General features: G+C 39.6%; 63 protein-coding genes and 1 pseudogene. 51 read left to right on the top strand and 13 right to left on the bottom strand.

Features of this window, described 5'->3' with window-relative positions:
- Positions 1-27: 27 nt before the first annotated feature.
- The 9 genes from tnpA (at position 28) to BQ7314_RS08950 (ending at position 8,131) form a co-directional block, all read left to right on the top strand.
- On the top strand, positions 28-456 hold the full coding sequence (gene tnpA / locus BQ7314_RS08990; protein ID WP_174482603.1) for an IS200/IS605 family transposase: 429 nt from the start codon (positions 28-30) through the stop codon (positions 454-456).
- 253 nt (positions 457-709) lie between these two features.
- Complete coding sequence (hypF, locus tag BQ7314_RS08985; RefSeq protein WP_174483368.1) at positions 710-2,968, top strand: carbamoyltransferase HypF; 2,259 nt, start codon at positions 710-712, stop codon at positions 2,966-2,968.
- A 9-nt stretch (positions 2,969-2,977) separates the two neighbouring features.
- The gene (locus tag BQ7314_RS08980) at positions 2,978-3,214 is read left to right on the top strand and encodes a HypC/HybG/HupF family hydrogenase formation chaperone (RefSeq protein ID WP_174483367.1); all 237 of its coding nucleotides are present in this window, start codon (positions 2,978-2,980) and stop codon (positions 3,212-3,214) included.
- A gap of 102 nt (positions 3,215-3,316) precedes the next feature.
- Positions 3,317-4,411 carry a hydrogenase formation protein HypD gene (gene hypD / locus BQ7314_RS08975; RefSeq protein WP_174483366.1) on the top strand — a complete coding sequence of 365 codons (1,095 nt, stop codon included), beginning with the start codon at positions 3,317-3,319 and terminating at the stop codon, positions 4,409-4,411.
- Positions 4,404-5,450, top strand: coding sequence for a hydrogenase expression/formation protein HypE (gene hypE / locus BQ7314_RS08970; RefSeq protein WP_174483365.1), 1,047 nt, complete (start codon positions 4,404-4,406; stop codon positions 5,448-5,450). The genes hypD and hypE overlap by 8 nt, the downstream gene beginning before the upstream one ends.
- A gap of 603 nt (positions 5,451-6,053) precedes the next feature.
- Positions 6,054-6,533, top strand: a complete 480-nt coding sequence (locus BQ7314_RS08965; RefSeq protein ID WP_174483364.1) for a hypothetical protein — start codon at positions 6,054-6,056, stop codon at positions 6,531-6,533.
- Positions 6,534-6,535: 2 nt separating this feature from the next.
- Entirely contained in the window at positions 6,536-6,994 is a 459-nt protein-coding gene (locus tag BQ7314_RS08960; protein WP_174483363.1) for a hypothetical protein, read from the top strand.
- Between the two features lie 212 nt (positions 6,995-7,206).
- Complete coding sequence (locus BQ7314_RS08955; protein WP_174483362.1) at positions 7,207-7,437, top strand: type II toxin-antitoxin system RelE family toxin; 231 nt, start codon at positions 7,207-7,209, stop codon at positions 7,435-7,437.
- Positions 7,438-7,567: 130 nt separating this feature from the next.
- A complete protein-coding gene (locus BQ7314_RS08950; protein ID WP_174483361.1) occupies positions 7,568-8,131 on the top strand; it encodes a hypothetical protein in 564 nt (187 codons plus the stop codon).
- Between the two features lie 40 nt (positions 8,132-8,171).
- On the opposite strand, the gene BQ7314_RS08945 is transcribed toward BQ7314_RS08950, so the two are convergent.
- Together BQ7314_RS08945 and BQ7314_RS08940 are read right to left on the bottom strand one after the other, a co-directional pair.
- A complete protein-coding gene (locus BQ7314_RS08945; RefSeq protein WP_245394956.1) occupies positions 8,172-8,549 on the bottom strand; it encodes a type II toxin-antitoxin system PemK/MazF family toxin in 378 nt (125 codons plus the stop codon).
- On the bottom strand, positions 8,515-8,757 hold the full coding sequence (locus tag BQ7314_RS08940) for a ribbon-helix-helix protein, CopG family (protein WP_174483360.1): 243 nt from the start codon (positions 8,755-8,757) through the stop codon (positions 8,515-8,517). Before BQ7314_RS08940 ends, BQ7314_RS08945 begins: the two co-directional genes overlap by 35 nt.
- A gap of 509 nt (positions 8,758-9,266) precedes the next feature.
- On the opposite strand from BQ7314_RS08940, the gene BQ7314_RS08935 reads away from it, so the two are divergent.
- Together BQ7314_RS08935 and BQ7314_RS08930 are read left to right on the top strand one after the other, a co-directional pair.
- Positions 9,267-9,701 carry a pilin gene (locus tag BQ7314_RS08935; RefSeq protein ID WP_174483449.1) on the top strand — a complete coding sequence of 145 codons (435 nt, stop codon included), beginning with the start codon at positions 9,267-9,269 and terminating at the stop codon, positions 9,699-9,701.
- A 435-nt stretch (positions 9,702-10,136) separates the two neighbouring features.
- The gene (locus BQ7314_RS08930) at positions 10,137-10,478 is read left to right on the top strand and encodes a hypothetical protein (RefSeq protein WP_174483359.1); all 342 of its coding nucleotides are present in this window, start codon (positions 10,137-10,139) and stop codon (positions 10,476-10,478) included.
- 248 nt (positions 10,479-10,726) lie between these two features.
- Here BQ7314_RS08930 and BQ7314_RS08925 read toward each other — a convergent pair whose 3' ends face one another.
- From BQ7314_RS08925 to smpB, 4 genes are all read right to left on the bottom strand, one after another.
- On the bottom strand, positions 10,727-11,776 hold the full coding sequence (locus BQ7314_RS08925; RefSeq protein ID WP_174483358.1) for an NAD(P)/FAD-dependent oxidoreductase: 1,050 nt from the start codon (positions 11,774-11,776) through the stop codon (positions 10,727-10,729).
- A gap of 110 nt (positions 11,777-11,886) precedes the next feature.
- Positions 11,887-12,240, bottom strand: coding sequence for a HopJ type III effector protein (locus tag BQ7314_RS08920; protein WP_174483357.1), 354 nt, complete (start codon positions 12,238-12,240; stop codon positions 11,887-11,889).
- A 93-nt stretch (positions 12,241-12,333) separates the two neighbouring features.
- Entirely contained in the window at positions 12,334-12,900 is a 567-nt protein-coding gene (locus tag BQ7314_RS08915; RefSeq protein WP_174483356.1) for a hydrolase, read from the bottom strand.
- A gap of 12 nt (positions 12,901-12,912) precedes the next feature.
- A complete protein-coding gene (gene smpB / locus BQ7314_RS08910) occupies positions 12,913-13,395 on the bottom strand; it encodes an SsrA-binding protein SmpB (RefSeq protein WP_174483355.1) in 483 nt (160 codons plus the stop codon).
- Between the two features lie 180 nt (positions 13,396-13,575).
- Between smpB and BQ7314_RS08905 the strand changes: the two genes are divergently transcribed.
- The 3 genes from BQ7314_RS08905 to BQ7314_RS08895 all read left to right on the top strand — a co-directional run bounded on the left by BQ7314_RS08905 (position 13,576) and on the right by BQ7314_RS08895 (position 15,693).
- On the top strand, positions 13,576-14,907 hold the full coding sequence (locus BQ7314_RS08905) for a sodium-dependent transporter (protein ID WP_174483354.1): 1,332 nt from the start codon (positions 13,576-13,578) through the stop codon (positions 14,905-14,907).
- On the top strand, positions 14,907-15,341 hold the full coding sequence (locus tag BQ7314_RS08900) for a type II toxin-antitoxin system RatA family toxin (protein ID WP_174483353.1): 435 nt from the start codon (positions 14,907-14,909) through the stop codon (positions 15,339-15,341). Before BQ7314_RS08905 ends, BQ7314_RS08900 begins: the two co-directional genes overlap by 1 nt.
- A 76-nt stretch (positions 15,342-15,417) precedes the next feature.
- Complete coding sequence (locus BQ7314_RS08895) at positions 15,418-15,693, top strand: RnfH family protein (RefSeq protein ID WP_174483352.1); 276 nt, start codon at positions 15,418-15,420, stop codon at positions 15,691-15,693.
- 53 nt (positions 15,694-15,746) lie between these two features.
- Here BQ7314_RS08895 and BQ7314_RS08890 read toward each other — a convergent pair whose 3' ends face one another.
- Positions 15,747-16,202, bottom strand: coding sequence for an outer membrane protein assembly factor BamE (locus tag BQ7314_RS08890; RefSeq protein ID WP_174483351.1), 456 nt, complete (start codon positions 16,200-16,202; stop codon positions 15,747-15,749).
- 213 nt (positions 16,203-16,415) lie between these two features.
- Here BQ7314_RS08890 and fur point away from each other — a divergent pair, with 213 nt between their 5' ends.
- From fur to BQ7314_RS16090, 5 genes and pseudogenes are all read left to right on the top strand, one after another.
- A complete protein-coding gene (gene fur, locus BQ7314_RS08885; protein ID WP_245394955.1) occupies positions 16,416-16,841 on the top strand; it encodes a ferric iron uptake transcriptional regulator in 426 nt (141 codons plus the stop codon).
- Between the two features lie 41 nt (positions 16,842-16,882).
- A complete protein-coding gene (locus BQ7314_RS08880) occupies positions 16,883-18,130 on the top strand; it encodes a lipoprotein-releasing ABC transporter permease subunit (protein WP_174483350.1) in 1,248 nt (415 codons plus the stop codon).
- The gene (gene lolD, locus BQ7314_RS08875) at positions 18,123-18,803 is read left to right on the top strand and encodes a lipoprotein-releasing ABC transporter ATP-binding protein LolD (protein ID WP_174483349.1); all 681 of its coding nucleotides are present in this window, start codon (positions 18,123-18,125) and stop codon (positions 18,801-18,803) included. Before BQ7314_RS08880 ends, lolD begins: the two co-directional genes overlap by 8 nt.
- Positions 18,804-18,855: 52 nt before the next feature.
- Positions 18,856-18,955: pseudogene (locus tag BQ7314_RS16095) on the top strand (Zeta toxin family protein); the annotation flags it as partial.
- 3 nt (positions 18,956-18,958) lie between these two features.
- Entirely contained in the window at positions 18,959-19,084 is a 126-nt protein-coding gene (locus BQ7314_RS16090; RefSeq protein ID WP_425356640.1) for a hypothetical protein, read from the top strand.
- A gap of 381 nt (positions 19,085-19,465) precedes the next feature.
- Here BQ7314_RS16090 and BQ7314_RS08865 read toward each other — a convergent pair whose 3' ends face one another.
- Positions 19,466-19,975 (bottom strand): DUF2062 domain-containing protein, encoded by a 510-nt coding sequence (locus BQ7314_RS08865; protein WP_174483347.1) that lies wholly within the window; start codon positions 19,973-19,975, stop codon positions 19,466-19,468.
- 53 nt (positions 19,976-20,028) lie between these two features.
- On the opposite strand from BQ7314_RS08865, the gene BQ7314_RS08860 reads away from it, so the two are divergent.
- The 10 genes from BQ7314_RS08860 (at position 20,029) to BQ7314_RS08815 (ending at position 29,557) form a co-directional block, all read left to right on the top strand.
- Positions 20,029-22,287: a DNA internalization-related competence protein ComEC/Rec2 gene (locus BQ7314_RS08860; protein WP_174483346.1), complete on the top strand. Its 2,259-nt coding sequence runs from the start codon at positions 20,029-20,031 to the stop codon at positions 22,285-22,287.
- Positions 22,288-22,377: 90 nt separating this feature from the next.
- Positions 22,378-22,827, top strand: a complete 450-nt coding sequence (locus BQ7314_RS08855) for an SUF system Fe-S cluster assembly regulator (protein WP_174483345.1) — start codon at positions 22,378-22,380, stop codon at positions 22,825-22,827.
- 24 nt (positions 22,828-22,851) lie between these two features.
- Positions 22,852-24,300: a Fe-S cluster assembly protein SufB gene (sufB, locus tag BQ7314_RS08850; protein WP_174483344.1), complete on the top strand. Its 1,449-nt coding sequence runs from the start codon at positions 22,852-22,854 to the stop codon at positions 24,298-24,300.
- Between the two features lie 99 nt (positions 24,301-24,399).
- Positions 24,400-25,149, top strand: coding sequence for a Fe-S cluster assembly ATPase SufC (gene sufC, locus BQ7314_RS08845; RefSeq protein WP_174483343.1), 750 nt, complete (start codon positions 24,400-24,402; stop codon positions 25,147-25,149).
- Positions 25,149-26,474, top strand: coding sequence for a Fe-S cluster assembly protein SufD (sufD, locus tag BQ7314_RS08840; protein WP_174483342.1), 1,326 nt, complete (start codon positions 25,149-25,151; stop codon positions 26,472-26,474). The genes sufC and sufD overlap by 1 nt, the downstream gene beginning before the upstream one ends.
- 15 nt (positions 26,475-26,489) lie before the next feature.
- Complete coding sequence (locus BQ7314_RS08835; RefSeq protein WP_174483341.1) at positions 26,490-26,756, top strand: DUF2442 domain-containing protein; 267 nt, start codon at positions 26,490-26,492, stop codon at positions 26,754-26,756.
- Complete coding sequence (locus BQ7314_RS08830) at positions 26,753-27,976, top strand: cysteine desulfurase (RefSeq protein ID WP_174483340.1); 1,224 nt, start codon at positions 26,753-26,755, stop codon at positions 27,974-27,976. Before BQ7314_RS08835 ends, BQ7314_RS08830 begins: the two co-directional genes overlap by 4 nt.
- Positions 27,977-28,003: 27 nt before the next feature.
- Positions 28,004-28,456: a Fe-S cluster assembly sulfur transfer protein SufU gene (gene sufU, locus BQ7314_RS08825; protein ID WP_174483339.1), complete on the top strand. Its 453-nt coding sequence runs from the start codon at positions 28,004-28,006 to the stop codon at positions 28,454-28,456.
- 2 nt (positions 28,457-28,458) lie between these two features.
- Complete coding sequence (locus BQ7314_RS08820; protein WP_174483338.1) at positions 28,459-29,226, top strand: class I SAM-dependent methyltransferase; 768 nt, start codon at positions 28,459-28,461, stop codon at positions 29,224-29,226.
- A gap of 10 nt (positions 29,227-29,236) precedes the next feature.
- Positions 29,237-29,557 carry a non-heme iron oxygenase ferredoxin subunit gene (locus BQ7314_RS08815; protein WP_174483337.1) on the top strand — a complete coding sequence of 107 codons (321 nt, stop codon included), beginning with the start codon at positions 29,237-29,239 and terminating at the stop codon, positions 29,555-29,557.
- Positions 29,558-29,611: 54 nt separating this feature from the next.
- Here BQ7314_RS08815 and BQ7314_RS08810 read toward each other — a convergent pair whose 3' ends face one another.
- Positions 29,612-29,998: a hypothetical protein gene (locus tag BQ7314_RS08810; RefSeq protein WP_174483336.1), complete on the bottom strand. Its 387-nt coding sequence runs from the start codon at positions 29,996-29,998 to the stop codon at positions 29,612-29,614.
- A 187-nt stretch (positions 29,999-30,185) separates the two neighbouring features.
- Between BQ7314_RS08810 and prfB the strand changes: the two genes are divergently transcribed.
- A protein-coding gene (prfB, locus tag BQ7314_RS08805) for a peptide chain release factor 2 (RefSeq protein ID WP_174483335.1) occupies positions 30,186-31,284 on the top strand; the annotation gives its coding sequence in 2 pieces (ribosomal slippage) (positions 30,186-30,260 and positions 30,262-31,284; 1,098 coding nt in all).
- Between the two features lie 35 nt (positions 31,285-31,319).
- Positions 31,320-32,825 carry a lysine--tRNA ligase gene (lysS, locus tag BQ7314_RS08800; RefSeq protein ID WP_174483334.1) on the top strand — a complete coding sequence of 502 codons (1,506 nt, stop codon included), beginning with the start codon at positions 31,320-31,322 and terminating at the stop codon, positions 32,823-32,825.
- 57 nt (positions 32,826-32,882) lie between these two features.
- On the opposite strand, the gene BQ7314_RS08795 is transcribed toward lysS, so the two are convergent.
- On the bottom strand, positions 32,883-33,344 hold the full coding sequence (locus BQ7314_RS08795; protein WP_174483333.1) for a CBS domain-containing protein: 462 nt from the start codon (positions 33,342-33,344) through the stop codon (positions 32,883-32,885).
- Between the two features lie 186 nt (positions 33,345-33,530).
- On the opposite strand from BQ7314_RS08795, the gene adk reads away from it, so the two are divergent.
- The 8 genes from adk to BQ7314_RS08755 all read left to right on the top strand — a co-directional run bounded on the left by adk (position 33,531) and on the right by BQ7314_RS08755 (position 42,715).
- Positions 33,531-34,175: an adenylate kinase gene (gene adk / locus BQ7314_RS08790; RefSeq protein ID WP_174483332.1), complete on the top strand. Its 645-nt coding sequence runs from the start codon at positions 33,531-33,533 to the stop codon at positions 34,173-34,175.
- A 17-nt stretch (positions 34,176-34,192) separates the two neighbouring features.
- Positions 34,193-35,251 (top strand): UDP-3-O-(3-hydroxymyristoyl)glucosamine N-acyltransferase, encoded by a 1,059-nt coding sequence (gene lpxD, locus BQ7314_RS08785; protein WP_174483331.1) that lies wholly within the window; start codon positions 34,193-34,195, stop codon positions 35,249-35,251.
- A 34-nt stretch (positions 35,252-35,285) separates the two neighbouring features.
- Positions 35,286-36,692, top strand: a complete 1,407-nt coding sequence (leuC, locus tag BQ7314_RS08780; protein ID WP_174483330.1) for a 3-isopropylmalate dehydratase large subunit — start codon at positions 35,286-35,288, stop codon at positions 36,690-36,692.
- A 10-nt stretch (positions 36,693-36,702) separates the two neighbouring features.
- Complete coding sequence (leuD, locus tag BQ7314_RS08775) at positions 36,703-37,335, top strand: 3-isopropylmalate dehydratase small subunit (protein WP_174483329.1); 633 nt, start codon at positions 36,703-36,705, stop codon at positions 37,333-37,335.
- Positions 37,336-37,375: 40 nt separating this feature from the next.
- On the top strand, positions 37,376-38,473 hold the full coding sequence (leuB, locus tag BQ7314_RS08770; protein WP_174483328.1) for a 3-isopropylmalate dehydrogenase: 1,098 nt from the start codon (positions 37,376-37,378) through the stop codon (positions 38,471-38,473).
- Positions 38,466-39,488, top strand: coding sequence for an aspartate-semialdehyde dehydrogenase (locus BQ7314_RS08765; RefSeq protein WP_174483327.1), 1,023 nt, complete (start codon positions 38,466-38,468; stop codon positions 39,486-39,488). Before leuB ends, BQ7314_RS08765 begins: the two co-directional genes overlap by 8 nt.
- A 73-nt stretch (positions 39,489-39,561) precedes the next feature.
- Positions 39,562-42,168 carry a FimV/HubP family polar landmark protein gene (locus BQ7314_RS08760; RefSeq protein ID WP_245394954.1) on the top strand — a complete coding sequence of 869 codons (2,607 nt, stop codon included), beginning with the start codon at positions 39,562-39,564 and terminating at the stop codon, positions 42,166-42,168.
- Between the two features lie 106 nt (positions 42,169-42,274).
- Positions 42,275-42,715 carry a hypothetical protein gene (locus BQ7314_RS08755; protein WP_174483326.1) on the top strand — a complete coding sequence of 147 codons (441 nt, stop codon included), beginning with the start codon at positions 42,275-42,277 and terminating at the stop codon, positions 42,713-42,715.
- Between the two features lie 512 nt (positions 42,716-43,227).
- Here BQ7314_RS08755 and rpoH read toward each other — a convergent pair.
- A complete protein-coding gene (gene rpoH, locus BQ7314_RS08750) occupies positions 43,228-44,085 on the bottom strand; it encodes an RNA polymerase sigma factor RpoH (protein ID WP_174483325.1) in 858 nt (285 codons plus the stop codon).
- A gap of 145 nt (positions 44,086-44,230) precedes the next feature.
- On the opposite strand from rpoH, the gene BQ7314_RS08745 reads away from it, so the two are divergent.
- Complete coding sequence (locus BQ7314_RS08745) at positions 44,231-44,419, top strand: Trm112 family protein (RefSeq protein ID WP_174483324.1); 189 nt, start codon at positions 44,231-44,233, stop codon at positions 44,417-44,419.
- Complete coding sequence (kdsB, locus tag BQ7314_RS08740; protein ID WP_174483323.1) at positions 44,416-45,177, top strand: 3-deoxy-manno-octulosonate cytidylyltransferase; 762 nt, start codon at positions 44,416-44,418, stop codon at positions 45,175-45,177. Before BQ7314_RS08745 ends, kdsB begins: the two co-directional genes overlap by 4 nt.
- On the opposite strand, the gene BQ7314_RS08735 is transcribed toward kdsB, so the two are convergent.
- Positions 45,174-45,566: a hypothetical protein gene (locus BQ7314_RS08735; RefSeq protein WP_174483322.1), complete on the bottom strand. Its 393-nt coding sequence runs from the start codon at positions 45,564-45,566 to the stop codon at positions 45,174-45,176. The genes kdsB and BQ7314_RS08735 overlap by 4 nt on opposite strands.
- A gap of 101 nt (positions 45,567-45,667) precedes the next feature.
- Positions 45,668-46,369, bottom strand: coding sequence for a HisA/HisF-related TIM barrel protein (locus tag BQ7314_RS08730; RefSeq protein WP_174483321.1), 702 nt, complete (start codon positions 46,367-46,369; stop codon positions 45,668-45,670).
- Between the two features lies 1 nt (position 46,370).
- On the opposite strand from BQ7314_RS08730, the gene BQ7314_RS08725 reads away from it, so the two are divergent.
- The 10 genes from BQ7314_RS08725 to BQ7314_RS08680 all read left to right on the top strand — a co-directional run bounded on the left by BQ7314_RS08725 (position 46,371) and on the right by BQ7314_RS08680 (position 55,926).
- Positions 46,371-47,372 carry an ATP-grasp domain-containing protein gene (locus BQ7314_RS08725; protein ID WP_174483320.1) on the top strand — a complete coding sequence of 334 codons (1,002 nt, stop codon included), beginning with the start codon at positions 46,371-46,373 and terminating at the stop codon, positions 47,370-47,372.
- 9 nt (positions 47,373-47,381) lie between these two features.
- Positions 47,382-48,434 (top strand): hydantoinase/oxoprolinase family protein, encoded by a 1,053-nt coding sequence (locus BQ7314_RS08720; protein ID WP_174483319.1) that lies wholly within the window; start codon positions 47,382-47,384, stop codon positions 48,432-48,434.
- Positions 48,435-48,652: 218 nt separating this feature from the next.
- Positions 48,653-50,023: an aminodeoxychorismate synthase component I gene (gene pabB / locus BQ7314_RS08715; protein WP_174483318.1), complete on the top strand. Its 1,371-nt coding sequence runs from the start codon at positions 48,653-48,655 to the stop codon at positions 50,021-50,023.
- Positions 50,020-50,604 (top strand): amino acid kinase family protein, encoded by a 585-nt coding sequence (locus tag BQ7314_RS08710; protein ID WP_245394953.1) that lies wholly within the window; start codon positions 50,020-50,022, stop codon positions 50,602-50,604. The genes pabB and BQ7314_RS08710 overlap by 4 nt, the downstream gene beginning before the upstream one ends.
- On the top strand, positions 50,597-51,319 hold the full coding sequence (locus BQ7314_RS08705; protein WP_174483317.1) for a DUF2959 domain-containing protein: 723 nt from the start codon (positions 50,597-50,599) through the stop codon (positions 51,317-51,319). The genes BQ7314_RS08710 and BQ7314_RS08705 overlap by 8 nt, the downstream gene beginning before the upstream one ends.
- Complete coding sequence (gene truA / locus BQ7314_RS08700; protein WP_174483316.1) at positions 51,316-52,131, top strand: tRNA pseudouridine(38-40) synthase TruA; 816 nt, start codon at positions 51,316-51,318, stop codon at positions 52,129-52,131. Before BQ7314_RS08705 ends, truA begins: the two co-directional genes overlap by 4 nt.
- A gap of 3 nt (positions 52,132-52,134) precedes the next feature.
- Positions 52,135-53,385: a hypothetical protein gene (locus BQ7314_RS08695; RefSeq protein WP_174483315.1), complete on the top strand. Its 1,251-nt coding sequence runs from the start codon at positions 52,135-52,137 to the stop codon at positions 53,383-53,385.
- Between the two features lie 339 nt (positions 53,386-53,724).
- Positions 53,725-54,912 (top strand): acetate/propionate family kinase, encoded by a 1,188-nt coding sequence (locus BQ7314_RS08690; RefSeq protein WP_174483314.1) that lies wholly within the window; start codon positions 53,725-53,727, stop codon positions 54,910-54,912.
- Between the two features lie 39 nt (positions 54,913-54,951).
- Entirely contained in the window at positions 54,952-55,194 is a 243-nt protein-coding gene (locus BQ7314_RS08685; RefSeq protein WP_174483313.1) for a hypothetical protein, read from the top strand.
- Positions 55,195-55,224: 30 nt separating this feature from the next.
- Positions 55,225-55,926: an acyltransferase family protein gene (locus BQ7314_RS08680; RefSeq protein ID WP_174483312.1), complete on the top strand. Its 702-nt coding sequence runs from the start codon at positions 55,225-55,227 to the stop codon at positions 55,924-55,926.
- The last annotated feature ends 95 nt before the right edge of the window (positions 55,927-56,021 follow it).

The raw sequence follows: 56,021 nt of genomic DNA, 5'->3' as shown, positions 1-56,021 counted from the left end.
AAAGTTCAAAAGATAAGGAAACAAACGATGAATACAGAAAATAGTTTAAATCATACTAAATGGGAATGTAAGTATCATATAGTCTGGATACCCAAATATAGAAAGAAAAGCCTGTATAAGGATTTGAGGCAGTATCTGGGTGCTACTCTCAAGGATTTAGCCCGTCAGAAAGAATGTAAAATTGAAGAAGGACATTTGATGTCGGATCATGTGCATATTCTAATATCGATCCCTCCAAAATACTCGGTGTCACAGGTTGTGGGGTTTATTAAAGGAAAGAGCGCCATATCTATAGCTCGAACTTATATGGGGCGAAGAAAGAATTTTACGGGGCAGAGTTTTTGGGCCAGAGGATATTATGTTTCAACCGTGGGTAGAGATGAGGAGACCGTGAGAAATTATATTAAGCATCAAGAAGATGAAGATAAGCGAATAGAGCAACTGGATCTATTTTAAAGCACCGCTACCTTTAGGTGGTAAATGAATTAACCCGCTTCGAGCGGTTCACGGTTTTCAAGCCTCCGGCTTTGCCGGAGGTATTTGACTCAAAAAGTGTTGTAGGGTGTGCTGAGGAACGAAGCGCATCGCTTATGTGATGCGCCTTTTTTATGTCTAGGGGTCTCATTCAAATGCTCATACCCACTCATTGCACCATTATTGTACTTAATGGCAGCAGGGCTCTAAAGCGGGTTTTAAAATTCCCTAGTTGATGCAGCATTTACATATACAGCTGAATGGATTTTTACAGGGCGTTGGATTTCGCCCCTTTGTTTATAGATTAGCAGGTCAATACCAGCAAAAAGGCTGGATCGCCAATACCAACTCTGGTATTAGTTTACATATAGAAAGCTCTTCTGATTTACAGCAAAAATTTTTAGCTGAGTTAAAAAATACTTTACCGCCTTTTGCGCAAATAAAATCACTCACCAGTGAGCCTCTTCCTTTAGAAAATTTTCCTCATTTCACTATTAAACCGAGCCAGTTTGATAGTCAAGCTTCATTATTTGTCTTGCCCGATATAGCAACATGTACTGATTGTGTTGCTGAATTATTTAATCCTACTAGTCGATACTATCAATATCCCTTGATTAGTTGTTGTCAGTGCGGACCGCGCTATAGCATTATGACACAGCAGCCGTATGATCGAGCGCGCACGACAATGGCTGATTATCCTTTATGTGCTGCTTGTCAGAAAGATTTTTCCACCCCTGAAAATAGACGCTTTCACGCACAAACTATTGCCTGCTCTGAATGTGGCCCAGCGCTACAGTGGCTGGATGCACAGGGGCAAGCATTAGCGATTAAAGAGCAGGCTTTAATTGCCTGTATAAAGCAATTGCAGGCAGGAAAAATTGTCGCAGTTAAGGGAATTGGCGGCTATCAGTTGTTAGTTAATGCACAGGACAAAGTAGCGGTTGCACGATTACGGCGCAAAAAAAAGCGTCCAGCCAAGCCCTTTGCTTTATTGGCGACTGATTTGGCTATGGTGAAATCTTTGTGCTTCGTCAATGAGCAAGAGCAACAGGCTTTACAGTCGGCTATGGCACCTATTGTATTACTGAAAAAACACGTATCTATAACACAATATCAGGCGGTTGCACCGAGTAGTCATTTATTGGCTGTTATGTTGCCCAGTTCTGGTTTGCAGCATCTTATTATGCAAGCCTTTATGCAGCCCCTTATTGCCACCAGTGCTAATCGAGCAGGTGAGCCAATTTGCACTGATGATCAACAGGCTTTAACGTTGTTATCTGATATTGCTGATTATTATTTACTGCATGACCGTGTGATTCTGCGTGCTTTAGATGATTCCATTGTTCGAGTGATCACCAATAAACCGCGTGTTTTACGGCGCGCTAGAGGCTATGCACCATTACCTGTTTCTTTGCCAGTTGACAGTAATATACTCGCGTTGGGTGGGCATTTAAAAAGTAGCTGGGCATTCAGTTATCAAGGATATGTGCTACTGAGCCAGTATTTAGGCGATATGCATAGCCTAGCGAATCAAGCGCATTTTAAGCAGTCAGTAGTTGATGCCCAGACTTTTTATAATATGCCCGTTAAACAACATATTCATGATCTGCATCCTGATTATTTTACTAGTCACTATGCAGCGCAAAGTCCTTTGCCACGTATGGCTGTTCAGCATCATCATGCACATGCTTTTTCTTGCCTAGCTGAACATCAGTTAAAGCCACCGGCATTAGCCATTACTTGGGATGGCACAGGCCTAGGTGAAGATAACAGTAGTTGGGGCGGAGAATTTTTTCTGATTCAGCCTCAAGCAATTAAACGTTTTGCACATATTCAGCCCTTATTATTAGTGGGGGGAGATAAGGCCAATCAAGAGCCGCGCAGAGTAGCGATAGCTATTCTTTATCAATTATTTGGTGAGCAGTGGCAAGGTGTAGCGGGGCAGCTCGCTTGTGTGCAAAGCTTTACTGCTAAGGAATTACACATATTAAATATTGCTTTAAAAACTAAGCTAAATACCCCGAAAAGTAGTAGTATGGGAAGATTATTTGATGCTGTGGCGAGTTTATTAAACCTTTGCCAGCTTAATGGATATGAAGGGCAGGCGGCGAGTTGCTTGGAAGCGGCTGCTTCTTTATCAAACACAACTGAGATTTATGCCTGTCCGTTTGTACCGACACAACCGATTATTATTAATTGGCAGGAAATGTTCCAGCAAATTGTAATTGATTTGCCAGTGTTAAGTGCTGAGCTGATCGCGGCAAAATTTCATAATACTTTAGCAGATATTGTTTTACGTATCGCTCAACAAGCCGGTGAAAAGCAGGTTGTTTTAAGTGGCGGTTGCTTTCAGAATGTGGTTTTAACCGAAAAAATACATCAAGTATTAGAATGTGCAGGTTTTCAGGTCTATAGCCATGAACAAATCCCAAGCAACGATGCAGGGCTTGCTTTAGGGCAGTTATACTATGCCCATTTTTATAAAAATAAATGAGAGAGACTTATGTGTTTAGCCGTACCCGGTAAAGTTATTAGTATTAGCGAAGCTGGCTCACTAAGCCGTACAGGGCTAGTTGAATTTTCTGGTATTAGTACGCAGGTTAGTTTGGCTTATGTACCTGAAGCAAAGGTAGATGATTATGTGATTATTCATGCTGGCTTTGCTCTTTCAGTTTTAGATCAAGAAGAAGCTGAACAAAGCTTATTAGTCTTTGCACAAATGGATGCCTTAAGCGACTAATGTTTTTGTTCCCCAATCCAACCCTGCTAGGGAGTCACTGCCATCAGATTAAGAGATAAGAAAAAATTCAAAATATAAATAATTGCAATGGAAACAAGGCATATGAAATTTGTTAATGAATACCGAGATCCTGAAACCGTAAAAAAATGGGCACAAGCTATTGCCGACATTACCACGCAACCTTGGACGATTATGGAGGTTTGCGGTGGACAAACGCATAGCATTATCAAGCATGGCTTAGATCAATTATTGCCTGAAAACATTAATTTAGTTCACGGCCCTGGCTGCCCCGTTTGTGTTACCCCGATTGCTTATATAGATAAAGCACTAGCCATTGCGCAGCAAGATAATGTCATATTTTGTTCCTTTGGCGATATGTTGCGGGTGCCAGGTTCTCAGGATGATTTATTAAGCCTTAAATCTCAGGGAGCAGATATACGTATTATCTATTCACCTCTCGAAGCGCTTAACTTGGCGGAAGACAACCCAAGTAAACAAATTGTATTTTTCGCTGTAGGCTTTGAAACCACCGCTCCAACTTGCGCTTTAGCTATTTATCAAGCCAAACAACGGGCTTTAACTAATTTTTATATGCTGGTGTGCCATGTGCGTGTGCCACCTGTTATGCAAGCTTTATTAGATGCGCCAGATAATACCGTGCAAGGTTTTTTAGGCGCTGGCCATGTATGTAGCATTATGGGTTATCATGAATATCACGCCATTAGTGAGCAATATAAAACCCCGATTGCTATTACCGGTTTTGAGCCAGTCGATATATTGCAAGGCATCTATCAATGTATACAACAACTAGAAGCAGAAACCTATCGTGTTGACAACCAATTTAAACGTGTAGTCACTGAACAAGGTAATGTCACTGCCCAGCAACTTATGCAGCAAGTTTATATAATAGTCGATAGACAATGGCGTGGTATGGGGAATATTGTTGATAGTGGCTTAGCCTTAAGTCCTGAATATGATGCTTGGAATGCTGAAAAATACTTTTCCGTAGCCGATATTCAGCCTGATGAACCCAAAGCATGTCGCAGTGGTGAGATTTTAAAAGGATTAATTAAGCCAGTGCAATGCCCCGAATTTAACACCACTTGCACGCCAGAACATCCATTAGGTGCAACCATGGTTTCTTCAGAAGGCGCTTGCGCCGCTTATTATCGTTACCGACGTTATCAAAATGACTGAAATAAAATTAAATTGCCCCGTGCCACTGCATTATGAACGCATCGTTATGGCACATGGCGGCGGCGGGCGTTTAATGCAGCAATTATTAGATGATGTGGTGCAACCGATTTTTAATAATCCGATCTTAGCGCAAAAAAATGACAGTGCTGTTTTGCCTATTAATAGCGCAAACATTGCCTTTACAACGGACTCTTATGTGGTCAAACCACTTTTCTTTCCAGGTGGGGATATAGGTAAGCTAGCTGTTTGCGGTACCTTAAATGACTTGGCAATGAGCGGTGCAAAGCCTTTATACCTCACTTGTTCGCTAATTTTAGAAGAAGGATTTGCCATTAAAGATTTACGTCGCCTATTAACCTCCATGCAAGCCACAGCCAGTGCCGCAGGGGTGAGCATTGTGACCGGTGACACTAAAGTCGTCGAGCACGGCAAAGCAGATGGGCTATATATTAATACTGCCGGTGTAGGCATCCTAGAAACAAAACAAGCAATTAATGCCCAAGCCATTCGCCCTGATGATGTTATTCTCATTAATAGTGATTTAGGGCGGCACGGCTTAGCCGTTATGCTGGAGCGTGATGGGTTTGATTTTAAAAGCAATATTCAAAGTGATTGCGCTGATGTTTCTGGCTTAGTCAATGATTTGCTACAAGCAAATATTGCCATACATTGTCTGCGTGATTTAACGCGGGGTGGACTAGCGAGTACATTGATTGAACTAGCAACAAGTGCGCAAGTGCATATGGAAATTGCTCATATAGACCTGCCCATACACGATGACGTGCAAAGTTTATGTGAAATTCTCGGTTTTGATCCCCTCTATATTGCCAATGAAGGTTGCTTTGCTTTAATCGTACCAGAGGATAACGTAGAGCAAGCGCTACAGATTATGCGCAACCATCCTTTAGGTAAGCAAGCAAATAGAATTGGTACAGTTAAGCAAACAGCAGAGCAGGGCATGCTCACTTTAAAAACTGAATTTGGTATAAGTCGAGTTTTAGATTTATTGAGTGGCGAGCAGTTACCTAGGATTTGCTAGTAAATAGAGGTTTATGATTTACAAATACATATTGGCCCTACGTACGTCATAACGTGCCTTTGTTATTGGGGTGAATATATGACAATTCTTAATGTAACAGAAGCGCGATCTAAACTTTACAATTTGATTAATGAGAAAGCAATAACTCACCATAAATAAAAACATAAACCGAGTAAGAGCTGGTTTTTCTTCAGCTCTCATCATGTTTAATTTCTTGTTTTACTATTTAGTTTGATGTGTCTATTTCTTGATACAATGACATTATAATGCTATGACAAGGATCAGAGATGAACAAAACCAAAGTTGATGATATGTTGATCGAAATGATCGCCCCCAAGCTTAAAACAAAAAATTGAAGCGACCATACAAAAAGCACTGAATAAAAATATGATGACGCTAATTGTTGTTATCGGAGCCTTTCTCACATTATCAAAAATTATAGATAAATTTTGATTACATACTTAAGGTGTGATACAAGTCATGCTCTCCTATGTAGGATGCGCTGAGGAACGAAGCGCATCTTTTGCAAAGCTGATGCGCTTCCTAGCGTCAGCACATTCTACACAATTATTCTAAATCAAAAATTATAGATAAATTTTAGCGATGAATAAAACCAAAGTTGATGATATGTTGATCGAAATGATCGCCCCCAAGCTTAAAGAAATAGAAGAAAAATTCTCAGGTGGGGGAGCTTTAACACAAGATGATATCAATACCCTTTTATTAAAGTCTCAATACAATCATATCAACCACTTAGATACAAAGCTAAATGAAGTGGTCAGCAGTGTCTTTGCATTAGAGAAAAAATTTACTCATTTAGAACAAAACTTTAGCCACCTAGAGCAAAAAGTATCCAGTGATATAGCTAACCTAGATCAAAAGTTATCTAGCGATATGGCGAATCTGGAGCAAAAATTATCCAGCGATATGGCTAATTTGGAACAAAAAGTATCCAGCGATATAGCTAACCTAGAACAAAAAATTGAAGCGACCATACAAAAAGCACTGAATAAAAATATGATGACGCTGATTGTTGTTATCGGTGCCTTTTTAACATTATCAAAAATTATAGATAAATTTTAGCGATGAACAAAACCAAAGTTGATGATATGTTAATCGAAATGATCTCCCCCAAGCTTAAAGAAATAGAAGAAAAATTCTCAGGTGGAGGTGCCTTAACACAAGATGATATTAATACCCTCTTGTTAAAGTCTCAATATAATCATATCAATCACCTGGATACAAAACTGAATGAAGTGGTCGGCAGTGTGTTTGCATTGGAGCAAAAATTTACTCATCTGGAGAAAAACTTTAGCCACCTAGAGCAAAAACTATCCAGCGATATGGCTAATTTGGAGCAAAAAGTATCCAGTGATATAGCTAATCTAGATCAAAAGTTATCTAGCGATATGGCAAACTTGGAGCAAAAATTATCCAGCGATATGGCAAATCTGGAGCAAAAATTATCCAGCGATATGGCTAATTTAGAACAAAAAGTATCCAGCGATATAGCTAACCTAGAACAAAAAATTGAAGCGTTTTAAAGAGTCAATGCGAATTGTATTTGATGAGCACCTGAGGCAATGGAATTATACTGCCATTCCTGACGCAACAACTTTATAAGTTGCCTAAGTTATTTCATGCACATTCCTTATTATCACTACCTCAATTCAAAGAAGAACTGCTTGAATCTGAGCAAAATGCGAGTAAGGGAGAGATTGTAAGTTTTGCAGATGTTTTTGGTGAAGTTCAGTAAATGCCCTACACGCTTTATTTTACCAAAAAAGCCCAAAAAGATATTCAACGCTTGTCACCGAAACTTAAAATAAAAGCGAAAGCAATTTTACGGAATAAGATTGCATATGAACCGAGGGCAGGAAAGCCATTAATAGGTCGCTTAAAAGGCTATTATTCAGTGAGGTTGTCGTATCAAGACCGTATCCTCTATCGTATTGAAGAAGATAAATGTATTGTTCTAACTGTATGAGTAAGAACGCATTATGGGAATTAAGTGGAAGGATTGGCCTTACTGCGTATCGGAAAAAGAGGAGGAAAATGGTTTCAATCGAGTGTAACCCCATTGATACACGAATTTTTATAGAAGGAGGCCATAAATTATGGCACTAGCACAAGAAGATATAGAACAAATACAAGCACTCATTACAAAATCAATACAAGTCACGCCTGAAGTGGGTAATGCTAATGTTCGCTATGAATTAGAGCTTCGAGAAAGAACGACTCGAGTAGAAGAGGAATTAAAGCATCAGCGAGAGTTGATGTTAGCGGGCTTTGCTCAAATGGATAAACGCTTTGAGCAAGTAGAAAAGCGCTTTGAGCAAGTGGATAAGCAATTAGAGCAAGTTGATAAGCAATTAGAGCAAATGCGTAATGAATCTGACAGGCGTTTTGAGCAAGTTGATAAGCAATTAGAGCAAATGCGTAATGAATCTGACAGGCGCTTTGAGCAAGTTGATAAGCAATTAGAGCAAATGCGTAATGAATCTGACAGGCGTTTTGAGCAAGTAGAGAAACACTTTGAAAAAATTGACAAGCAATTTGAGCTGCAAAGTAAATCCATTATGGACATACATCAAGAAATAAAATTACAAATGCGATGGAGCTTCGGTGTATTAATTGCTGTAGGTGGGTTAGTGGTTGGCGTATTAAGAATGAGCAGCTAAAAAGAATTCTTTTAATCGAGTCTGCTGACCCCTTTGATTCTCAGACATGAGAAAAATCTAAAATATGTGAAACCTGTTGCTCAATAGCAATAAGCTGTGCTGAAGTCAATTGTCGTAATTTTGTCGACTGTAAACGATGTAAGCTAATCGCTCTGAGTTGGTCGCATAAAACATCAGAATCTTTTTCTAAATTATCTTTTGCTAAAAGACGAAAACGCAGCGGATAAGCTTGATCAATAAGCTGAGTTGTTAAAGGGAGGACAATAACGGTGGGATGATCCACTTCGTTTAGCGCATTCGCCTGAAAAATAATAACAGGACGCGTTTTGCCAGGTTCATTGCCTTTATTAGGATTCAAGTTGGCTAAATAAACACCACCGCGTTCAAACATCACTGAGTCCATCAAAGATAAACTCATCAAGCTCTTTATTTATCATTGTATTAGCACCACGAACCTGAAGAGATGCACTTTGCAAAGCATGTTGCATTTTATTTTTAGATAAATTCTCTTGATAGGCTGCTAAAGCTTTACGAATCAGTTCACTTTTTGACAAGTGAAGTTCTTCTGCCATTTGCGAAATCTGTTGATAAAGTTGATTATCTGCTTTTAAAGTGACTGTATGCATAATATTACCTTTTTTACCTTTAAAGTAATACCTATTGTATTCTGATACAGCATGACTTACAACAATCGTGCAATAAGCCGCGAATGGGCAGCTAAAAGAATTCTTTCAATCGAGTCTGACCCCTTTGATTTGGTATTAGTAAGGTTAATAGTGACATTTTTTGTCATATTAAGACGCCTTAGTGTAGGTGTTTAAGTATTAATCTACACTTACTTTATTGATGGGTAGCAAACAAACAAACCACCTAGAAAAAAGGGAGCGGGGTACGCGAGGGCTGTATTTCCCGAAATAGTTGATGAAATGATAAGGATATTAATCAATTAAAAACAATTGCTTATGATATTTTTAGGGTAACAATCGAAGCGGGTCTATATTTTAAATCTCAGCGCATTAATGACCTAACAAACGCAAAATGCATATCTTAATTATTTTTGGCATAGAACATGCTTTAACTAATACGAGACTAACTCAATTCTATTTTTTTAACTGAAAGGAAAAATATTATGAATATGCAAAAATCACAACAAGGTTTTACCCTTATCGAATTAATGATCGTAGTGGCGATTATTGGTATTTTGGCAAGTATTGCTATTCCTGCTTATCAGGATTATATTGCTAGGGCAAAAATGTCTGAAATTATGACGTTAGCTAGTGGCGATAAAGCTCGCATATCAGAGCATCTTCAGATAGAAGGAAGCTGGCCAACAGCAGAAACCGATGGTAGTACTTATGGGCAAACTCAACTTGCCGACAGCAATTATATAAGCAAGGTTGACCTTAAAGCAAATGGTGTCATTGAATATACATTGACTGGAATTAAGTCAGGAGATCCTGATGGAAAAACTGTAACTTACACTCCTACTGATAATGGAGGAAATATTTCTTGGGCTTGTGCCTCTACAGCGGCAAAAAAATATGTTCCTAAAGGTTGCACTGGTGCATAAGTTGTAAATAAATTTAAATAAATTAAGGGGTCAGCCAGCTTGATGTGAGCTGACCTGATGATTGATAAGAAAGCCTCAACAGCGATGTTGGGGCTTTTTTTTGCTTATTGAAAATTTCTCATTCCCACCGTTCTAGGCCACTGCCACTAAGTTAAGCCTTTTTCTTTTAAATGTATCAAGGGGTCAGCCAGCTTGAAAGGCAAGTAATATTAAAATATCATCACCAAAGGGTTCAGGCATAATGTATCAAAGGCGAGACATAAATTATCAGCAGGCTAAAGACCTGCGCCCCGTGTTATTCCAAGACTGGGGCGCAGGTCTTTAGCCTGCTTAACAGAGTAGTTAAATTGTCCCGTCTTAAATTGGTGGCCCGCATTGCGCTTAGCTGAAGCATGCTATAATTTTTTTATTACACTGGAAAAATAGGTCTATATCATGGCACTAGCAAAAGAGGATGTTGAACAAATTCAGGCGATTGTGCTACAGACGATCAATAATACGCCTGAATTTAAAAATGCGAATGTGCGCTATGAAATTGATTTGCGTGAGCGTACTATTCGGGTGGAAGAAGAGCTAAAGCATCAGCGTGAGTTGATGCAAGAGGGCTTTAAGCAGATGGAGAAACGTTTTGAGCAAGTGGATAAGCGTTTTGAACAAATGTCATTGGAATCGGATAAGCGTTTCACTGAGATGAATCGTCGCCTTGACCGCTTTATGTTTTGGTCGTTAGGGATTACGGTCTCTTGTGCGCTTTTTGTGGTGACATATTTGCAATAAGGCGAATCAAGAAAGCAGTTAGTTTAATTTCTCGTTTCCGTCGCCTCATTAAAAAATAACTAACGGAAAGGGCTTTTCTTGTGAGCTTATAATTCATCGGGTTGAACCTGCTATGTTTATTTGACTCTACTTAAGACTATATTTATGTAGGGTATGCACCCATACCTTATCAACCGAAAGGTACGCAATGCGTACCCTACAGTACTTGTCTTTTTGTCCCGTTTCGGGTTTTATTTTATCCTCAATTTTTATTGATCATAACGCAGGCAATTTACTCGCTCTTCCAGTGGCGTTTGGTTTAGTAAATGCTGTAGAAAATGCTGGCTGTAATAAGGGATTTGTAGGCTGCCTTTGGCTCCGAAACCATTAAAAATAGCGAGATTCTGATGTTTTGGGTGTAGACCTATAAAAGGGGCTTTATCTAAGGTGGTTGGGCGTATATTGGCTTGTTGTTTTTCTACGCTGGCAGAGCTAAGCGCAGGGTAGGTTTGGCTGAGAGTGGCTAATATTTGTGCTTGTGCCTTGAGAGTTGTTTTCGTATCTAAGTGATTATGCTCAAAGCTGGCTCCCGTGCGAAATTGATGGGCATCGAGTGGTATAAACCAGTGTCCATAATTGAGCATTTGAGGAATAAGCCTTTGTTCTGTGCGCATGGTCAGTATTTCACCTTTGGCGAGCTGAAAGGGAAGGTAGCTAAACCATGGGTTGTTAATGGCTTGATAACCTTCACAAAAGATGATTTTTTGTGCGCTTATACCTTGCCAGGTTATTGTGTCGTTAAGTTGTAAGTTTTGGTAATCAAACTGGCAGGCTTGATAGCACTGCAATGCTTGAAAATAGTTTTTTAGATGGCTTAATAGCTTGTGTGTGAGTAAATACCCTGTTTGCTTTTGTTGAATTAACCCCAGTGGTGCATGAATTGAGCGGGGTGCTTGTACTAGATGAGGCTCTAGGTAATCAAGGTAGCTTGGATCATGACAGCGTTTTTGGTAACTTAGATTTTCTTTTTCGTTACGGATAATCCGTAACATGCTTTTTTCTATATAAAAATCTGTTTGGAAAAACTGGCTTAAGGTTTGGTATGTTTTTTTTGCGCAGGGTAATAGGGTGTCGATATGATTATTTTTGACTAAGCGCATGCCTGTTACTGGGTTGATTAACCCAGCGGCAATTTGTGAGGCGTTTTCTTGCTGGTTGTCGATCAGGTGAATGCTGCAACCGTGTTGGAGTAGCTCCCAGCTGAGTAGGCTACCTGCTAGTCCTTGACCAATAATGAGGTAGTCTACTTGTTGGGGCATGGGTAGGGGGCTATATCTTTAAGGTGGAATATGGGGCGCAGTGCTTTAGCCTGCTATTTTCAGCTATGAAAGCAGGCTAAAGCACTGCGCCCCAATGAGTTGGTGAGATATTATTTGGGCTTTAAGGTGTTGGGTGTGTTAAATTTTATACCTTCCCAAGCAAACTGCATAAAATTTCTAATATTCTGGTGGCTGTTACCCTCGGGATCGTTGAGTACGTCTTGATAAAAATCACCGAATAAATTTAAGGTTTGCTCTGGGTTAAGCTGGTTAAGTTGGGCAAAAGCAAATATTTTGCATGAGCCTTCATTGGTTCCTGCTTCATTAATCACGGTATTGTCCCCTAAACCGTTATTAAAGGTGGTCGGTGTGTATTGGTAATGTTGGTTAATGATTGCCATGGTGTCATCGAAGCTGACTTTTTGCTGAGATTTTATTTTTGTTAGAAATGTATTTAAAGGCATATTTTTGTTTTTTAATGGAGGTAGGATGTGCTGAGGAACGAAGCGCATCGTTTACGTGATATTATCAGCACATCTTTATGGGACTAAATTGCTTTAGCGTAGTAGCGCTGCTATGGCTGGAAAGTGTTCATGTTGCGAAGTTTTAAGCCATTCGAATAGTACAGATTCAAAGTTACTAATGGTTGCGCCTTGTGCTTGTAGACGTTGTAAGGCATAAAATTTATTTTCTGCTTTACGTGAACAGACGGCATCTTCAACGATATGGACTTGATAGCCTTGCTGCATAAGCTCTAGTGCTGTTTGTAAGATGCAGACATGCGTTTCTTGGCCGACAATGATAATTTGTTTACGTGCCTTTTTTTCTAGTGTGGCTGAAAAATTATCCGCGGCTAAACAAGAAAATCCCGTTTTTTCAAAATGTGCTGTGTTTTCCTTTAATTTTTCACGGAGGCTTGCTACTGTTGCTCCTAAGCCTTTTGGGTATTGTTCGGTGATAATGATTGGTACATTCAGTAAATTAGCCGCCTCAATTAATCGTGTGCTGTTTTCTAACATATCTTCAGCATTGCCTTCAGGCATTGCCCCTGTTAATTTGTCTTGAATATCAACGATTAAAAGTAGGCTATTATGGCTATTAAGTAAATTGGGGTGAGTTGTCATTGTGGGTTTGAATTAATTAAGTTTTAAATTACGTGCTTTTTCTCGCTGCCAATCACGGTCTTTTTCTGTGGCGCGTTTATCGTGTAGCTTTTTACCTTTGGCTAAGCCAATTTCTAATTTGGCACGGCTATTTTTCCAATACATAAAGGTGGGTACTAAAGTAAAGCCTTTGCGTTCTACACTGCCGATAAGTTTGTTAATCTCTTGGCGTTTTAACAGTAATTTACGTACTCGAGTTGCATAAGGTGTGACGTGGGTTGATGCGCTATTGAGTGCAGAGATATGCATGCCAGATATCCAGACTTCGCCATTTTTTATAAAGACATAGCTTTCTTTTAGTTGCACTCTACCAGCGCGTAGGCTTTTTACTTCCCAGCCTTCTAAGACTAAACCCGCTTCAAAGCGTTCTTCTATAAAAAATTCATGTGCAACATAGCGGTTTTTGGCGATAATATTATCGGTTTGTTTTTTTTTCTTGGATGATTTTCCAGCCATTAGGTGTCCAAATCTGTTTTTAAACGATGGTAAAGGGTATACTCTACACGGATAATTTAGGCGTTATTTGTGTTTATGCCATTTTAAACATTGGGTAATTAGCCTGCTTAAGAATGAACATATCAGTATTTTACTTTATTTACTGATAAAAACTCAATTTTCAAACGCGTAGGTAGTTTAATGACTGGTACAAAGAAATCTATACATGGAGAGTGGTCTTCACGTTTCGCATTTATCTTAGCGGCAACAGGTTCTGCAGTGGGCTTGGGTAATATCTGGAAGTTCCCTTATATTACCGGTGAAAATGGGGGGGGGGCTTTTGTTATTGTCTATTTATTATGTGTGGCTGTTATCGGCATCCCTATTATGATTGCTGAAACGATGATGGGACGGCGCGCGCGTCAATGCCCGATTAATGCTTTGGAAACTTTAACTGAAGAGGCGGGAGCTCATAAAAATTGGCATTATTTAGGCTGGCTGGGTGTGATCGCTGGATTTCTAATTTTGTCTTATTACAGTGTTATTGCAGGTTGGGCACTGGCTTATGTTGTTAAGGCATTTACGGGGAGTTTTTCGGGTGAGAGCGCAGCACAAATAAGTGGCCTTTTTAGTGATTTACAAGCGAGCCCAGGACAACAGATTTTCTGGCATACGGTCTTTATGGTGGCCACTATGTCGGTGGTTGCTCGTGGTGTGCAAGGTGGGTTAGAAAAGGCTGTACGCCTTTTAATGCCAAGCTTGTTTGTTTTGCTGATATTGTTAGTGGCTTATGCAATGACGACAGGGGCTTATATGCAAGGTTTAGAATTTTTATTTAAACCTGATTTTAGTAAAATGACGGGGGATGGCGTACTGACTGCCATGGGGCATGCATTTTTTACTTTGAGTTTAGGCATGGGGGCGATTATGGTCTATGGTTCCTACTTACCTAAAGGCATTTCTATTGCTAAAACCTCTATTCTTATTGCCGGAGCCGATACCCTGGTTGCTTTGTTGGCTGGTGTTGCGATTTTTCCTATTGTGTTTGCTAATGGTTTAGAGGCGAGCGCAGGCCCTGGGTTAATCTTTCAAACTTTACCGATTGCTTTTGGCAATATGACTGGCGGCTGGTTATTTGGGGTGTTATTTTTTGTTTTGTTGGTCTTTGCGGCGATCTCTTCGGCGATTTCATTAATTGAACCGGCTGTTGCTTGGGTTGTTGAAAATTATGATGTAGATCGTAAACAAGCCAGTATTTATATGGGGGTAGGTACGTGGGCCTTAGGTTTAGGTACGGTATTTTCTGAAAGTTTTTTTGAGAAGATAGATTATTTAACAGCGAACCTCATGTTACCGTTAGGGGGCTTAGGTATTGCCTTATTTGCTGGACGGGTGATGTTGCAAAAACATACTCAAGCTGAGCTAGCTTTGGATAATGAAATAGAATATACAGCTTGGAAGTTTTTAGTTAGCTATGTGACACCTGTGGCTGTTTTCTTGGTGTTTTTACATGTATTAGGGGTGTTTGGCTAATGGCAATCGTTGAAAAAAGCGCATTAGTTAAATTTTCGGCACAGCAGATGTTTGCTTTGGTTGCAGATATAGAGTCTTATCCTGAATTTTTGCCCTGGTGCACGGGTAGTAGGATTATTAGCCGGGAAGGTAATATTGTTGAGGCAGAGTTGCAAATTGCTAAAGCAGGGTTTAAACATGCTTTTGCGACGCGCAATATTAACGATGAAAGTGAACTGCGTATTACTATCTCTTTATTACACGGTCCTTTTTCATCATTAGATGGTGTATGGAGCTTTATGCCACTACGTGAAGATGCAAGTAAGATTTCTTTGGACTTAGAGTTTGAAATGAATGGGGTGTTAGCTAATTTTGCATTTGGTGCTGTCTTTAATCAAATTTGTAATACCATGGTGACTTCGTTTACTGAGCGCGCAAAGCAGATATATACTTAGTATAGTAAGCCTACTTTGCAACATAGAAAAAGGTATAACGGATTGTTTTTAACTTATTACGGGGCTTATCTTAGATATGGAGGTTGAAGTCGCTTATGCGACGCCTGAGAAACAGTTAATTTTAACCGTTGAGGTGGCAGTGAGTTGTACCGTTGAGCAGGCGATCGTTTTATCAGACATAGTCAGTTACTTTCCTGAGATAGATTTGGCTAAAAATAAGGTGGGTATTTTTAGCCAAATTTGTTCACTTAATCAGTTGTTACAAGAAAATGATCGTGTTGAAATTTATCGTAATTTAGCACTTAATCCGATGGATGCGCGCAGGCAACGAGCCATACAGCAAGGGCGCTAGTGTAGCAATCCTTTATTACTGATATAAAAACGATATAACGCAGTGTTTTTGAGTTATGAATCGTCTCCAAAAGTAAATAAGCCCACTATTATTTCGTATAAGGTCTTTTTCAGCTCGCGTTTCGGAGCATCTATGGTAATTTCTTTAGGTGGCGGGGGAGGCGGGTTCGCTTCGGGTGCTAAATCGCCTTCGATATGGACTAAATTATCACCGCTAAAAAACAAAGCAACGCGCTCTTGGACTCTGTCTTCGTGCCCAGGCTGTTGTGAGTAGATATAATCCCAGCGGTTTGTCGTGAAAGGGTCGATGAGTAGTGGAGAGCCTAGAACATAAATGACTTGGCGCTTAGTCATATTAGGACGTAACTGGTTGATCATTAATTGATCAATAACGTTGCCTTGGTCGATATCTATTTTGTAAACAAAAGGAACATCGACGGCAAGGGTTGAACAGGCTGTGGTGATGCTAAATGAAATAAGCAGCATGATTCGGCGTAAGATTTGGGACATATAAAAGTATGCTAGCGATTTTGAAGGTAAAAATTTCAGGAAACAGGGTTAGATGTTTGCTTTGTTTAGATTTATGGGTATGCATCATACCTGAACTTCTTTAAAACTTAAAAAGTGAATTCCAAGTATTTAACTTGGTTTTTTCTTTATTCGTCTGAAAAGAACTACAATGTAAGCAGGTATTAAGATTAAGTTAGGGGTAAGGTGGATTGTATGGGAGATAAACGAGTGGAAATTCAAGAATTAAGAGATGTGGGCTTAAAAGTCACTTTGCCGCGGGTAAAGATTTTAGAAATTATGGAGCGTGAAACCCATAAGCGCCATTTGACTGCTGAGCAGGTTTATAAAATTCTATTAAGTGAAAATGAAGAAATTGGGTTGGCGACGATTTATCGTGTCTTAACTCAGTTTGAAGCGGCAGGGTTGGTGAACCGGCATCATTTTGAAGGGGGGAATTCAGTTTTTGAATTAAACAAAGGGAAGCATCACGATCATGTCGTTTGTGTTAAATGCGGTAAAGTCGATGAATTTACTGATGAGGTAATTGAAGAACGTCAAGATCAAATCGCTAAAAAATTAGGCTATGAGTTAACCGATCATAGTTTGTATCTTTATGGTTTATGCCCCAACTGCCAATAAATCTATAGGCAGTTTTTCTTAGTTTACTATTGTAATTTTATATGTTTAAACCGCTTACTTTATACATCGGTTTGCGCTATACGCGCGCGAAACGTCGTACTCAATTTATTTCTTTTATTACTTTAACCTCTGTTTTAGGGATTGCTCTAGGTGTCACTGCCTTGATTACTGTTTTGTCAGTGATGAATGGTTTTGAAGCCGAGCTACGTCAGCGTATTTTAGGTATGACAGCGCACTCTACTGTCACAGGGCGTGGTGGGCAGCTTGATGATTGGCAGGTCTTAGAGAAAGAACTGCAAAACTTCCCTCATGTACAAGGTACTGCGCCGTTTGTGAATGGTCAGGTGATGGTTAATGCAGGGCGCAGAGTGAGTGGTACTGCTTTGCGGGGGATTTTGCCTGAACAAGAGTCAGCTGTTTCTGAGGTGGGTGAAAAGATGCAGATTGGTGCCTTAACTGACTTGCAGGCTGGGAAATATCAAATTGTCCTAGGTTCTGAATTAGCCACTTATTTAGGTGTTATCGTGGGGGATAAAGTGACGGTGATTAGCCCACAAGTTAATTCAACACCGGCGGGTATTATTCCACGTTTACGGCGGTTTACCGTGAGTGGTATTTTTGAAGTGGGAATGTATGAGTATGATCGTAATATGGCGATTATTCATATAGTTGATGCTGCAAAATTATTGCGTATGGAAGGGCGTGTTTCTGGTTTGCGCTTGAAATTAGATGATTTATTTAATGCGCCACAAATAAGTCGTGAATTAGCAGAAAAGTTACGTGGACAATATTATGTGAGTGATTGGACAAAAGCACATAGTAACTTTTTCCGTGCTATTCAAACTGAAAAGCGCGTGATGTTTATTATTCTATTGTTAATTGTTGCTGTCGCTGCTTTTAATATTGTCTCAACCTTAGTGATGGTGGTGACTGATAAGCGGGGCGATATTGCTATTTTAAAGACACAGGGCTTAACGCCTCTATCGGTGATGGGGATATTTATTACTTTAGGTTCGATTATTGGATTGATTGGTACGGCTTTAGGTACGGTAGGTGGGGTTTTATTGGCCTTAAACGTAGAAACAATTGTACCGGCGATTGAAAAGTTTTTTGGTGTTAATTTTATGGCGGCGGATGTTTATTATATTAGTAGCTTACCGTCTAAATTAGTTTGGATGGATGTTTATGTTATTGCGATAGTCGCTTTTTCTTTATCTTTGCTTGCCACTATTTATCCTGCTTGGCAGGCATCGCGAGTGAATCCTGCGGAGGTATTGCGCTATGAGTAATACGGTTATTTTGCAATGTCATCAATTAACGAAACGATTCAAACAGGGCGAGCTTGATGTTGCCGTTTTGAAAGGAATTGATTTTTCAGTTTATGCTGGTGAACGCATCGCTATTATGGGGACTTCTGGTTCAGGTAAAAGTACTTTATTGCATTTGTTGGGTGGCTTAGATAAGCCGACAAGTGGTGAAGTGATTTTGGATGGCGTTAACTTAAATACAGTACGTCAAGCAAAATTATCTAAATTAAGAAATCGTACTTTAGGTTTTATTTACCAGTTTCATCATCTTTTAGGTGAATTCACGGTTTTAGAAAATGTCGCTATGCCGGCGCTTATTGGTGGTGCTTCTATTGCATTGGCAAAAGCAAACGCGGAAGAAATTCTACAGCGTGTGGGTTTGGCGCACCGGATTAAACATAAGCCCGGTGAATTGTCGGGCGGTGAGAGGCAGAGGGTGGCGATTGCGCGGGCTTTAATTAATAAGCCTAAGTGTATTCTGGCGGATGAGCCGACCGGTAATCTGGACAGTAAAACGGCTGAAACAATTTATCAGTTAATGTCGGAATTAAATCAAGAATTAAATGTCAGCTTTTTAATTGTTACACATGATCCTGATCTTGCAGGGCGCATGGATAGAGTGCTGCATATGGCTGATGGTTTGATTGTTGCTTAGGCGTGTGAATTCAGTTAAGGAGGCCTTTGTTAGATTTTTCTATGGATAAAAAATTATTATTGCAGGACCTTAATGGTGCAGGGAAAACCACTTTTGCATCGGAGTTTTTACCTAATGAGGCTGGGTGTCCCATTTTTATCAATGCAGAAGTAGCAATGAAACGAGCAGCCATTAAAGCAAGGACATTGGCGCAAATATCTGGTACTGCAATTGTTACCATGAAAGATGGGGTAATTAATGAAGAGTACCCTTGTCATGCGACACAAAGCGTTGCCTTGTAATATTTAATCCTTTGGGAATGCACATTAAATAAAATCCAAAATTTTAGCTTATGAAGCACCGCCAGTCCTTCGAGGACTGGCGGTGCTTTTATTATTGAATTTTGGGCATCTTTCATGGAGTACCAAAAGTAGATTACACTTTTAGCACCTATTTAATATGTTTCGTGGGAGCGGTTTTAGCTACGATAGTTCAGACCACTATCACGGCTAAAGCCGCTCCCACTTAAAATGTAAACAGAGGAATGAAGGGGGCCAAATTTTGATTCCTGGGAGATATATTCCCCCTGCTACTTGCAGTGATTAAAAATTATTGTGAGGAAATCTTGGCTTTTGGGCAAACCATCCAAATATTCCGCTTGCTTTTGGCGGGGATGTTTATTTTTATTTATGAGGGCGTGCATTCCAATGTTTAACAACATTCCAGCGCCAGAAAGAACGAATACCAAAATAGCCAACAACAGAAGAAATAATACCAAGGATTAAGCACCCTACTAGAAAAGGGCCACCTATATCATTTAAGTTTGCCATAATGCTATCGACAGAAAATTCAAAAGTTGAGTCTGGTGAGGGTTGCCCTAAAGACCATAGCCCAACCAAGTAAGCAAAGTAAAACATAGGCGGCATAGTTAGTGGATTAGTAATCCAAACTAAAGCGACTGAAATGGGTAGGTTGGCGCGAAAATACAGTGCGATAATGGCAGCAATCACCATTTGTCCAGGGGTTGGAATCCATGCTGCAAATAGGCCAATGGCAAAAGCAGCAGAAACTGAACGTCGATTTAGGTGCCAAAGATTAGGGTCATGCAACTTATCACCTAAAAAGCTGAGATTTTTATGCCCTTTAATGGACTCAGGTGATGGCATGTATTTTTTTAGTAGTTTTTTTGGCATGACTGATGATTCCGTATAGATACATTAACCTTTAAGTGTAGCAGGTTTTAGTTGTGCTTTTATCTGTTTTGTCATTTTTCTTGGGTATTGTAAGTTTGCAACAATGGGCAGTGCTACCTAGTGTCTGGTCTTTAGCGAGCGTTTTTTTTCTGGCTCTGGTGCTGCTTTATTTTAAGCAAAAGCGAGTTGCGTTTTTCCTGTTAGGTTTTGTTTGGGCCGGTGCTTTTTCTGGGTATTTTTTAAGCCATTCCTTGATGCCTGATTTACAGGGCGAAGAGTTATTGATTAAGGGAGATATTGTCGGTTTACCTGAATACAATGATCGACGTGTGCGCTTTGATTTTAAAGTGACGCATGCTGCTGTCTCATTGCCTGATAAATTGCGTTTGAGTTGGTATTATCCGCCGAAAATAGTGTCTGCGGGTCAAACATGGCAGTTTTTTGTTAAATTAAAAGCGCCGAATGGAACTTTAAATCCGGGTGGTTTTGATTATGAAAAATGGTTGTTTGCTCGGCATATTGGTGCGACTGGATATATTCGTAAAGCAGGTCAGGCAAAATTATTAACGACACAAGCTATATGGCAGAACATTTCGGTAGTGCGTCAGAGTTTGCTGGATTTATTGGCACAGCAAAAGATAAGTGCCGATAGCTTGGCTTTGGTTAAGGCGCTCACTTTAGGGGATCGTAGTTCACTTTCTACATCGCAATGGCAAGTCTTAGCGCAAAGTGGTACGGCACACTTGATGGCTATTTCTGGGCTCCATATCGGCTTGGTGGCAGGCATGATTTATTGGCTGGCTTTCCAGTGCTGGCTGCGCATCCCTTATAATTCATATTCAGCGCCTCAAGTGGCAGCTGTTTGTTCATTTTTAGCCGCTTTATCTTACGCTGCATTAGCGGGTTTTTCTATCCCGACACAGCGCGCTTTAGTGATGGTTAGTGTATTTATGCTGACGATATTGTTACGCCGACATGTGAAATCTTTGGATATTTTTGCTATTGCGTTGTTAGTGGTATTGCTGATTGACCCGATGGCAGTGTTATCGGTGGGCTTTTATTTATCTTTTCTGGCTGTTTTTTGTATTATCTATGTGCTTTCTGGGCGCTTAGGCCGAGAAAATCGTTTTCTTAGTAGTCTTAAATTGCACTTTGTTGTTGGTCTTGGCTTATTGCCGGTTTTACTGTTTTTCTTTCAGCAAGCTTCCTTGGTTTCGCCCGTTGCTAATTTTCTTGCGATACCTATTGTCAGTTTTTTGGTAGTGCCGCTGGCTTTATTTGCTGTCGCTTTACTGCCTGTTATGCCAGATAGCGCCGCTTTTTTATTGCAGATTGTCGATAGTGTGTTGCAGTTTCTGTGGCAGGTATTAGTCTTTTTAGTTGATCTTCCGCTGGCTAGTATTGTATGGCCTCAGCCTGAGCTATGGCAGATTGTTGTGGCCATGCTCGGTGTGTTTTTATTGTTAGCGCCACGGGGGATTCCTGCGCGTTATATGGGCTTTATTTTTATATTGCCTTTAATTTTAGTACATAAAGATAAACCTGCAGTGGGTATGGCAAGTGTCACTTTATTAGATGTCGGTCAAGGTTTGGCCGTTGTGGTGGAGACCACTGAGCATACTTTGGTCTTTGATACGGGAGCACGATTTTCTGATAGTTTTGATATGGGCAGAAATGTTGTTTTGCCTTTTCTACGGTATCAGCAGATTAATCGCATTGATACATTAGTTATTAGTCATGCAGATAATGATCATATTGGTGGTGCGCAATCACTATTAGCAGGGATGCCAGCTAAAGAGGTGCTGAGTAGTGTGCCTGAGCAGTTAGCAGCTTATAAGGCGCAAACTTGTTATTCGGGGATGAGTTGGCAGTGGGATCGGGTGAAATTTCGTCTATTATCGCCACCGAAGCTGGCTCTGAAAGGTGAAAATGACAATTCTTGTGTGTTGAAAATTGAGACAGCACAGGGGAGTTTTTTATTAACAGGGGATATTGAAAAGACGGCTGAAGCATTTTTAATTGAGCAGTCTGACAGTCTGTCAGCAGAGGTGTTAATTGCTCCGCACCACGGTAGTAAAACGTCTTCGAGTGCTGGCTTTTTAGCGGCTGTAAAGCCAAGTATTATTTTGATTCCAGCAGGAGCGCCTAATCGATTTGGTTTTCCGCATGCGCAGGTGATCGATAGATATAATAAAATAGGAGTAGAATATTTTATAACAGGTGATGCGGGCGCATTAACGGCCAATTTTTACCAAGGAAAGGTTGAAGTTGAAAGCTATAGAGAAAAATATCGCCGCTATTGGAATAGGTAGGCAAATCAAGAAAATGGCATAAAATAATAACCAAGCTATTTACTATGGAATTAAATAGGACTAAAATGGTCCTATATTAAGGGAGTGATTATGCTGCGACTGGGTAAATTAACTGATTATGCAACGGTTATTTTGAGTTTTATGGCTAAAAATCAGGCGCACAGGTATGCGGCGTTGGAGATTTCTTCAGCAACAGGAATCGCTTTACCAACGGTCAGTAAAGTTTTGAAATCATTGCTTAAGGCGCACTTATTAAGTTCGGTGCGCGGTGCTAAAGGGGGCTATATTTTAGTACAAACACCAGACAAGATCACCGTTGCTAGTGTGATTACAGCATTAGAAGGCCCTATTTCTTTAACTGAATGCAGTTCAACAGATCATAGTTGTGATCAAGTTGCGGCATGTCAAATAGGGAATAATTGGCGTGTTGTTAATCAGACCGTTCAGCAAGCATTAGAGTCGGTGACTTTAGCTGACATGATGTTGCCTGTTAGCCTCCCTAAAGAAATTACTGTGCCAGTGGCCAGTTTATATCGTTAATAGATTAAAGATTAAAGAGTATTTATGTCATCAAGCGCACAAGAAATTGACAATCTGATTGGTCAAAAATATAAAGAAGGCTTTGTCACTGATATTGAAGTGGATACCTTTCCACCGGGATTAGATGAAGAGGTCATTGCTAAGTTGTCGGCCATTAAAGGCGAGCCTGAGTTTATGCTGGAATATCGCTTAAAAGCATTTCGTCATTGGCAAACAATGAAAGAGCCTGATTGGGCGCAGTTAAATATTGAGCCGATTGATTATCAAGCGATTAGTTATTATTCTGCGCCTAAAAAAGATTCGGACAAGCCGCAAAGTTTAGATGAAATTGATCCGCAATTATTAGAAACGTATAAGAAACTAGGCATTCCTTTAGATGAGCAAGAGCGCTTAGCTGGCGTTGCGGTTGATGCGGTTTTTGATAGTGTTTCGGTAGCGACAACTTTTAAAGGTAAATTGCACGATGTAGGGGTTATTTTTTGCCCTATTTCAGAAGCCTTACAAGAACATCCAGAATTAGTTAAGCAGTACTTGGGAACGGTTGTTCCCGAAACGGATAATTTCTTTGCCGCTTTAAATGCTGCTGTCTTTACTGATGGTTCTTTTGTGTATATTCCTAAAGGCGTGCGTTGCCCCATGGAATTATCGACCTATTTTCGGATTAATGCCGCTAATACCGGACAGTTCGAGCGCACCTTGATTATTGCCGATGCAGATAGTCATGTGAGTTATTTGGAAGGCTGTACTGCCCCTATGCGTGACGAAAATCAATTGCACGCAGCTGTTGTTGAATTGGTCGCACTGGATAATGCCGAGATTAAATATTCCACAGTACAAAATTGGTATCCCGGCGATGAAAATGGTGTTGGTGGCATTTATAACTTTGTTACTAAGCGCGCTGAATGTCGTGGTGTCAACTCTAAAGTCTCGTGGACGCAAGTAGAAACCGGCTCGGCGATTACTTGGAAATATCCTAGCTGTGTTTTATTAGGTGAAAATTCGGTCGGTGAGTTTTATTCCGTTGCTTTGACTAATAATTATCAGCAAGCCGATACTGGCACTAAGATGATCCACATTGGTAAAAATACACGCAGTACCATTATTTCTAAAGGTATTTCGGCTGGGAAATCGCAAAATACTTACCGTGGCCTAGTTAAAATAGGTAAAAATGCAGAAAATGCCCGTAATTATACCCAATGTGATTCTTTGTTAGTGGGCGATAAATGTGGTGCCCATACCTTTCCATATGTGGAAGTGAAGCAACCTTCTGCACAAGTTGAGCATGAAGCGACTACTTCAAAAATCAGTGAAGATCAATTATTTTTCTGTCAACAGCGTGGTTTATCTGCTGAAGATGCAGTCTCAATGATTGTTAATGGGTTTTGTAAGCAAGTTTTCAAAGAATTACCGATGGAGTTTGCAGTGGAAGCGCAAGCTTTGTTAGGACTTAGCTTGGAAGGTTCTGTCGGTTAGTCAAATATTATCGGTTGGGTTAGCTTTTCCTTGTTTAGTAATAAAAGTTTAGTCAACAAAGCGATACAAATTTATAAAAAATAAAATCAGGTAAATAGAATGCTTAGCATAAAAAATCTTCATGTCAGCGTAGGTGATAAGCCTATTCTTAAAGGTATCAACTTAGAGATTAACGCAGGGGAAGTGCATGCGATTATGGGGCCTAATGGTTCAGGTAAAAGTACTTTATCTCATGTATTGTCTGGGAAGTCAGGTTATACCGTTACTGAGGGAACCGTTACTTATAAAGGCAAAGACTTATTAGATATGGCGCCTGAGATAAGAGCGCGTGAAGGTATATTTTTGGCGTTTCAATACCCGGTAGAGATTCCAGGTGTCAGTAATATTTATTTATTAAAAGCGGCTTTAAATGCAATGCGTATTCATCAAGGCTTACCTGAAGTCGATGCGTTTGATTTTTTAACTTTAGTTAAAGATAAAGTTAAATTATTGGAAATGGACGAGAAGTTTTTATATCGTTCAGTCAATGAAGGGTTTTCGGGCGGCGAGAAAAAACGCAACGAGATTTTACAGGCAGCTATTTTAGAGCCTAGTATGTGTATTTTAGATGAAACCGATTCAGGTTTGGATATTGATGCCTTGCAAGTGGTTGCGGCTGGTATAAACTCATTACGCGCAGCAGATCGTTCATTTTTGATGATTACTCATTATCAACGTCTTTTAGATTATATTAAGCCAGATATTGTGCATGTTTTGGCAGATGGCAGGATTGTTAAAACAGGTGGCCCTGAGCTGGCTTTAGAGTTAGAAGAAAAAGGATACAGCTGGGTTCAAGAGCAGGTGGCATAATGAGTGCTGAGCAAATAAATAGCCAATACCCTGCTGAATATGCAAAAGTCGAAGCCTTATTGCCTGGGCAATCCGTTAGCTGGTTAAAGACATTAAGAGAACAAGCTCTGGCCTTTTTTTCTAGTCATGGTTTCCCGTCTTTAAGAGAAGAAGAGTGGCGTTATACTAATGTTTCTGCTATTGAGAAAAAATTATTTTCTCCCGTCGTGCATGATGAAATCGGTGCGCTGGATGTCGGTAGTTTAGATACTTATCGTCTTGAAAATGCTTGGACTATTGTTTTAGTTGATGGGCATTTTTCGGCGGCACTGTCTGATTTAGAGGGTTTGCCTAGCAGCGTTCGTGTCTTAGATATGGCAAGTGCTTTAGAGCAATATCCAGATGAGCTACAGAAATATTTTACGCAGGCAGTGAGTTATAAGCAGCATGGCTTTGTGGCTTTTAATGCGGCATGGTTTACTGATGGTGTTTTTATTCATGTGCCAAGCAAAGAAGTGTTAAGTAAGCCAGTGCAGATCATACATGTTGTGACTCAGGCTGATTATATGAGCAATACGCGCCATATTATTACTATTGATAAAATGGCTCAAGCTGAAGTGATTGAAACTTTTATTGGTTGCGATGATGCCTATTTATCAACTGCAGTGACAGAAGTTTTCGTTGGTGAAAATGCTGATTTAACGTTGTATAAATTGCAATTGGAAGGTGAGAAAGCCTATCATTTTGCTGGAACTTACGTTAAACAAGAAGCTAATGCTCGCTTTAAGCATCATAATTTTGCTTTTGGCGGCTTGTTAGCTAGAAATGATATACGTACTGATTTAGGGCGGGCCTCTGAATGCGAATTAAATGGTTTATATCTTGGTATTAAACGACAACATATTGATAATCATACCCGCATTAATCATTTGCAGCCGCATGCAATCAGCCGTGAGTTATATAAGGGCGTATTGGATCAACGAGCACGCGGTGTTTTTCAGGGGCGTGTTGTTGTGGCTGAATATGCACAAAAAACTAGCTCAGAAATGAATAACCGTAATCTTTTGTTATCTAATGATGCTGAAGCTGATACTAAACCGCAATTAGAAATTTATGCAGATGATGTCAAATGTGCACATGGTGTTACGGTGGGACAATTAGATGAAAAATCTATTTTCTATTTGCAATCACGTTGTGTTGATGAAGCAACGGCTAGAAATATGCTAACCTTTGCTTTTGCAAATGAAATGGTTTTTAAGATTAAAATCAAAAATTTACACGACCAGATATTAGAGCAATTATTGGCTAGATTTCCGCAAGAAGGCATTCAACAAGAGTGGTTGTAGTATAAAGAATAGATTATGAGTCCAGCTGTTTTTAGACATTTAGCTGAGATAACAAATATTTCAGCTAATGGAGTATGGTTGTTGACTCATGATAAGGCGTTATTTATGCCGTATGATGAGTTTCCTTGGTTTGCCGAACAGTCTATAAAATCGATTATTAATGTAGAAGAAAGTTCTGACAATCATTTTTATTGGCCTGACTTTGATGTTGATTTGACGCTTGATATGATTGAGCACCCTGAACGCTTCCCGCTTAAAGCAAAAAATATAGAAGTAGCATGACAATATTTCCCGTAGAAAAAATTCGCGCAGATTTTCCCATTTTAAAAGAGAAAATACGTAATAAATCGTTGGTGTATTTAGATAATGCCGCCAGCTGTCAAAAACCCCAGCAGGTTATTGATAGTATTGTGCATTGTTATAGTCATGAGTACGCTAATGTGCATCGTGGCGTACATACTTTAAGTGTGAGAGCGACCGACCGTTATGAAGGCGCACGCGAAAAAGTAAAAGACTTTATTAATGCGCAAAGTACAAAAGAAATTATTTTTGTGCGGGGTGCAACTGAGGCGATTAATTTGATCGCGCAAACTTTCGGTAAAGCGAATATTAAAGCGGGTGATGAGATATTAATCACTGCGATGGAGCATCATTCTAATATTGTACCTTGGCAAATGCTGTGTAAAGAAACCGGTGCAGTATTGAAAGTTGCGCCGATTGATTTGCAGGGTGAGTTGATTTTCTCAGAATTTGAAAAGTTAATCAGTGATAAAACTAAATTAGTTTCTGTTGTGCATATGTCGAATGCGCTAGGGACAATTAACCCTGTTAAAAAAATTATTGCTGCTGCAAAAGAAAAAAATATCCCTGTTTTATTGGATGGTGCGCAAGCGATTCCACATATGTCTGTCGATGTGCAGGCTTTGGATTGTGATTTTTATGTGTTTTCTGGACATAAATTATATGCCCCTTCAGGTATTGGTGTGCTTTATGGTAAGCAAGCTTTATTAGAAGCGATGCCTCCTTATCAGGGGGGAGGAGATATGATTCGTAAAGTGACTTTTGCCGAAACTGAATACAATACCTTGCCTTATAAATTTGAAGCAGGCACGCCAAATATCGCCGATGTTATTGGTATGGGGGCAGCAATCGATTATCTAAATGAAATCGGTATGGACAATATTGCGGCTTATGAAGCAGAATTATTAGATTATGCGACTGAGAAAGCAAGGCAAATTAAAGGCCTGCGTATTATTGGTGATAATAATAACAAAGGTGCGATTTTATCCTTTGTTTTAGATAAAATTCACCCGCATGATATTGGTACGATGCTAGATAGTTTAGGTATTGCGGTACGTGCAGGGCATCATTGTGCTATGCCAGTAATGGATTTCTTTGCAGTGCCAGCAACGGCACGCGCTTCTTTTGCTATGTATAATACTAAAGAAGAAATTGATGTCTTGATAGCAGGTATTGAAGACTTAATTAAAATTTTCGGCTAAACAGTCGGAATGTAAACTGAGAAGACTATGTTTGATGATTTACGTGACCTTTATCAAGAGGTTATTTTTGACCATAATAGAAATCCTCGTAATTTTCGTGTTATGGAGGATGCAGATCGTAAAGTAGAAGGATTTAATCCTTTATGTGGTGATCGTTTGACACTATTTTTGAAAATGGATGGTGATAAAATTATTGATGCCAGTTTTCAAGGCTCCGGCTGTGCAATTTCTACTGCCTCAGTTTCTTTAATGACTGAGATTGTGAAAGGTAAAACGGAAGCGGAAGCAGAGGATTTATTTCGTCAATTTCACGAGATGACCACAGGCAAAGAGGACAAAATTGACCTCGAAGCGATTGGTAAATTAGCGGTTCTAGCGGGGGTTCGTGAATATCCAGCGCGAGTGAAATGTGCGACTTTAGCTTGGCATACTTTAGATGCTGCGCTAAAAAATGAGCAAGAAGCGATTTCGACTGAATAGCAATGCCTGAATATAGCGGTAAATTAGCTGTTTTACATAACGAACAATATGCGCTTAATGTCTCTCAAGCCTTAGCTGATCGTTTGGCAGTGCCGCTATATCTTAATGTGGATAAAAATACAGCGGAAGATTTCTTTTTATCATGGCGTGACGGCTGTTTGAAGTTATTGGATAAAGAGCTGTTAAAAAAAGGCGGTTTAACCGTCGATATAGAGCCTAGAAATGGTGAGCAGCGTTCTTGGCCAGCCCCTAAAAATGGTGCTTTGGCACAGGCCATTGGTCGAAAAACTAAAACGGTGATTGATGCGACTACTGGCTGGGCGCAGGATAGTTTGCATATTTTTCGTATGGGCTATGAACTTCGTTGCATCGAGCGTTCAGCGGTTATGTTGGAGTTATTAGGCGATGCTTATCTGAGGCTTGAACAGCTTGATTGGGTGCAAAGATTGAGTTTATCAGTGCCTGAATTAATCGCTGGTAATGCTATTGGGGTTCTTTCCGAATTAACAGAAGCGCCTGAGTGTATTTATATCGATCCTATGTTCCCACCTAAGCGAAAGAAATCGGCTTTACCTAAGAAATCTATGCTCATTTTGCGTGATTTATTGGGTGATGATATGGATAAAGAGCAATTATTTTCTACCGCTATGCAGGCTACGGCAAAAAGAGTTGTGGTGAAAAGTCCTGACTATGCTGAGCCAATGGGTGGGACGCCGAGTGCAAGTTTCAAGGGGAAGTTGCTTAGGTATGATGTGTATTTAAAAAATTAAGGGTAAAACGATGTCGGAATGGGTTGATGTAGTGGCTGAAAGTGCTTTAGCAATAGGCGAACATTTAGTTGTCGATGTTGATGGTATTGATGTTGCGGTTTTTAAATTGGAAGATGGGTTTTATGCTTTAGAAGATGTCTGTACGCATGATGGAGCAGAAATAGGTAGCGGTGCTGTCGATGGGGATGAGATTGTTTGCCCTCGGCACGGTGCGAGGTTTTGTATTAAAACGGGGCAAGTAAAAAGTGCACCTGCTTATGAAGATATAGCTAGTTTAGAGGTGAGAGTTAAAGCAGGGAGAGTAGAAGTAAAAGATAGTCGCTGGGATTAAATTGATTAAATAATAGAGTGGCTAACCACTCTATTATTTAGAGAACCGTAAACCTTATAGGAAATTGTGTAAATCTTTAAAGCGTTTTTCAGCTTCTAATAAATGTGAATCAGCAGGTTGAAGAGCCGCTTTTCTGACTTCTCCTCTCGCTTTATTTAAGTAGCTAGCTGCTTTTTGACGTTTTCTATCAACGAGATCGTTAGCATTAATCTCTTTGTTTAGGTTTTTTGCATCTCTGATAAGGCCTAAAATAGTGGCATTATCAGCACCGTTGTCAATCGCATGTCTTGCTTCCATGATTTTTTCAACAGTCATGTTAATCGCTTCATCAGGCTCAAAACAAGTTCTTCCGTCTTCACACTCTGCTAAAGCAGCAGTAGAAAAAGCTCCCATTGAAGCGCCAAGGAAAGCAGATAGTAGTAATGGTTTTAATAATTTCATGTAGCCCTCATGTTGTTTTTAGTTATAGTAAGACGTAGCTAAGCTTACTAAGCTACGAATTCTTGGTCATTCTAGCATAAGAATGATAAACAACAATGCAATTATTTGCAGGCGGAAATAAGTAATAAGTAGTATATAATGATGCGCTTTTAATGATTTTCCTGATTATTCGGATAATATTAAGTCAATGCAAGAAATAAATCCTATTACCAATAAAATTTCAGATTTAAAGAGTCGTACCGAGTCACTTAGGGGGTATCTTTGACTTTGATGTTAAAAGTGAGCGTTTAGTTGAGGTTTTACGCGAGTTAGAAAGCCCAGATATATGGAATAATCCAGAGCAGGCACAAGCGCTGGGGAAGGAGCGAGGACAACTCGAGACGGTAGTTAATACTATTAATGAGTTGAACGATGGTTTGGGTGATGCCGCTGAATTACTTGAGATGGCCGTTGAAGAGTCAGACGAAGAGACTATTAATGCAGTTATTGCTGATTTGAAAGTGTTTGAAGCTAAAGTAGCCAGCTTAGAATTTCGACGCATGTTTTCTGGTGAAATGGATGTGAATAATGCCTTTTTAGATATACAGTCGGGATCAGGTGGTACAGAGGCACAGGATTGGGCTGCTATGATTGAGCGTATGTTTTTGCGTTGGGGTGAGCGAAAAGGCTTTAAAACGGAATTAATTGAAGAGTCACAAGGTGATGTCGCTGGTATCAAAAGCGCTACAATCAAATTTGAAGGTGAATATGCTTTTGGTTGGTTGCGCACAGAAACGGGTGTGCACCGTTTAGTCAGAAAGTCGCCGTTTGATTCAGGTAATCGTCGGCATACTTCATTTGCATCTGTCTTTGTTTCACCAGAAGTTGATGATGATATTGAGATTGAGATTAATCCTGCAGATTTACGTATTGATGTGTATCGCGCTAGCGGCGCAGGCGGGCAGCATGTTAATAAAACAGAATCGGCAGTACGTATCACTCACCTCCCTACAAATACTGTTGTGCAATGTCAAAATGGACGCTCACAACATAAAAATAAAGATGAGGCAATGAAGCAGTTAAAATCTAAGTTATATGAGCTGGAACTGCGCCAGCGCTCTGAGTCGCAACAAACAGTGGAAGATGGTAAATCTGATATAGGCTGGGGCAGCCAAATTCGTTCTTATGTGTTAGATCAATCGCGTATCAAGGATTTGCGTACTAATGTGGAAACAGGTAATACTCAAGCTGTATTAGATGGTGATTTGGATCAGTTTATTGAAGCAAGCCTAAAAAGTGGTTTGTAAATCTATTTTAATTTAAACCTACAATTAAAGTGAAAATGTCAGAATTAGAACAGGACGAACAAGAACAAATTAAGCAGCGTCGTGCAAAATTAAATGTTTTACGTGAAAATGGGGGGATTGCTTTCCCAACTGATTTTCGTCGTAATGTCGTTGCGGGTGAGTTAATTGCAGAATACGATACAAAAACTAAAGAAGAATTGGATGCAGGGGAGCCGATTCGCGTTAAATTAGCGGGCAGGCTAATGACGCGCCGAGTTATGGGGAAAGCAAGTTTTGCTCATATTCAGGATATGTCAGGTAAAATCCAGCTTTATGTGACGCGCGATACTTTAGCTGAAGGTTTTTATAATGAGCAGTTTAAAAAATGGGATATAGGCGATATTATTGGCGCTGAAGGTGTTCTATTTAAAACAAAAGTGGGTGAGTTGAGTGTTAAAGTTGATGATATTCGTTTATTAACAAAAGCATTGCGCCCTTTGCCTGAAAAATTTCATGGTATTGCGGATCAAGAAATTAAATACAGACAGCGTTATCTGGATTTAATTATGAGTGATACATCACGTGAAACTTTTTTGATGCGTTCAAAAATTGTTGCTTATATTCGTCATTTTTTAACGGAGAGGAATTTTCTTGAAGTTGAAACACCTATGATGCAAGCCATTCCTGGAGGGGCGACAGCTAAGCCTTTTGAGACGCATCATAATGCGCTAGATATGGGACTGTATTTACGTATTGCACCTGAATTGTATTTAAAACGTTTGGTTGTCGGTGGTTTTGAACGAGTATTTGAAATTAACCGAAATTTTCGTAATGAGGGTTTGTCTTCTCGGCATAATCCAGAATTTACTATGATCGAGTTCTATCAGGCTTATGCCGAATACGGTGATCTGATGGATTTAACGGAAGCAATGTTAAAAGGTATTGCTGAAGAATTACTAGGGAATAGTCTTGTCACTTATCAAGGAGAAGAGTACGATTTTGGTAAGCCATTTGAGCGTATGACAGTTTTTGATTCTATTTTGCATTTCAATCCTAACTTGACACCTGCGGATATTAGTACTCGTGAAGCGGTGGTGAAAGTAGCTGAAAATCTTGGTATTCCGGTTAAAGAAGGTTATGGTTTGGGTAAAGTGCAAATCGAGATTTTTGAAAAAACAGTTGAAACTCGTTTGATGCATCCGACTTTTATTACGGCGTACCCTGTTGAGGTTTCACCGTTAGCACGTCGTAATGATGATAATCCACATGTGACTGATCGTTTTGAGTTTTTTGTAGGGGGGCGTGAAATTGCCAATGGTTTTACTGAGTTAAATGACTCGGAAGACCAAGCTGAACGATTTTTAAAACAAGTTCAAGAAAAAGAAGAGGGTGATGATGAAGCAATGCATTATGATGCGGATTATATTACTGCATTAGAGCATGGTATGCCGCCGACAGCTGGAGAAGGGATTGGTATTGATCGTTTGGTTATGTTATTTACTAATTCACCGTCGATTCGTGATGTTTTGTTATTCCCACATATGCGTCCGAAGGCTCAGTAAGAGTTTGAACTAAGCAGAAAAAAGCCTCGATTATCGAGGCTTTTTTGCTAACACATCTTATTTATGTGTGTTTGCGATTTTTTCTACGCGTTTCTCGTTAGCATGCTCTAGTTTAGCAAATACTTTTAAAATATCGGTTGCAGATAGAATACCCACCAATTTATTTTTAGCATCAACGACCGGTAAAGCACCTATTTTGTTTTCTGCCATCAGATTGGCTGCTTTAGATGCATAAGTATCCGTTGTTACCGTAATCACGCCTCGGTGCATGATGTGGGTGACTTTCTTCGGTAGTACATGTAATTCTGTTGTCCCTTCTGCTGTAATGCTGCTTGAATTACTTTTAGGCCCGAGCGCTTTGTAAAGATCTCTATCGGAGACAATGCCAACAACTTTGCCCTTTTCTATGACGGGTAAATGACGTACTTTTTCATAATGCAGTAGAAAAAAAACACGATCAATCATATCGCTTGGTTCTACTGTAAAAACTTTTTGGGTCATTAAATCTTCTACTCTCATACTTTCTATCTCCTCATATTCATTGTGGACGGCACAGAATAGGCAGGTATTGATAATATTACAAGAGTTATGTCAGTGAATGTTATAAAATGATAAATTATATTTGATTAGATTAGATTGAAAATCAGTTATTAAAACGTTTGTTTTTCATTGAATTATTTTTAGCGGCAGTTATTGGAGTAAATAATGCGCGTCATACTTTTAGGTAGTCCAGGTTCCGGCAAAGGCACACAAGCACAGTTTATCACTGAAAAATATGCTATTCCCCAAATATCAACAGGTGATATGCTACGTGCTGCAGTTAGAGCGGGAACTGAATTAGGTATTGCAGCAAAAAAAATTATGGATGAAGGTGGTCTTGTTTCGGATGAAATTATTTTAGGTCTCATTAAGGATCGTATTACTCAGGCAGATTGTGCTAAAGGGTTTTTGTTGGATGGTTTTCCCCGTACGATTGCTCAAGCTGAAGGCTTAGATGCAATGGGTATTGAAATTGACCATGTGCTGGAGATTGCCGTACCTGATGAAGAAATTATTAAGCGTATGAGCGGTCGTCGCGTGCATTCAGAGTCAGGCAGAACTTATCATATAGAATTTAACCCACCTAAAGTAGCAGGTATTGATGATGTGACGGGTGATGCTTTAATTCAGCGTGATGATGATAAAGAGGAGACAGTTAGAAAACGTTTAGAGGTCTACCATAAGCAAACTAAACCTTTAGTTGATTTTTATAGCGCGGCAGCGCAGCAAGGAAAAGTGAAATTTTCGACGGTAGAGGGGGTGGGTTCTGTTGCTGATATCACCGCTAAGGTTTTTGCTGCTTTAGCTTAACAAAGACAGGGGTCAGGGTGGATATTTTAAGTTCTGAAATTTACCAGGATTTCAAAGAGCAAGGTTTTATTATTGCGCATTTGGGAGTCGATACACGAGTCAATGATATTGTGCCTGTAGAGGCAAGTGCGCCTGGCATGTTAGTTTTTGTTGAGCATGTAAAATATTTACCGGCGGTTTTAGAGGCGGACGTTGCGGCTATTGTAACGACGGCGGAACTAGCAGAAACCATTGAGTTGAAAAATGCAGCTATTTTAGTGGCACCGAATGTACGCTTGGCAATGGCTTATATACGCCAGAAATATGCGGATAGAAACGTCTATGATTCTGAGTGGGGGCGTGTGCATGCAACTGCAGTTATACATGAGTCGGTGCAAGTTCCTAGTGATGCCGTTATTGGTCCGGGAGTGGTTATTGGTGCACGCGTACAGTTAGGTGCAGGTGTGGTTGTGATGGCTAATTCAGTGGTTGAGTTTGATGCTATTATTGGTGCTAGGACGGTTATTTATTCCTCGTGTGTTATTTCTTATGATTGTCATATTGGTGAAGATTGTATTTTAAAAGCGGGGTGTATTATTGGTAGTGATGGTCAAGGCTTTGCTCAAGATAAGCATTTTCATCATCATCGCATTCCGCAAACAGGCCGAGTTGTGATCGGCAATAAAGTTGTCATTGGTTCGGTGACCACGATAGACAGAGCTACTTATACAGAAACTAAAGTACATGATGGCACTATTATTGATGCTCAATGCCATTTAGCACATAACGTTATTATCGAAGAAGACTGTATCCTAGTAGCGCAAACGGGAATTGCCGGTTCGAGTCATTTTGGCAAGCGCGTTATTGCTTCTGGTCAAACGGGTGTTTTAGACCACGTACATATACCTGATGATACTATGCTATTACATAGAGCAGGTGTGCATAGCAGCATTAAAGAATCGGGTATTTATGCTTATGGCCCAGCACAACCCTTTAAAAAATACACGAAAAATATTGCCATCTTTCAGCGTTTAAGTGAAGTATGGTCGCGCTTGAAGAAGTTAGAAAAACAAGTTGCAGAACTTTCCAAGCTTTAATTTAAAAATTCAAATAAATACGGTACAGGTTGAAATGTCAGCAAAAACTTTATATGACAAACTTTGGGACGATCATGTTGTCCACACAGAAGAGGATGGGTCGGCGTTAATCTACATAGATAGACAGTTGATTCATGAAGTAACTTCACCGCAAGCTTTTGAAAGTTTGCGTCTCGCAGGTCGAGCGCCTTGGCGTACTGAGCGTAATCTTGCTGTTGCAGACCATAATGTTCCGACAACAGATAGAAGTGCCGGTATTGCTGATCCTGTATCTCGTTTGCAAGTAGAAACATTGGATAAAAATTGTGCTGAATTTGGTATCACTGAGTTTGGTATGACTGATTTGAGGCAGGGAATTGTGCATGTCGTCGGTCCTGAGCAAGGTGCAACTTTACCGGGTATGACGGTTGTTTGTGGGGACTCACATACTTCTACTCATGGAGCTTCTGGTGCGCTGGCTTTTGGTATTGGTACTTCAGAAGTTGAGCATGCCTTGGCGACTCAATGTTTAATCCAGAAAAAATCGAAAAATTTCTTAATAAAAGTTAACGGCCAAGCGAGTGCCGGCGTAACGGCTAAAGATATTGTGTTGGCTATTATTGGCGAAATTGGTACGGCTGGCGGCAATGGCTATGCTATCGAGTTTGCAGGCTCTGCGATCACTGATTTATCGATGGAAGGTCGTATGACAGTTTGTAATATGGCAATTGAGGCAGGTGCTAGAGCAGGTTTAATTGCTGTTGATGACGTGACTATCGATTATTATCGTGATCGCCCTTATTCGCCTAAAGGTGAACATTGGTTTATGGCCGAAAGAATGTGGCAAAAATTACATTCAGATTTGGATGCTATATTCGATAAAGTGGTTGAAATAGATGCTACTATAATTAAGCCTCAAGTCACGTGGGGCACTTCACCCGAAATGGTCGTTCCTATTGATGCAGAAGTGCCAAATCCAGTAGACGAGTTTGATGCCGTTAAGCAACAAAGTATGAGAAATGCTCTAGATTATATGGGCTTACAGGCAGGGCAAGCGATTACCGATATTCAAATTGATAAAGTTTTTATAGGTTCTTGTACTAATTCCAGAATCGAAGATATGCGTGCTGCAGCAGTGATGGTTGAAGGTAAAAAAATTGCAGCTAATATTAAGTTGGCTTTAGTGGTTCCTGGTTCTGGATTGGTTAAGCAGCAAGCAGAGCAAGAAGGTTTAGATAAAATTTTTATTTCGGCAGGTTTTGAATGGCGAGAGCCGGGCTGCTCCATGTGTTTAGCCATGAATGCAGATAAATTAACAGCAGGGGAGCGTTGTGCCTCAACCTCGAATCGTAATTTTGAAGGGCGCCAAGGTTATGGGGGGCGTACGCATTTAGTCAGTCCTGCCATGGCAGCGGCCGCGGCTATCGCTGGACATTTCGTTGATATTAGAGACTGGAGGTAAGGAGACGATGATGCAAGCATTTAAAAAAATTACGGCGACAGTTGCGCCTTTAGATCGAGCTAATGTCGATACCGATGCAATTATCCCTAAGCAATTCTTAAAATCGATTCGTCGTGCGGGTTTTGGGCCATATTTATTTGATGAGTGGCGTTACCAAGATGTAGGTGAGCCAGAAATGGATTGCACTAACCGCCCATTGAACAAAGATTTCGTGCTTAATAATCCAGATTATAAAGGTGCTGAAATCCTATTAACTCGTGAGAATTTTGGGTGTGGGTCTTCGCGCGAACATGCGCCATGGGCATTAGAAGATTATGGTTTTCGTGCCATTATCGCTCCTAGTTTTGCAGATATTTTTTATAATAACTGCTTCAAAAATGGTTTGTTACCTATTGTTTTACCAGCGGAAGTTGTTGATGGTTTGTTTAAAGAGGTAACCGCTGGATATCAATTAACTATTGACCTAGAAGCGCAAACAATTATTACGCCGAAGGGGAAAGTGATTGGTTTTGAGGTTGATGAGTCGAGAAAATATCGTTTATATAACGGTTTAGATGATATTGCTTTGTCTTTATTACAAGCCGATAAAATTAAAGCCTATGAAGCAGAGCGAGCAAAACGTGCGCCTTGGCTGTTTGCATAACAATAAAATATTTTAGATTAGGAAAAAGGTTTAGACGTAAATGACACAAAAAATTGCAGTATTACCCGGCGATGGTATCGGCCCTGAAATTGTTGCTGAAGCGATTAAAGTTTTAGATTACTTAAATGCGGATATGGGTTTAGACATAGAGTTTGAGCAGGGGTTAATTGGTGGCGCAGCTTATGATGCATCGGGATCACCTTTTCCAGAGGCAACCTTAAACTTAGTTAAACAAGCTGATGCTGTTCTATTGGGTGCGGTTGGTGGTTATAAATGGGAATCTTTAGATATTGCTGTACGCCCTGAAAAAGGTCTTCTAGGTTTGCGTTCTGAGTTGGAATTATTTTCTAATTTGCGTCCAGCCATCTTATACCCACAATTAGCAGAGGCTTCGACTTTAAAGCCAGAAGTGGTTGCTGGTTTAAATTTAATGATTGTACGTGAATTAACCGGTGGGATTTACTTCGGTCAGCCACGGGGTGTCAGAGTTTTAGAAAATGGTGAAAGACAAGGTTATAACACCTTAGTCTACAGTGAATCAGAGATCCGTCGTATTGCCCATTCAGCGTTTAAAATTGCACAAAAACGTGATAAACGTTTGTGTTCGGTTGATAAGGCTAATGTATTAGAGTGTACTGAATTATGGCGTGAAGTGATGGATGAGGTGGCTAAAGAATACCCTGATGTAGCGCTAAGTCATATGTATGTTGATAATGCTGCTATGCAATTAGTGCGTGCACCAAAACAATTTGATGTGATGGTAACAACAAATATGTTTGGTGATATTCTATCGGATACAGCTTCTATGTTAACAGGTTCAATAGGTATGTTGCCTTCAGCATCATTAGATATTAATGGTAAAGGGATGTATGAACCGATTCATGGTTCTGCACCTGATATTGCCGGTAAAGGTATTGCTAATCCTTTGGCGACTATTTTATCTGCGGCAATGATGTTGCGTTACACTTTTGATCAAGCGGGGGCTGCGGATCGTATTGAGCAAGCGGTTAATGATGCTCTGAATTCAAATGCACGCACAGCAGATATTTATTCAGAAGGCATGAAACAAGTAAGCACCTCAGAGATGGGCGATGCCGTGGTTAATGCCTTAAAAGTGAGGGCGCAAAACAATGACTAAAAAATATAATGTAGCGATCGTTGGCGCAACGGGAGCGGTAGGCGAAGCGATGATTTCTATTTTGGAAGAGAGAAAATTTCCAGTAGATAGAGTATATGCTTTAGCGAGTGAACGCTCTGTGGGTAAGCGTATTTCTTTTAATGGTAGAAGTCTAAAAGTTGAAGATTTAGCAAAGTTTGATTTTTCTAAAGCGAATATCGGTTTGTTTTCTGCGGGGGCATCGCTGTCGGAAAAATATGCGCCTATTGCAGCTGCTGCTGGATGTGTCGTTATAGATAACACATCACAGTTTCGTTATGACGATGATATTCCTTTAGTTGTGCCTGAGGTTAATCCAGAAGCCATTGCACAGCATACGGTGCGAGGTATTATTGCTAACCCAAATTGTTCAACTATTCAAATGCTAGTAGCATTAAAGCCTATACATGAAGCGGTTGGAATAACGCGAATTAATGTATGTACTTATCAGGCTGTTTCTGGCTCGGGTAAAGAGGGTATTGAAGAGGTCGTGAGCCAGACGTCGCAGTTGTTAAATGGTAAGCCGATACAAACAAAAGTGTACCCTAAGCAAATTGCATTTAATGTCTTACCGCAAATTGATGTGTTTATGGATAATGGTTATACCAAGGAAGAAATGAAAATGGTATGGGAGACTAAAAAAATTATGGGTGATGATAGTATTCAAGTTAACCCTACTGCTGTGCGTGTTCCTGTTTTCTTTGGTCATTCAGAAGCCATTCATATTGAAACACGTGCCAAAATTACTGTGGAAAAAGTGCGTGAGTTATTGGCGGCCGCGCCTGGTATTACGGTTATGGATGAGCGAGTTGAAGGGGGTTATCCAACTGCGGTAACTGAATCTTCAGGTCATGATGATGTCTTTGTTGGGCGTATTAGAGAAGATATTTCTTATGAAAAAGGTATTGATTTATGGGTCGTTGCCGATAATGTACGCAAAGGCGCAGCTTTAAATAGCGTGCAAATTGCAGAAGAGCTGGTAAAAAATTACATCTAGTCTAAGCTATAAAGATATATTTGACTGTATTTAGGAAAGCTATTGTGGAAAAATTTGTGGGAAGGAGAGTGTAGTGCATAATTTTACTAAAACTTTAGCGGCGATGACTTTGTTGGCGCCAATGTCTGCGCACTCGTTGGGTGTAGGTACTATAAAGTTACATTCTGCGTTAAATCAGAAGCTTAATGCTGAAATTATGCTATCGTTATCGGCTGGTGAAGAGCTTGCTGATATAAAAGTTTCTTTGGCTTCACCAGATAAATTTGACCAAGCAGGTATTGCTTGGAATTCTTTTTTAGCAAAGATTAAGTTAGAGCCTATCCTAAAAGCAAACGGGCAAGTTGTTGTTAAAGTAACCTCTCATGAGGTGGTACAAGAACCTTTCCTGGATTTTCTTGTTGAAGTTAGTTGGCCTAAAGGTGAGATTTTTAAAGAATTTACAGTTTTAGTTGATCCGCCTGCTGTTTACCTACAAAGTGCGATTGAAACACCGACAATAACAGCTGTTAAACCTACTGTTAATCGCGTGAATGCTACAGACTCTGCTGTACAAAGTCTAGCGATAGAGGGGGAGTATGGACCCACTAATAGAAGTGATTCCTTATGGAGAGTTGCTGAAAAAGTTAATAAATATAGTGATGTCTCTGTAGAGCAAATGATGATGGCTTTATATAAAGCTAATCCTCGCGCATTTTATAAGAAAAATGTGAATGCATTAATGGCTGGAAAAAGTCTAAAGATTCCAAAAAAATCTGAGATTGTACAGCTATCTAAAAAGCAGGCAAACACTGAATTTTATAATCAAATGGCTGTTTGGGAAGGCAAGGCTATTGCGGAGCCTGAAACTCAACTAGTCAGCACAGATAACACTAAAACGAGTAATCAGTTAACCTTAGTGCCGCCAACAGAAGGGCTTGTTGACACAGATGCTTTATCTGCAGATGCCAGTGATGTTGATGTGCGCGGTTTGAAAACAGAAAATCAGCAATTACAAGAGCGTCTAGCAAATTTAGAAAAGCAATTTGTTATTATGCAAGAAATGCTGGCGATAAAAGATCAGCAACTTGCTACTATACAAAATGCAAAAATTGCCCCTGAATCTCAGGTCAAAGAAGAGCAAGAACAAAAACAAGAACAAAAACAAGAGCAAGAACAAGAAGATACAGAGGTTACTGCCCCGCCTTTAGTTGAAGAAGGTTCGCTAACAAAAAGCCCAGTTGCCACGCCTACCGTAACGCCTGAGCAAAAGACGGTTAAGCAAGTACCTAAACAAGCCCCTTTACCCGTAGTTAATAAGCCTGTTGCTCCGCCCGTTGTTGAGCAAGAGTCTTCTGGGTTCAATTATTCTTACTTGGGGTTTGGTTTGGGTGGCTTAGCACTTGCAGGTATCGCTTTGCTATTTTGGCGCAGGCGCCAAGTAGAAGAAGAAATAAATGATAATAGTATGTTTGCTTCTTCAAGTGAAATTGTTTTGCCTGAAGTGGATGATGAGTTATCTGTCCCTGTATTTGATGAGACGCCCTCTTATGATGTGGGAACAGTGGGAGAAAGCTCATTTTTAAGTGAGTTTTCGCCTAGTGATTTTGATGTTTTTGAGTCAGATCAAGCAGAAGTTGATCCTACTTCAGAAGCTGATGTTTATCTTGCTTATGGTCGATACCAGCAAGCAGAAGAGTTAATGCGTCAAGCAATTAAAGATTTTCCTGATAAAGATGATTACAAACTTAAGCTTTTAGAGATTTTTTATGCCAGTGAAAATAGCGAGGCGTTTGCTGCATTTTCTGAAGAGTTAGTTGCTGAAGGTAAAAATAGCGACTTAGCTTTTTGGGGGAAAGTTTCAGAAATGGGGAGTGAGCTTGTCCCAGGTTCTGATCTATTTTCTACTGAGCAAAGAGAATCTAAGTTTGAGGCAGTAGATAAGGACGATGACTTCGCTACTGTAAATGAATCATCTGCTATTAGTGAGCAAGAGTCACCTGCTGTAGTAACTAAAGAACAGGCAGATGTATCTTTGAGTAAAGAGGATGAGGATACTTCTGATAATTCAGAGATTGATTTTGATTTAAGCTCCTTTTCTTTGATGGATGATAATGAGGATACCGGTAAGCTTGCTGCTAAAGCAGAGGAGGAAATTGAAAGTGTTGATTTCGATTTAAATTCATTTGACACTGTTGATTCTGATGCTAAAAAAACTCCAGAGCCCAATACACCTGAAGACCTAGAAACATTTGATTTTGATCAAGCTGATATTTTAAGCTCTCAAGAACCTTTAGTGCTTGATGATGACATGGACGATGTTAATTTGGGCGATTTTGATTTTTCTTCAGATAGTTCACCTTTAGGTGATGCAGATGACAAAGCAGAAAAGTCAGTTGATACGGCGGCGGAGCTTGAGTCAGTTAATGTCGAAAGCGATAAGCTAGAAAGCAATGATTTTGATTTTGACTTTGATTTTGATGATACTTCAGTTGCAGAGAAGTCTGAGGTGCCAGATGAAGATAGCTTAATGGTATCGGATTTGACTGATATGGATGAATTTGAAACAAAAATCGACTTGGCTAAAGCTTACATAGATATGGGTGATACAGATGCAGCTAAGGATATTGCTCAAGAGGTACTAGAAAAAGGGACTGATGCTCAAAAACAAGAGGCGCAAGCAATCATTGATAAGTTAGTATGATTAGCTGTTAGGCTTTAAAAACATACTACATCTTTAATGGCTTGTTCATTAATGAAGTCTTCCCTGAATTACCTTTAACCTCAGTTTAGTTGAAAAAGAAAAATTTATGATACGACTCATATTTTACACAATAATATTAGCAACTATTCTTGGAGGTTGCGCTAGGCACTCACCTAGACCACCTACAGTTTACGAACCTACTCAGAAAGAGAGAAATGCAGCTGATTATGGCCCTTACCCATCAAATTACAAACAGTTAATTACGGATTTTTTTCAAACGAGGTTAAAAGACCCTTTATCAGCTCAATATAGATATGTAGGCGAGCCTTTCAAGTGGTTTAGGAGGGCAGCAACTCCAAGTGAAGTTATTTATTATTATAATGTTAAAGTTTTTGTTAATTCCAAAAATAGCTATGGTGGATACGTTGGTGAGCATAAATATAATTTCTATATTCGAGATGGACAGATAGTTGACCATTATGATCATAATGAAGTGCAAAAAAAGCTGGATGATATAGACCGCTATTTAAATCGTAATCGCTATTAGAATTATTTTTTGCACGGAAGAATCTAGTGCTTTTTTTTCAGTTAACCTAAAAAAGTCAACCGAGGTATAAAAATCCTAATCAGACGCTCCACCTGACAGCGGGAAGCGCAGCTCATTTTTAAAGGTTAGTTTTTTACCAAAGTTCATTAGGTTGTTGAAGTTTATCGTTTATCCTCTCGCGTCATGTGAGCTTGGCGTTAAGTTGAAAATAAGGGTATTAATGCTTAGTAGACTTGTGAGGAGAACGTTAGGTTTAGACAGTTCGCAATAAGTCCCTCTTTATCTTGTTAGTCTTTTTGCCCGTCTTCTTTTTGATAGAAATAGTTACGTAGCTATCTAGCTGTACGCCTATTTCTATGTCTTGAAGACAAACGAAAATACTGTGTAATAATTATCGGTGGTTTATTTATTGCGCGCGTTACCTTAGCTTCTTAATGCATTAGAAGCATATAAAAAAAGCCCCTTATTTACACAGTGTAAATAAGGGGCTTTTATGTTTGAGTTGCTATGAATTAGGCGAGGATACTAACTGCGCCTTTTAGTTTTTTCATGGCATTTTTTTCTAGCTGCCTAATGCGTTCTGCAGAGACATTATAACGTTCTGCTAGCTCATGCAGGGTTAGCTTTTTTTCTGTTAACCAGCGACTGGCAACAATATCTTGGCTGCGCTCATCTAAGCCTTGTAGTGCATTGCTTAATAGCATTTCTTTATGGCCGGCCCAATCAGCATTCTCTAGCAATAAAGCAGGGTCAGTATTATGCTGTTCTAAATAAGAAATGGGCGCGCTATAAGCTTCTTCGCTTGAGTCAGCTTCTGGCAAGTCAAATGCCATGTCTTTGCCATCAAGGCGCGTTTCCATTTCGTAAACTGTTTTAAGGTCTACATTGAGATTTTGTGCAATTGCTTCGGCTTCATTTTTAGAAAGCCAACCTAAATTTTTCTTAGATTTACGTAAATTGAAAAATAGTTTACGTTGTGATTTTGTCGTCGCAATTTTTACAATGCGCCAGTTTTTTATCACGTATTCATGGATTTCCGCACGAATCCAATGCACAGCAAAAGAGACTAGGCGGATACCTAAGTCTGGGTTAAAACGCTTAACTGCTTTCATAAGGCCTATATTACCTTCTTGAACGATATCGTTCATAGGTAAGCCATAGCCATTATAGCCGCGTGCTACATGAGCTACGAAACGTAGATTCGCCATAACTAGCTGTTTAGCTGCTTCGAGGTCTTGGTGGTCTCTAAAGCGAATAGCAAGTTCACGTTCTTCTTCTGCATTTAATTTATTAGTTTGACCGACAACATTTAGATAAGAGTCAAAGTTCCCAGCCGTTAATGTAATAGGTAAGGCTAATGAATTAGACATAGTTACTCCAAAAAATTTACTTGCCCCGATTTTAGCACTCAATAGCTATGAGTGCTAATAAAATTGCAAATTTGTGTAGAGATTCAAGAAAACTTCAAAATATAGAGTAAAATAAACGTTTAATAAAAATTAATGAGAGAGTTTAATGGATAGTAAGTTGTTAGATATTTTGGCCTGCCCAATTTGTAAGAGTTCTTTGGTTTATGATAAAGCTGCGCAAGAGCTAATTTGTAAAGCAGACCGTTTGGCCTTTCCTGTGCGTGATGATATACCTGTTATGCTCGAAGATGAAGCAAGAGTTTTAACAAGTGAAGAAATTGAACAATTAAAATGACCTGCGCATTTAAAGTTGTTATTCCTGCTCGATATGATTCATCTAGGTTGCCTGGAAAGCCATTATTAATGATTGCGGGGAAGCCTATGGTTTTGCATGTTTGTGATAGAGCTAAAGAAGCAGGCGCTGAAAAAATTATTGTGGCTACAGATGATTTTAGAATCTTAGAGGTAGTCAATGATTATGGTTTTGAGGCCGTTATGACTCGTACTACTCATAAGAGTGGTACGGAACGATTAGCAGAAGTGGCGGAGATTTTTCAATGGCATGAAGAGGATATTATTGTTAATTTACAAGGTGATGAGCCTTTGATTCCTGCTGAATATATTTCCCTTGCTGCGCAGTCTTTAGCCATGCAGTCTACTGCTGGGGTAGCCACTTTAGCGGCTGAGATAATTGAGTCTGAGGAAATCTTTAACCCAAATGCCGTTAAAGTTGTTTTAGATAAATTCAATTATGCGCTTTATTTTAGCCGAGCAGCTATTCCTTGGGATAGAGAGGCTTTTAAGCAAAAACAAGTTGATTTGGTTAAGAGTGATACTTATTTTCGGCATATCGGCATGTATGCCTACCGAGTTAGTTTTCTACAGCGGTATGTGCAGTGGGATGCGTCGGCTTTAGAGCGCATTGAAATGCTAGAGCAGCTAAGAATTCTTTGGGAAGGTGAAAAACTATTGGTGGCTAAAGTTGCTAAAGCGCCGGAGGCGGGAGTTGACACGCCGGAAGATTTATTGAGAGTGGAACGTAGTTTGGCTTAGTTGTTGGCTTTTATGCTTAATTGGTACTTGGCTAATGCAGCAATTTCTTCATCAATATCGCAGGTAAAGTGCTCGAGAAAATAGCCACGTTTAACAATAATATAGCGGACAAAATGGTTTTCATCATAAATTAAATTCTTTAATATTGTGGGCAGGCAATGTTTAGCCACAGTTGCCCTGACTTTCCAGCTTTCATCTTTAGCAAGTTGCTCATGGCCGTATTTTATTCGAGCAACAGTTGAGCGAACCAAGGCGGACTGGTCATTAACTAAAACTTTTAGTGCAAAGCCCTGGTTGGCTGCTTCAAGGCGTATATATTCATCCGCTTCTGTTTGTATATTAGCGTATGTGTATGACTTGTCATATAAGGTGATGTAATCTTCTGTCATGAGTCTTTAATAGGCAATAAATTCACAGCGTTGACTTTTAGTGGTTTATTGTACATTTTTTATAAGGTAGTTTTGTGCGCTATTTCTCGATAATAAGGGAATTATACAGGCCTGTGTAGTTGTTCAATATCCTGTGTTGTTAGTTTTTTATTATGTAGTGCGCTAGCAATTAAAGCTTGCTGAATACCTAATTTTTTTAATTGCAATAAATCTTTATGATGACGAATACCTCCCGCCGCCATAAAATTATGTTGTGGGTAAGTGTTGCTATAATATTGGAGTTTTTTAAAATCAGGTCCATTATCTTTTCCGACTAAACCTAAGGTCATAATAATCAAATCTTTAGGCCATAAAGCGGGTGACTTATATAAAATTGCATCACCCATCATTATATGCTCAGACTTAAAGTCTAAAGATAAGATAAAATTCTTTGTAAGTTGTGGTGTTTTAGCTAAGGTCTTGGCGGTAATAGATTCTGTGCCAATGATAGTAGTGAATTGTTTATTGTGTACTGGCGTGTAAGAGGGGGTAAGTGAACCTGAGTCAATCATAAAGCTTAACTGAGGATAGCGAGCAAAAAGTGAATTAATTAAGCGCTGATTATTCCCTAGCCCCATTAAAGCATCAAGGTCAGCAATATATAAATGCGTAAATGGGTAGAGCTGTAAGTAAGCATTGATGACATCCTCTATTTTACTTGAATGACATAAAGGTGTTGCTAAAGGGAGGTAGTTTTTCCGGTCGCCTTGTTTGGCGAGAACTGCGCAGCCTAATTTTATATCAATAACAGGAATAATTTGCATAATGCGTTTGTTGGTTTTTGAATTTATTACAGGGGGTGGATTTATTAACCAGCCTTTGCCGCCATCATTATTGCAGGAAGGCTATTTAATGCGCAATGCATTGCTGGATGATTTGTGTCTATTAAATAAGCTGGAATTATTGGTTTTACATGATGAACGTGTTGCTTTTGCCGTAGAAACGCACCATAAATATATCCGTTACCTGATAATAAACACGGGTAAAGATATACAGGAGTTATTGTTAGAAAAGTCGAGCTTATATGATGCTGTTTGGCTGATTGCGCCAGAAACGGAGGGGATTTTAGCTAGGTGGGCGCAGTTTTTTAATAAACAAGGCAAGAAAATGTGTTTGTCTGGACAAGAAGCGATTGATCTTTGCCAAGATAAACTGGCGACATTTAATCGTTTGCAAAAGGCGGGGGTTGCTTGTATCCCTAGTTTTTTATTTACTTCTAAAGTGGTTATAGAGCCTGGTTTATGGGTACTTAAAGCGAATGATTCTGTGGGCTGTGATGAGGTGTATTTATTGCAGGAAGAGCAGCATTGGAAAGCTGTATTAGCTAAATTAATACCAGAACATCGCTATATTTTACAGCCATATATTGCCGGTAAAGTTTTGAGTTTGTCGTGCTTGTTTTACCAAGGACAGGCATTTTTTATTTGTTGTAATGAACAGCAAATGACAATTGAGCGACAGCAGTTTATTTTATCGGCCTGTTGGGTTAATGTGCAGACCGAGAAATGTCAGCAGTATCAACAATTATGTCAATCAATAGCGGCAGCTATTCCCCAGTTATTTGGCTATATAGGCATTGACTTTATAGAAACTGAGGCAGGTGAAAACTTGATTTTAGAAATAAATCCACGCCTAACGAGTTCTTATGCGGGCATTAATGAGGCGACAGGGCTTAATGTAGCGGAATTAGTTTTAGCTATGTTAAATAAGAAAATACCTATTTTTAAAAAAACCAAGAACCATCCGGTATTGATTGATATTAATTAAGAGATTTTTATGACTAATTATAGGGTAGGTTGGGATATAGGCGGTGCGCATTTAAAAGCGGCTTGCCTGAATCAAGCAGGAGATGTGCTTGCGGTGTATCAAGAACCTTGTCCTTTATGGCAAGGTTTAGATACATTAGAAAAAGCATTGACTGCAATTCTAGCAAGGCTACCGGAAAAAAACTTAAAGCATACGGTTACCATGACTGGTGAATTGGTCGATTTATTTGTCGATAGAGCGCAAGGCGTATATGACATTATTGCTTTAATGCAGCAAGTTTTAGCGCAGCCTTCTTTTGCTGTCTATGCAGGGCAGCTTGGTTTTGTAGCAGCGGATGCGATTGAACCTAAGCATATTGATGCGATTGCTTCGGCAAATTGGTTGGCAAGTGCCTCTTATGTTGCCCAGAAGCTAAAGCAGGGCTTATTTGTCGATATAGGCAGTACAACGACAGATATTTTATTGCTCACAAAGCATCAGGCTGATGCCATTGGGTATACCGACTTTCAACGCCTCACATCAAGTGAGTTAGTTTATACAGGGTTAGTAAGAACGGCAGTAATGGCGGTAGTGCAGTCTGTTAATTTTGCTGGTACTGAAGTCGGTGTTATGAGTGAATATTTTGCTACGATGGCGGATGTTTATCGTTTAACGCATGAGTTAAACGAGTTGCACGACCAAAATGAAACCGCAGATGGCGGTGCTAAAACTGAACTAGCAAGCGCTAGACGTTTGGCGCGGATGATTGGTTGCGATTTACAGGATTTTACTTTGCAGGACTGGCAGGAACTTGCTTATGCGATGAGAGAACAACAGCTGACTAGAATACAAATTGCATGCCAAAAGCAGTTGCAGCGCATGCCGGATAATATGCAAACACCTTTGGTTGGTGCGGGAATCGGACGGTTTTTAGTGCAAGAGATTGCACAGCGTTTAGGGTTGAAATATATCGATTTTGAGACTTTATTTACAAGTCCTTGTAAGCTTACAGAAATGAATATTGCTGACTGTGCCCCTGCTGTGGCTGTAGCTTATTTAGCTATAGAAGCTAAATTTTGTTAAAATTTAGTACCTATAAAGTATGCTTTAGGAATCAAAACTCAATAATATCCGAAAACACTGCCAGCTCTTCGAGGACTGGCAGTGTTTCATAAGCTAAAGTTTTGGTTTTTTATTTAATGTGCATCTCTTAGTGGGTGAATAAATAACTTATTAACCCGTTTTTAACTTAAAATAGCTAGCTGTTCTTATTTTACTCATACGCCGCAGATACAACATACATGCCTTCTACCCCCCAGCTTTATTCACTGCCTTATTTGCTTGATAGTGCTCGATTATTTTCGGCAATAGCAGCGCAGCCGTGGTCCATTTTTTTAGATAGTGGTTTAGCGGAAAAACGGCAAGGGCGATATGATATTTTTGCTACAGAGCCCTTGTGTACTTTAATCACACATGGAGCAGAAACACAGGTATGTTCAGGCAATAATACCTATGTATCTAAACAAGATCCTTTCACCCTGGTTAAGCAACAATTAACAGCTCAAAAAGCGTTCCCAGAAGTACCTTTTAATGGGGGAGCAATAGGTTATTTTGCTTATGATTTGGGCAGGCAATTAGAAAAAATACCTAAGCTTACTGTCGATGCGGAACATATTCCGGATATGGCGGTTGGGGTGTATCAATGGGCGGTTGTGGTTGATCATCAAGAACAAAAAAGTTATTTAGTCGGCTGTGCCGATAGTGACCAGCAGTGGCAAGCTTTAATTAAACAATTTAGTGCTTATCCAGAAGCAGTGACTGTCGGTGAGTTTCAAGTAACCAGCTCCGTGCAAGCGAATATGAGTGAAGAAAGTTATGCGCAAGCCTTCGCTAAGATTAAAAAATATTTGCAGGAAGGGGATTGCTACCAAGTTAATCTAGCACAGCGTTTTGTTGCTAATTGTCAAGGTGATCCTTGGGCAGCATATCAGCAATTACGAAAAATTAATTCTGCTCCCTTCAGTGGGTATTTGAATGTTCCAGGAGTACAAGTGTTAAGTTCGTCTCCAGAGCGTTTTTTGAAAGTATTTCAGGGGAGGGTTGAAACTAAGCCGATTAAAGGCACGCGGCCAAGAAAAGAAAATGAGCAAGAAAATCAGCAACAAATTGATGCCTTGCAAAGAAGTCATAAAGACCGAGCAGAAAATGTCATGATTGTTGATTTATTGCGTAATGATATTAGTAAAAACTGTATTCCTAGCTCAGTTAAAGTACCCAAGTTATTTGAGGTAGAAAGCTATGCCACAGTGCACCATTTAGTGAGTACGGTAACAGGGCGGTTAGATGAAAAATACCATGCTTTAGATTTATTACGTAGTTGTTTTCCGGGCGGCTCTATTACCGGTGCGCCTAAAATTCGAGCGATGGAAGTGATTGAAGAGCTAGAACCGAATCGTCGTGGTGTCTATTGTGGGGCTATTGCCTATATTGGTTTTGATGGCAATATGGACAGCAATATTGCCATTCGTACACTGGTGCACTCAGAGCATACCATCCGCTTTTGGGCGGGTGGCGGTATTGTTAATGATTCAGTGTTAGAAGAAGAGTATCAAGAATGCTTTGATAAAGCTGCCGCGATGTTAAGTCTATTGGCGCAAATGCAAGTGTCGTGATTGTTTTAAAATTAGGTGGCAGTTTATTATCCAGTTCAATATTACCGCAGTGGCTGCATTTAGCCGTTAAGGAAGGCAAAGGTAGGCTTGTTATTGTGCCGGGCGGTGGTGTTTTTGCTGATCAAGTAAGAAGTACACAGAAAAAATGGCAGTATGATGACCAAACGGCGCATTACATGGCCATTTTAGCCATGCAGCAAATGGCTTTATTATTTAAAGGTTTGTGTCCTGATTTATGTATCGTTAACCAGGTTGCAGCGATTAGACCCGCTTTAGATAAGCAAGCGCTTGTTGTTTGGTCTCCTTTAGCAACTGAATTAGATTCTGGTAAGATTAAAGCCAGCTGGGAAGTCACATCCGATACATTAGCCGCATGGTTAGCTACACAGTTATCCGCAGATCAGTTGATGTTAGTTAAGTCAGCACAACTCCCTGAAAATGCTACATTACAACAACTGTCGGAACACAATATAGTTGATCAAGCATTTGCTGATTTTGTCCAATATAACCCAATAAGACTTGATTGTGTTAGCTTGACACAAACATACGCACTTTCAGCTAGTTTAAAAAAGAATGTCTAAATATAATCAATCACACTCTTTATTATCCATTCGAGGTTTAACCGAGCGTTCAATAAAATTATTTTCGCGCTTTGTCACTTATAAGTTTCAGCATATATATTACCGTACTAAAGAATCTTTAGGGCAGCATAAACGCGATCTTGTCGTTGTGCGTGTAGAAGATGCTAGTGATAGCTTAGAAAAAACTAAAGTACAATTCTTAGATGCATTAGAGCGATTTAAAGCCGTGGTGCAGGTGACTTCTGGTAGTCTCGAAGATAAATATAGATTGTTAAAGCAACAATATGATTTCTGTGCTATGCGTTCTGAGGTCGTAGCGAATAAGATTCTAGCGATAGAGGAAGTCAGTAATGCGCTGTTTAAAGAGTGGGAGGTTGAGTTAAATGAATATACTAATCGTTCATTACGCGCCCAAAGTCGGCAGCAAATGAAATTATCTAAACAGCATTATATGCGCTTAATTAAGGCTATGCGTAAGGCTGAGAAAAAAATCCAACCTGTTTTAGGTGCTTTTAGAGATCAGGTTTTATTTTTAAAACACAATCTTAATGCCAATGCTATTGCCGCTTTACAGCATGAGTTTTCAGAAATTTCCTTTGATATTACTCAGCTTATTCAGGCTATGGAGCAGTCAATTGCCGAAGCTAATCATTTTGTGCATGTTTTAGTCGAGCAAAAAAATATACCGGCACTACCCCCTGGAGTTCAGAAATGACACGTATGGTTTTAGGTATAGAATATGATGGCAGTGGTTTTTTTGGTTGGCAATGGCAAGAGGGTGGGTTACGTACCGTGCAAGATGAAGTGCAAAAAGCGGTGTCTAAAGTTGCTAACCACTCTGCTACAGTTATTTGTACAGGACGTACCGATACAGGGGTGCATGCACTAGAGCAAGTCGTGCATTTTGAGACCGATGCAGTGCGCAGCGAGCGAGCATGGCTGTTAGGTATTAATGCAAACCTACCTGCTGATGTTAGAGTGATTTGGGTGCAAGAAGCAGTTGCAGACTTTCATGCACGTTACAGCGCAATTGCTCGTTTTTACCGCTATACTATTCTCAATCGTCCTACAAAGTCAGCCCTGCAACGAGATCAGACCACTTGGTGTCATGCCCCGTTAAATGCGGTACGGATGCATCAGGCGGCGCAAAGCTTGGTAGGTACGCATGATTTTACCTCATTTAGAGCCTTAAAATGCCAATCTGTTAGCCCGATGCGCTTGATATATTTTATTGATGTCTACCGGCAAGAAGAGCAAGTGATTATGGATATTTCTGCCAATGCTTTTTTGCATCATATGGTGCGTAATATTGCGGGTGTCTTAATGGCGGTTGGTGTAGGTGATAAACCTATTGAGTGGACACAGGAATTATTGCTTAGTAAAAACAGACAAGTGGGTGGTGTTACCGCGCCTCCGTATGGCTTGTATTTGGGGGGCGTTTATTATCCAGAAAAATATAATATGCCTAAACATGCTATTTTTGAGAAACTACCTGCCAATGCGCAGCGATTCCAACATGAGACTTAAACTATGAAAAAGATACTTTTATTATCAATGAGCCTTGCTATTTCAGGCTGTGCTAGTTTTGGCGAAGGGATTGCCACGGCTATTTTGGAAAAACAAAAAGAAGAGGATTTACGATCTTGTAAAATTAGTGGCAAAAGTTTTGCGGGTTTGCAAAGTACTCTTGAGTTACCAGGGGATACGGTAAAAGTGTTAATGGTGCATGGTGTTGGTACACATGAACCTGGCTATAGTACCGAGTTTAAAGAAAAATTAGCAAAAGAACTTGATTTAACGGTAAAAAGCAGTCGTTATAAAGAAATTAATTTGGTAAATAAAGAGTTTCCAAAGAAAGATTTAGGCGTTTTGAGAGTTAGGCGCCTATTAAATGCAGATAGAAGTCAGGAAATGCTTTTTTATGAATTAACTTGGTCTAATATTACCAATGCAGAGAAAGAAAGGATTGAATATGATACTTCGGGTGAATACTCTTATGATCGTGCCGAAGTTAATCAGATGTTGAAACAGTTTTCTAATGATACGAGTCCTGATCCAATGATTTATCTAGGTAATCAGCATGAGGAAATGCTGGCTTCATTTAGAACGGCATTTTGCTGGATGGTTGGACGAGATTGGGAGGATTTGCCAGAGACGAGTTCGGATCTATGCGTAATTGATAAACAAGCCGTTAAGTATCTACCTCAAGATAAATATGCGATTGTCTCACATAGTTTAGGGAGTCGTATTGTTATGGATGGTATGCAGAGTATTGCTTATCGCGTTACTAAAATAGCGAATGGAGACCCAACGAGTGCAGAGTCTCAATTTATTAAAGCTTTTCAGCAAAAGCGCATTCCTTTTTATTTAATGTCTAATCAATTACCTTTGTTGGAGATGGGGCAAAATCCACCCAAAGTGATAAATCAAAAAGATAAATATTGTATTCCAGGTAGTGAGCATTACGACCAAAGGTTGGTGAATAAAACGTCGATTATGGCTTTTAGTGATCCTAATGATTTATTAAGTTATGCCATCCCTCAACAATTTGTGCAAAGTCATCTAGATTCACGCTTATGCGCAGAAGTGACCAATATTAATATTAATGTTGCGCATGTGATTGACATGTTTGGAATGGGTAGCTTTGCTAATCCAATGGAAGCACATATAGGGTATGACAGTGATGATCGCGTTGTGGCATTAATTGCTAAAGGAATCGGCACTAAAAATACAGCCGATATAGTGACTGAACGTTGTCGTTGGACTGAGTATGTGGATTAGTTAATAGAATCAATGTAAGACGGACATTAGTCCGCTTTTTTGGTTTCGAATTCTCAAACTTCGAGATTTTGAAAGTATTCAATAATATAACTTAATAAAATGTAACTTCTCATTTTTAACAGATACTAAAGCGCACCACATAAACGATATGTTCCCTATCGCTAGTATATCCTGCGCTATGGTGTGAATATCTCAAATACCTGTGGATAATGAGAGGTGACAATAAAGTACAGAATCTGTAGATTAGGGTGAAGTATGCCCGCAATCTACACATAATACTTTCACAGCCGCTAGGGCTTGAGAATAAGAGTATTTTGCAACTATAGGCATAAGGCAGTTATGAAAGTTTTAGTTCTAAATTCAGGAAGCTCATCCATTAAATATGCCTTATTCGATATGGATACTCAGTTTGCGCAGATAATAGGTCTCATAGAGCGTATAGCGGAGTCAGGCAGTGCGCATAAATATCAGTACAGCTCAGGCGGCATAGAGCAAAAACAAATCATTAGCCTAGCAATTAATAATCATCAGCAAGGCTTGCAGGCAGTTTTTACACTCTTATCAGAGTTGAACTTTATTCAAGATATTTCTGATTTATTTTGTATCGGTCACCGAGTTGTGCATGGCGGAGAAAAATTTTGTCAGCCAACCTTGATTGATAGTACGGTTCTAGCAGAAATAAAGAAAATGATACCGCTTGCGCCTTTGCATAATCCCGCCAATATTACCGGCATAGAAGCGGCCATGGTGTATGCTCAAAGCGTACCGCAAGTCGCTGTCTTTGATACCGCATTTCATCAAACTATGCCTGATTATGCATTTCGTTATGCCGTACCTACATCATGGTATGCAGAGCAAGGTGTGCGGCGCTATGGCTTTCATGGCACATCACACTTTTATGTTGCCAAACAAGCCGCACAGTATCTCAATAAACCTTTAAACACGCTCAACCTGATTACCCTGCATTTAGGTAATGGAGCCAGTATGGCGGCCATTGCTTCGGGTAAAAGTATCGATACTACAATGGGCATGACGCCCTTAGAAGGCTTGATGATGGGGACACGCAGTGGTGATTTAGATCCAGCGATAATATTTTATTTAAGTCGCACACTGGGGTTTACACAGAATGAAATCGATAATGCCTTAAATAAACAGAGCGGCTTAAAAGGCGTGTGTGGTGAAAATGATATGCGTGCCGTACATAAAATGGCAGATAAAGGTGATCAACAAGCGCAATTAGCGTTAGCCATGTATAGCTATCGTATTAAAAAATATATAGGCGCGTATACAGCTGTTTTAGGTAGGGTTGATGCCTTGGTCTTTACTGGTGGCATAGGTGAACATGATGCTTGGCTAAGAGAGCAATGTTGTTCCGATTTAAGCATATTAGGGGTTGAAATAGATGTGGAAAAAAACCAACAGCAGCAAAGGGAAATTAATCAGGTGGAGTCATTAGTTAAAGTGTTAGTTATTGCGACTAATGAAGAGCTAGAAATTGCGCAACAGGCTGAGTGTTGTGTGCGATGAATTGTAAAATGTGTAATAAATATTTGGCAGGAGTTTGGTTTGCTGGGGAATAGTCCACGATTGAAAAAGAATAATTTTGATTTGATAAGGCTACTGTTTTCTGGAGCTGTGTTACTTGTTCATGCCTATCAGCTTTCTGGGTTTCAGCAGTTAGAGGTAATTACACGTATTTTGTCGTCTGCAATGGCAGTTAAGAGCTTTTTTGTTGTGAGTGGTTTTCTTATTTTTATGAGTTTTGAGAGAACAGAGTCTATTAGCTCTTATGCTAAGAAACGAATTTGACGTATTTTCCCTGCTTACTTTACAGTAGTTATGCTTTGTGCCTTAGGTTTAATCATTATAAGTTCTAAGGATATCGGTGATTATTTCTCATTAGCTTGGCTTAAATATGTTTTTGCAAATCTTGCATTTTTAAATTTTTTACAACCAACTCTTCCGGGTGTTTTCAACTCAAATAATTTAACAGCAGTTAATGGAGCGCTTTGGACGCTTAAAATTGAGGTGATGTTTTACCTAACAGTGCCGGTATTCGTTTTTTTGTTTAGAAAACTTGGTTATTTTCCGGTGCTGGTATCTTCTTATTTATTATCCATAGCTTATTTTGAGTTTTTTTCTGAAGTTGCTGAGCGCACTGGGTCGGTATTTTACGAACAACTTGCTCGGCAATTACCTGGGCAGCTCTCATATTTTATGGCAGGAGCATTTCTATATTATTTTTTGCCTCTCTTTGAACGTCGTATTGGGTATTTTTTAGTTCTAGCGGTTTTGATATTTTTAGCAAAAGATTTTTTTCCCTTCTCAATCTTTGAGCCTTTTGCACTTGCTATTGTCGTTGTTTTTTTGGGTCTATTCTTGCATGTAGGAAATTTCGGAAGGTATGGTGATTTTTCTTATGGTGTTTACATACTGCACTTTCCTATTATCCAGCTTTTGCTTTATTCTGGCTTTCTCCAAGAAAGCCCATGGTATTTTTTGATGACAGTTATTTTGCTCTGTACACGACAAAAAATCTAAAAAGGTGGCATAGTTCGTTGAAATGTAATCAAATATCCTATTTTTGTTTTGGCAAAACATGAATAGCGGACAATTACAAATCAACGAACTAACGA

Origin of the sequence: methanotrophic endosymbiont of Bathymodiolus puteoserpentis (Logatchev) (genome assembly GCF_900128525.1) — a bacterium.
Taxonomy (GTDB): domain Bacteria; phylum Pseudomonadota; class Gammaproteobacteria; order Methylococcales; family Methylomonadaceae; genus Methyloprofundus.
The sequence above is the reverse complement of the archived record's forward strand: the minus strand, read 5'-3'. Positions and strand labels throughout refer to the sequence as shown.

Excerpts from the sequence above, each read along its gene's own strand:
- BQ7314_RS08895 (WP_174483352.1), top strand. The coding sequence starts at position 15,418 with ATGGAGGTTGAAGTCGCTTATGCGACGCCTGAGAAACAGTTAATTTTA.
- BQ7314_RS08725 (WP_174483320.1), top strand. The coding sequence starts at position 46,371 with ATGCGTTTGTTGGTTTTTGAATTTATTACAGGGGGTGGATTTATTAAC.
- BQ7314_RS08865 (WP_174483347.1), bottom strand. The coding sequence starts at position 19,975 with ATGCCAAAAAAACTACTAAAAAAATACATGCCATCACCTGAGTCCATT.
- BQ7314_RS08765 (WP_174483327.1), top strand. The coding sequence starts at position 38,466 with ATGACTAAAAAATATAATGTAGCGATCGTTGGCGCAACGGGAGCGGTA.
- BQ7314_RS08880 (WP_174483350.1), top strand. The coding sequence starts at position 16,883 with ATGTTTAAACCGCTTACTTTATACATCGGTTTGCGCTATACGCGCGCG.
- BQ7314_RS08940 (WP_174483360.1), bottom strand. The coding sequence starts at position 8,757 with ATGCATACAGTCACTTTAAAAGCAGATAATCAACTTTATCAACAGATT.
- BQ7314_RS08965 (WP_174483364.1), top strand. The coding sequence starts at position 6,054 with ATGAATAAAACCAAAGTTGATGATATGTTGATCGAAATGATCGCCCCC.
- BQ7314_RS08810 (WP_174483336.1), bottom strand. The coding sequence starts at position 29,998 with ATGAAATTATTAAAACCATTACTACTATCTGCTTTCCTTGGCGCTTCA.
- BQ7314_RS16090 (WP_425356640.1), top strand. The coding sequence starts at position 18,959 with ATGAAACGAGCAGCCATTAAAGCAAGGACATTGGCGCAAATATCTGGT.
- BQ7314_RS08955 (WP_174483362.1), top strand. The coding sequence starts at position 7,207 with ATGCCCTACACGCTTTATTTTACCAAAAAAGCCCAAAAAGATATTCAA.
- BQ7314_RS08820 (WP_174483338.1), top strand. The coding sequence starts at position 28,459 with ATGCCTGAATATAGCGGTAAATTAGCTGTTTTACATAACGAACAATAT.
- BQ7314_RS08835 (WP_174483341.1), top strand. The coding sequence starts at position 26,490 with ATGAGTCCAGCTGTTTTTAGACATTTAGCTGAGATAACAAATATTTCA.
- smpB (WP_174483355.1), bottom strand. The coding sequence starts at position 13,395 with ATGGCTGGAAAATCATCCAAGAAAAAAAAACAAACCGATAATATTATC.
- adk (WP_174483332.1), top strand. The coding sequence starts at position 33,531 with ATGCGCGTCATACTTTTAGGTAGTCCAGGTTCCGGCAAAGGCACACAA.
- BQ7314_RS08720 (WP_174483319.1), top strand. The coding sequence starts at position 47,382 with ATGACTAATTATAGGGTAGGTTGGGATATAGGCGGTGCGCATTTAAAA.
- hypF (WP_174483368.1), top strand. The coding sequence starts at position 710 with ATGCAGCATTTACATATACAGCTGAATGGATTTTTACAGGGCGTTGGA.
- BQ7314_RS08905 (WP_174483354.1), top strand. The coding sequence starts at position 13,576 with ATGACTGGTACAAAGAAATCTATACATGGAGAGTGGTCTTCACGTTTC.
- tnpA (WP_174482603.1), top strand. The coding sequence starts at position 28 with ATGAATACAGAAAATAGTTTAAATCATACTAAATGGGAATGTAAGTAT.
- rpoH (WP_174483325.1), bottom strand. The coding sequence starts at position 44,085 with ATGTCTAATTCATTAGCCTTACCTATTACATTAACGGCTGGGAACTTT.
- leuD (WP_174483329.1), top strand. The coding sequence starts at position 36,703 with ATGCAAGCATTTAAAAAAATTACGGCGACAGTTGCGCCTTTAGATCGA.
- BQ7314_RS08690 (WP_174483314.1), top strand. The coding sequence starts at position 53,725 with ATGAAAGTTTTAGTTCTAAATTCAGGAAGCTCATCCATTAAATATGCC.
- pabB (WP_174483318.1), top strand. The coding sequence starts at position 48,653 with ATGCCTTCTACCCCCCAGCTTTATTCACTGCCTTATTTGCTTGATAGT.
- lysS (WP_174483334.1), top strand. The coding sequence starts at position 31,320 with ATGTCAGAATTAGAACAGGACGAACAAGAACAAATTAAGCAGCGTCGT.
- BQ7314_RS08855 (WP_174483345.1), top strand. The coding sequence starts at position 22,378 with ATGCTGCGACTGGGTAAATTAACTGATTATGCAACGGTTATTTTGAGT.
- BQ7314_RS08755 (WP_174483326.1), top strand. The coding sequence starts at position 42,275 with ATGATACGACTCATATTTTACACAATAATATTAGCAACTATTCTTGGA.
- BQ7314_RS08980 (WP_174483367.1), top strand. The coding sequence starts at position 2,978 with ATGTGTTTAGCCGTACCCGGTAAAGTTATTAGTATTAGCGAAGCTGGC.
- BQ7314_RS08960 (WP_174483363.1), top strand. The coding sequence starts at position 6,536 with ATGAACAAAACCAAAGTTGATGATATGTTAATCGAAATGATCTCCCCC.
- BQ7314_RS08915 (WP_174483356.1), bottom strand. The coding sequence starts at position 12,900 with ATGACAACTCACCCCAATTTACTTAATAGCCATAATAGCCTACTTTTA.
- hypD (WP_174483366.1), top strand. The coding sequence starts at position 3,317 with ATGAAATTTGTTAATGAATACCGAGATCCTGAAACCGTAAAAAAATGG.
- sufU (WP_174483339.1), top strand. The coding sequence starts at position 28,004 with ATGTTTGATGATTTACGTGACCTTTATCAAGAGGTTATTTTTGACCAT.
- sufD (WP_174483342.1), top strand. The coding sequence starts at position 25,149 with ATGAGTGCTGAGCAAATAAATAGCCAATACCCTGCTGAATATGCAAAA.
- BQ7314_RS08945 (WP_245394956.1), bottom strand. The coding sequence starts at position 8,549 with ATGAGTTTATCTTTGATGGACTCAGTGATGTTTGAACGCGGTGGTGTT.
- fur (WP_245394955.1), top strand. The coding sequence starts at position 16,416 with ATGGGAGATAAACGAGTGGAAATTCAAGAATTAAGAGATGTGGGCTTA.
- sufB (WP_174483344.1), top strand. The coding sequence starts at position 22,852 with ATGTCATCAAGCGCACAAGAAATTGACAATCTGATTGGTCAAAAATAT.
- BQ7314_RS08680 (WP_174483312.1), top strand. The coding sequence starts at position 55,225 with ATGCTTTGTGCCTTAGGTTTAATCATTATAAGTTCTAAGGATATCGGT.
- BQ7314_RS08920 (WP_174483357.1), bottom strand. The coding sequence starts at position 12,240 with ATGCCTTTAAATACATTTCTAACAAAAATAAAATCTCAGCAAAAAGTC.
- BQ7314_RS08815 (WP_174483337.1), top strand. The coding sequence starts at position 29,237 with ATGTCGGAATGGGTTGATGTAGTGGCTGAAAGTGCTTTAGCAATAGGC.
- BQ7314_RS08730 (WP_174483321.1), bottom strand. The coding sequence starts at position 46,369 with ATGCAAATTATTCCTGTTATTGATATAAAATTAGGCTGCGCAGTTCTC.
- lolD (WP_174483349.1), top strand. The coding sequence starts at position 18,123 with ATGAGTAATACGGTTATTTTGCAATGTCATCAATTAACGAAACGATTC.
- BQ7314_RS08695 (WP_174483315.1), top strand. The coding sequence starts at position 52,135 with ATGAAAAAGATACTTTTATTATCAATGAGCCTTGCTATTTCAGGCTGT.
- BQ7314_RS08930 (WP_174483359.1), top strand. The coding sequence starts at position 10,137 with ATGGCACTAGCAAAAGAGGATGTTGAACAAATTCAGGCGATTGTGCTA.
- leuB (WP_174483328.1), top strand. The coding sequence starts at position 37,376 with ATGACACAAAAAATTGCAGTATTACCCGGCGATGGTATCGGCCCTGAA.
- sufC (WP_174483343.1), top strand. The coding sequence starts at position 24,400 with ATGCTTAGCATAAAAAATCTTCATGTCAGCGTAGGTGATAAGCCTATT.
- BQ7314_RS08745 (WP_174483324.1), top strand. The coding sequence starts at position 44,231 with ATGGATAGTAAGTTGTTAGATATTTTGGCCTGCCCAATTTGTAAGAGT.
- leuC (WP_174483330.1), top strand. The coding sequence starts at position 35,286 with ATGTCAGCAAAAACTTTATATGACAAACTTTGGGACGATCATGTTGTC.
- BQ7314_RS08735 (WP_174483322.1), bottom strand. The coding sequence starts at position 45,566 with ATGACAGAAGATTACATCACCTTATATGACAAGTCATACACATACGCT.
- BQ7314_RS08705 (WP_174483317.1), top strand. The coding sequence starts at position 50,597 with ATGTCTAAATATAATCAATCACACTCTTTATTATCCATTCGAGGTTTA.
- BQ7314_RS08925 (WP_174483358.1), bottom strand. The coding sequence starts at position 11,776 with ATGCCCCAACAAGTAGACTACCTCATTATTGGTCAAGGACTAGCAGGT.
- BQ7314_RS08795 (WP_174483333.1), bottom strand. The coding sequence starts at position 33,344 with ATGAGAGTAGAAGATTTAATGACCCAAAAAGTTTTTACAGTAGAACCA.
- BQ7314_RS08900 (WP_174483353.1), top strand. The coding sequence starts at position 14,907 with ATGGCAATCGTTGAAAAAAGCGCATTAGTTAAATTTTCGGCACAGCAG.
- BQ7314_RS08890 (WP_174483351.1), bottom strand. The coding sequence starts at position 16,202 with ATGTCCCAAATCTTACGCCGAATCATGCTGCTTATTTCATTTAGCATC.
- truA (WP_174483316.1), top strand. The coding sequence starts at position 51,316 with ATGACACGTATGGTTTTAGGTATAGAATATGATGGCAGTGGTTTTTTT.
- BQ7314_RS08950 (WP_174483361.1), top strand. The coding sequence starts at position 7,568 with ATGGCACTAGCACAAGAAGATATAGAACAAATACAAGCACTCATTACA.
- kdsB (WP_174483323.1), top strand. The coding sequence starts at position 44,416 with ATGACCTGCGCATTTAAAGTTGTTATTCCTGCTCGATATGATTCATCT.
- BQ7314_RS08935 (WP_174483449.1), top strand. The coding sequence starts at position 9,267 with ATGCAAAAATCACAACAAGGTTTTACCCTTATCGAATTAATGATCGTA.
- BQ7314_RS08830 (WP_174483340.1), top strand. The coding sequence starts at position 26,753 with ATGACAATATTTCCCGTAGAAAAAATTCGCGCAGATTTTCCCATTTTA.
- hypE (WP_174483365.1), top strand. The coding sequence starts at position 4,404 with ATGACTGAAATAAAATTAAATTGCCCCGTGCCACTGCATTATGAACGC.